This is a genomic window from Pseudoalteromonas piscicida, assembly GCF_002744175.1.
Classification (GTDB): domain Bacteria; phylum Pseudomonadota; class Gammaproteobacteria; order Enterobacterales; family Alteromonadaceae; genus Pseudoalteromonas; species Pseudoalteromonas piscicida_B.
Window position 1 is genome coordinate 1 of sequence record NZ_NKHF01000027.1, and the last position, 57,671, is coordinate 57,671.

The window sequence follows — 57,671 nt, forward strand, 5'->3', positions numbered from 1 at the left end:
AAAAATCGCTGGATAAACCAGCTCCTACCTACTTTGTAGGAGGTGCTTTACGCACCGAGCTGTTGTCACCGATACAGAAAATAATCGCTGGATAAACCAGCTCCTACCAACTTTGTAGAAGGTGCTTTACACACCGAGCCGTTGTTACAGATACCGCAAAAAATCGCTGGGTAAACCAGCTCCTACCCTACCTTGTAGGAGGCGCTTTATGCGCCGAGCTGATGTTGTAGATACCACGAAAGATCGCTGGGTAAACCAGCTCCTACTCTACTTTGTAGGAGGCGCTTTATGCACCGAGCTGTTCCAGTTTTACTACGGCAGGCCATCGAGTAGGAATTGCTCCGCTCGCTCTACGCGACGGGGTTTACCTCTGAGCAATAACACGTCATTGACGCGTAAAATGGTTTGCTCATCAGGCTGCTCTATTTCTTCGCCATCTCGCCTAAGGGCGGTGATGTCGACTCGCTTAACATTCAGCTCAAGCTCGGCTATGGACTTGTTCACTGCAAATGCGTTGTCGGGTAATGCCAGTGCATGTAAATACTCTAGACGTTCGCCTTTTCCCTCATTGAGATCAGCGCTGTCGCCAGCAAAAAAGCCATGTAAGTAGGGGTAACGGTTTTCTCGTTCCTTACTCACACGGCGAAAAATCCTTCGCATGGGAACGCCTGACATATAGAGCACATGAGAAACCAACATCAGACTCGCTTCCAGCGATTCCGGCACCACCTCTGCCACGCCTAATGATTTCAATTGCTCCATATGGCTATCATCTTTCATACGCACTAAAATCTTTACTTCCTCGGTGCGACGACGAATGGCATCAACCACAACCTGCGTTTGCTCAAAATCATCAAAGGTAATAATCACCAGTCGCGCTTTATCGATATGTGCTGACTTTAATAGTGTCTTTTGTGCAGCATGGCCGAATAAAACTGGCTCACCAGCGGTTTGGGCATCTTGCACTATTTGTGGGTTACGCTCTATGGCAATGTAAGGAATGGCCTCTGGGCGTAAAAATCGCGCAATCGTTTGACCAACTCGAGCATAACCAAATATCACTACATGGTCTTTTAAATCAGAAACATTGTAGCCAGATGGCGCTTCCGGTTTCCAATCTTTTTCAATACCGAGAAGGTTCAAAATTTTTGCCGTTTTACCAATAAGGTAAGGAGTGAGTGCCATCGACAATACCCCTAAGGCAATAAGAAATGAGACGGCATTTTGATCTAACAGTTGATGGCGGCTCGCTAAGGCGAGTAATACAAAACCAAATTCCCCCATCTGCCATATCAGTATACCCGCACTCCAGGCATCGCGTTTTCGTTCACCCATTAACTGCGCAATACTTGCGATGATCAACACTTTAATCACAAGCACTGCGGCGAGTGCTGCAACAATATAAATAAACTGATTGAGTACATAAGGGATGTCGAGTTGCATGCCAACGGTGACAAAAAACAGCCCCATAAGAATATCTCTAAACGGCCGGATCTCCGCCTCAAGCTGGTGACGGTACTGACTTTCTCCAAGCATCATCCCAGCAAGAAAAGCACCCAGTGCCATTGATAAGCCAAATGAGTAGGTCAGTGCGCCTGCACATAAAGCAACAACCAAAGTAGACAGTACAAACAACTCATCCGTTCTAACCAGCGCTATCTCATTAAAAACTCTTGGTAGTAACCACTTACCAACAGCCCATAATACAAAACAAACAACCGCGCCTTTAGCAAAAGCAAAGAGTAATGCGGAGGCCAGCTCTGAATTGCTCGCTGATGACATCAATGGAAAGGCGATTAATAATGGCACCACTGCAATGTCTTGGAATAACAGTATGCCAATCCCGAGCTGACCATGGCGAGTATTGAGCATGCCCAGCTCTTTTAGTAGCTTCACCACTACAGCGGTAGACGAAAGCGCAATTAAGCTTGCGATCACAAAAGCAGCGGTCCAGTTGTATTGCATAAAACGCAACACTAACATACCAATAATTGTGGTGATGATGACTTGCAAGCTACCTAAACCGAATACCACATTGCGCATCGCCATGAGTTTTGGCACCGAAAATTCCAGTCCTAAACTAAACAGCAAAAACACAATGCCCAGCTCAGCCATAAAATGAATTTCATGACTATCGCTCATCCACCCTATCCCGTGGCTACCTGCAATAACGCCCGTTAGTAAATACGCCAAAATAGGCGGCAGCCCTATCCTCTTGAAGGACCAGACCAAGATCACGGCACATAATAGCAAGGCAAAAACTTGCGCGAAGATACTTTGCAATCGACCTCCTGAGCAAAAAAATTGACGGGAAAGTTAGGTGGATTTCTTTTTCTTTCCTTTAAATATAGCAAGCGTTTGTTTTTAAGCCAGTTTAAATTTTTGGCATAAAGTTCGCATATTAGTCATGTATTGTTGTATTAAGGGGGAAGAAATATGGAAAATGTCCATATTTTGACACAAAGACTGCCGACCAGAGGCGATTATTTGCCGTTCAATTCTGAGCAGTATAGTAGTCAACATGGCGAACAGTATGCTCGACTTGTCGATAAGCTACAGACCACACTCGACATCGAAGAGCTTCTTACTATTTATGCCGAGCATGTGGCTAAGATCTCAAAGGTTGCAGGGATACAATTCCACTGTAACTTGGGTGTCTTCCAGATGAAGAATTGCGATAGCCAATATCCGGCCAGTAGTTTCGACTTAGAGCTTGAACGAGAGCACTTAGGTCAGCTAGTGTATTTTAGCGAGTTTCCGTTTAGCGAGGCGATTAAATCAAAACTGCTCAGGTTACACGCTTGTCTTATTTATCCTATGCGTAACGCATTGATGTACACACGGGTGCTACAACTTGCGACTAAAGACTCATTAACGGGTTTGTATAATCGTAGTCAGTTTACCGACAACCTTGAAGAAAAGCTTGAACGTAGCCGTCGACAACACCGAAACTTTAGTTTAATGCTGCTAGATTTAGACAACTTTAAGCAAGTTAACGATGTTTATGGCCATAAAGCTGGTGACGAAGTCTTGATTGAATTTTCACGGATCCTACAATCTTCGACCCGCGCCACGGACTCGGTATTCAGGTTTGGTGGTGATGAATTCGCGATCCTAATAGATGATCCTGCATTTACGACCAACAAGGTTATCGCGGAAAGAATTATGGATACCGTTAGAAGCTCAACCATGCTAACAAAGTATACCGTCACAACCAGCATAGGCTTCACCTTAGCTTCAAGCCACGATAACGCAGACAACATCTTTGCCCGCGCCGACAGTGGGTTGTATCGAGCTAAAGCTGCTGGAAGAAACTGCGCTCGCGCAGTATAACCAACCCGCATTAATATCTGGTCAATTAAGCGAATTGGTATAAAACAACACCCTTCCCCTTATGCTCAGTGCTATTTGTTAGCGCTGAGCAGCTTTTCCAATGTATAGATACGCCATTAAGGCCAAGGCTGCACCATTAAAGAAACCATTTATTACCCATGCGAGCGCAAGGAAATCGGGTAATTGAGAGAATACCACCGCAAACATCGGCGAAAGCAAACCCAAAATGAAATATAGTCCACCTTTTCCATGCCAATAGAGTAATAAGAAAACAACACTTATCACCCCTGCGCTAGACGCAAACACTTGGTTCAGCCATACCACTTCACTAAATACAAACAACGCAGCAAACACAATTACGGTGAACACTACTGCAAAGGGTGATTTAGCCGCTAAACGCTGACCTATCTGTTTATTTTCCGTCATCTTTTACTACCCAAATAACGCCATTATCATCAGCATGCTCAGCACTTACAAATAGGCCATCCACAGCTACCGGGTCTTCATTGTAATAAACAACCGCAATATAATCACGCTCCCAACTGGGTATGTGACGGTCTTTTAGCCAATGTTTTATGCTGTTCGACCCCGGCTTCCCGTGGGGCTTTATTTTGTCGTTAAGTCGTCCATAGCGAATGCTCACCACCTCATCGCAATCAGGTAAACGACAGCCTTTTCCTGAAAGCTTTGCCACAGGGACGCTGAGCTCTGTGAGTTTACTATGGTCTTCAATCACAATATCACGCTTTTTGGTTTTGGCTGTCACCCAGTAAAGCGCACCTCGGTAAGACCTGATGGCACCATGCTTGAAGTCAATTTTTAACTGATTGTCCTGTCGGGATGTCAATGCTTGTAGCACCAATTGGTCAAGTTGCTTTTGACTGGGCATCTCTAGGCCCTGCTTTGCTAACCACCTTCTTATCACATTATCGCGACGAGCTGGCGAGAAAGCTCCAAGAGCGGCAATATCTAGCGCATGTTGGCGACAACACACAGCCAAGTCTTGCTCACTTATTTCATCAATAATGGCCTGTTGGCTTTGTAATATCTCGACCGTACGTAGTACGTTCCCAACTAAACCTGTAAAGCGCGACTTTAATAATGGGATCACCTGATTACGTAAAAAGTTACGGTCAAAGGCGTCGTCCTGATTTGATTCATCGGTAATATGTGCAAGATCATATTGCTTTGCAAACGCTTCAATCTCATCACGGCTGACCGATAATAACGGGCGAATGCAAAGTCGAGCAGAAGCAAGTTGGGTTTGTGGTTTCATGGCGCCAAGTCCAAGTAAACCAGCACCGCGTTTTAACCGCAGCAAAAAGGTTTCAACTTGGTCATCCGCATGTTGCCCAAGTACGATCGCGTATCCCTGCAAGGCAGCCTCATCCAGCGCCTGATAACGGGCTTCTCGAGCTTGAGCTTCTAAGCTTGTGCGAGCTTGACGAGTAATTGAAACTTGTTTAGCAACAAACGGGAGCTCAAGCGTGTCACAGAGCGACTGACAAAACTGCTGCCATCGATGCGCATTTTCCGACAAACCATGATTGACATAAACCGCTTGCAGGCCAACCTGATGCACAGCGGCATAACGATGACAAAGGTGCAGCAAGACCACGGAGTCAACGCCACCAGACAGCGCCACACAAAGTCCCTTTGCAGACGTATTTAGCTTTTGTAAACTACGCTCGGCCTGTTGATAGACTCGGTTATTGATCATGAATTTATACCTACACAATAAAAAACCGCTAAATAAGCGGCTTTTTATTTTACATTGGTTTACTTGCCAACACGAGCGCTGCGCGTATTAACAATAACCGAATGACATCAAACGCTTGTAGCGCTGATCTAACATATCTTCTGTGCTTAAGGCTTCAAGATCTGCAAGATCACGTTTAAGCTGCGCCTTGAGGTTTTTCGCCATCGCATCATAGTTGCGATGTGCCCCGCCAAGCGGCTCTTCAATAATATTATTGATAAGGTCTAGCTCTTTGACTCGAGATGCCGACACCCCCATCGCTTCTGCGGCAAGTGATGCTTTATCTGCACTCTTCCAAAGAATCGACGCACAGCCCTCTGGTGAAATTACTGAGTAGGTGCTGTATTGCAGCATGTTTACTCTGTCACCCACACCGATAGCAAGTGCACCACCAGAGCCACCTTCACCAATTACCGTACAAATGGTTGGCACTTTTAGCGCAGCCATTACTTTAAGGTTACGTGCAATCGCCTCACTTTGACCGCGCTCTTCAGCGCCTACACCTGGATAGGCTCCCGGTGTATCAATAAAGGTGATGATTGGCATTTTAAAGCGCTCTGCCATTTCCATTAAACGTAGCGCTTTACGGTAGCCTTCCGGTTTTGGCATACCAAAGTTACGTTTAATTTTTTCCGCAGTATCACGACCCTTTTGCTGACCGATAATCATCACAGGTTTGCCATCTAATCGGGCTACACCACCTAAAATAGCAGGGTCGTTAGCAAATGTGCGATCACCTGCAAATTCGTCGAACTCGGTAAAAATGCGTTCAATATAATCGCGAGTGTAAGGACGAAGTGGATGACGAGCTAGCTGCGACACTTGCCATGCACCTAGGCCATCGAAGATTTTTTTAGTCTGCTCGACGTTTTTGTCTTTGAGACGGCTGATCTCTTCCTCAAGGCTAAGATCTAAATCGCCCGAGCGGCTAACATTTTGTAATTCTTTGATCTTTGCTTCCAGTTCTGCAATTGGAAGTTCAAATTCAAGATAATTGAGGCTCATGCTCTAAACTACCTGTTTAGTTAAATTCTAATTCTAATTCCTGCGCCGCCAACAGTGATAAACGAGTTAGAAGCTCATCGCTGGGCGTCACACACCATTGTGTTCCTAATGTTAACTCTGCTAATGCATCAGGACGCTGATATTTAATAATTACTGGACAAGTTCCAAATTTATATGGTTCTAGCACTCTTTTGAAATTATCAAAGAAGTTCGCGTCAATTTGAGCCATATTTAGCGTCATTTTTATTGCACTAATCCGCTTTTCTCGCGCCTGAGCAATGGTAGAGACTTCTCTTGCGGTCATTGTAATGCCACCGGAGAAGTTATCAAAGCTGACCTGTCCAGATATTACCAAGATTTGGTTAATTTGCAGCAATTCTTGGTACATTTCAAACTGTTCAGGAAATAAGCGTACATCAATTCGGGCACTTTTGTCATCTAAAGTGATCAGTCCCCAACGCGCCCCTTTCTTGTTTATTAGGGTTCGTGCATTGATAACTAGTCCCGCTGCGGTTGCTACCGTATCACGATTACCGGGTTGTAAGTCAACTAGCTTGCCAGAGGTATAATACTTTAACTCTTTACGATACTGATTAATTGGGTGACCGGTTAAATATAGCCCTAAGGTTTCTTTTTCACCATTTAGCCACTCTTTATCGCTCAGTGGTGTGGCCTTAATAAAGGCCTGCTCCACTTCGTCGGGTTCAACGGCAAGTAGGCCAAATAGGTCACTTTGTCCGAGTGATTCTGCCTTGTGATGTTGCTCTGCCGACTTCATCGCGTCTTTTAAGCTTGCAAGTAGCGTGGCGCGCCCTGGCTGATCTTTTTCAGGGCCTAACTTATCTAGTGCACCAGCATAGATGAGCTTTTCAATCACCCGCTTGTTCAAGCGTTTTAAATCAACCCGAGCACAGAAGTCGAATAAGTCTTTAAACTCCCCACCTTGGGCACGAGCCTCTAGAATCGCCTCAACAGGGCCTTCACCTACGCCTTTTATTGCGCCAATGCCATATACAATCTCGCCTTGGCGGTTTACCGCAAACTTATAAACACCGGCGTTGACATCAGGCGGCAGTAGCGTCAACTTCATGTTTTCGCATTCATCTACCAAAGTGACTATTTTGTCGGTGTTATCCATATCCGCAGACATAACCGCAGCCATAAATTCGGCAGGGAAATGGGTCTTCATCCATAGCGTCTGGTACGACACTAGTGCGTAGGCTGCGGAGTGTGATTTGTTAAAGCCGTAACCTGCGAACTTCTCTACCAAGTCGAAGATTTTCATCGCCAGTTCGCCGTCGATGCCATTGTTTTTAGCACCATCTTCGAACGTGGCTCGCTGCTTCGCCATTTCTTCAGGTTTTTTCTTACCCATTGCACGACGAAGCAGGTCAGCGCCACCTAGGCTATAACCCGCAAGTACCTGCGCTATCTGCATGACCTGTTCTTGATAAAGGATGATCCCGTAGGTCGGCTCTAGGATCGGCTGCAGACTATCGTGCTGATACTGTGCATCGGGATAAGATACTTCCTCACGGCCATGCTTACGGTCGATAAAGTTATCTACCATCCCTGACTGTAGTGGACCTGGACGGAATAACGCAACCAGTGCGATCATGTCCTCAAAGCAGTCAGGCTTCAAACGACGAATAAGGTCTTTCATACCACGAGATTCCAACTGGAATACCGCAGTAGTTTTTGCATCGAGTAACAATCTAAAACTTGCAGGATCATCTAACGGAATGGCTGCGATATCCACCGGATCTCGATTTTCTCTACCGAGTCGTTCGTTGGCCATGTCGAGCGCCCACTGCAAAATAGTCAGTGTTCTCAAACCGAGGAAGTCAAACTTCACCAAACCAGCCGTTTCTACGTCGTTTTTGTCAAACTGGGTGACTGGGAATTTACCCTCTTCGTCACAGTACAATGCGGCAAAATCGGTAATGGTGGTTGGTGAAATAACCACCCCCCCTGCGTGCTTACCGGCGTTACGGGTACACCCTTCTAGAATACGGCACTTGTCGATTAATTCACGTACTTCTTCATCACCATCGTAAGCTTCTGGCAATCGCGGCTCAACATCAAACGCTTTGGCCAAAGTCATACCTGGGTCGCCAGGGACTAGCTTGGAGATCCGATCAACAAAACCATATGGGTGGCCGAGTACTCGACCTACATCCCGAATAACGGCTTTTGCTGCCATGGTTCCAAAGGTAATGATCTGCGATACCGCATCACGGCCATACAATTTAGCAACGTGATCGATTACCTCATCTCGTCTATCCATACAGAAGTCGACGTCAAAGTCAGGCATCGAGACACGTTCGGGGTTTAAGAATCGCTCGAATAGCAGATCGAACTCAAGAGGGTCCAGATCGGTGATCTTAAGCGCATATGCCACCAAAGAACCGGCACCGGAACCACGCCCAGGGCCAACAGGAATACCATTATCCTTACTCCACTGGATGAACTCCATTACGATTAAGAAGTAACCCGGGAAACCCATTTGGTTGATCACGTCGAGTTCAATCTGTAGACGCTCGTCGTACTCTTGGCGCTTTTCTTTTCGCTCTTCTTCATTGGGAAACAAGAATTGGAGACGTTCCTCAAGGCCATCTCTCGACACTTTTACCAAAAAGTCTTCGATGGCGAGGTCACCGGTTGGATAGTCCGGCAAAAAGTAAGTACCGAGCTGTACCGTTACATTACAGCGCTTGGCAATTTCTACCGTATTTTCTAAGGCCTCAGGAATATCACTGAAGAGATCCTGCATTTGCTCTGAGGTCTTTAAATATTGCTCTTTAGAAAAGCGTTTTGGCCTGTTTTTATCTTCTAAAGTGTAGCCATCATGAATTGCCACACGAATTTCGTGGGCATCAAAATCTTGTTCGTGTAAAAACACCACTTCATTGGTGGCAACAACTGGCAAGTTGCGCACGGTTGCAAGCTCTACGGCAGCATGAAGGTACTCTTCTTCTTGCGGCCGTGAAGTACGCTGAAGTTCAATATAAAAATGGTCACTAAAGTGCGTTTCATAAAACGCCAGCGTCTCTTCAATAAGCTTAGGGTTGCCTTTAAGGATGGCCTTGCCCAGATCCCCATCTTTTGCGCCGGAGACAATGATCAATCCCTCTTTGTATTTGGCTAACCACTCTTTATCTATTACTGGGCGATGAAACACGTGTCCGCGTAGATACGCATCGGAAATAAGCAAGGTAAGGTTTTTGTAGCCTTGATTGTTTTTGGCTAAAACTAAGATCCGACTCGGCTCATCCGGAAATTGCTCTGACTTCAACCAAAAGTCAGCACCGATAATAGGCTTGATCCCTGCCCCATGTGCACCGTCGTAAAAGCGCACTAAACCACATAAGTTCATTTGGTCGGTAATGGCAAGGGCTGGCATTTCAAGCTCTTGAGCCCTTGCGACAATGGGCTTGGTCTTAGCGAGACCATCCACCATGGAGAAGTCGCTGTGAACACGCAAATGGACAAACTGCGGGGCTGGCATGGTTACTCCTTCTCGGCCAAAATTCGTTGTACCGGTTTAAAGCTGGTACGGTGGTGAGGGGTAGCTCCATGTTCTGCTAAAGCGGCAAAGTGGGCTTTGGTTGGATAACCTTTGTGACCAGCAAAACCGTATTCTGGGTACTCGGCGTCCAATGCCAGCATTTCATTGTCACGGGTGACTTTTGCCAAGATAGAAGCCGCGCTTATCTCGGCAACTAAGCTATCGCCCTTGACTACAGGCGTAGCTGCAACATTCAACTGTGGTAGGCGATTACCATCTACAAAAACGTGTTGGGGCTGAATTGCCAACCCCTCAACCGCACGGGTCATCGCTAACATGGTTGCATGCAAAATGTTAAGCTCGTCAATTTCTGCAACAGATGCTCTTGCGATAAAGTAACAAAGTGCTTTTTCTTTGATTTCTTCTGCCAGCGCAATGCGTTTTTTCTCTGAGAGTTTTTTAGAGTCTGCTAAGCCTGCAATGGGTTTTGTGGGGTCTAAAATAACGGCCGCGGTTACTACGTCGCCCACAAGCGGGCCTCGCCCGACTTCGTCTACGCCTGCGATATACTGCACATCAGGACGTTCAATTTGCATCTATTAACTCCGCTACAGCCTGAGCCGCTTGTTTACTGGCATCAAGGCGAATGTTTTCATGTATTTCGTAAAATTTGTTCACCAGCTTGCTGTTATCGCCTTTAAGCATTGGGAAAAGCGCATCAGCGAGGGCGTCTGGGTTACACTCTGCCTGCAAAAACTCAGGCACTAATGGCGCATCGGCTAATAAGTTTGGCAAAGCAAAATACTTAATATTAAAAGTAAAGAAGGTATTAAAAATCCAATAGCTCTTTGGATTGAGCTTATAGCCGACAACCATCGGCTTTTTATACAACATCGCTTCTAACGTCGCTGTACCTGACGCTAATAACACAGTATCTGCTGCCTGCATCGCAAGCGCCGACTGACCATCTAACATGATAGGGTTTAGCTCTGGCGCAACCTCTTGCAGCGCTTCTAAAAACTGTGCTTTACGCTTTTCATTGACAAGTGGCACCACGATTTTTAACTCTGGGATCTTATCAACCAGTTTTTTTGCGGTGGCAAGGTAAGTACGGCTGAGTAAGCCCACTTCTGAACCACGACTACCTGGAAGCAAAGCAAGCACTGTATCATCAGGGGTTAAATTGAGTTGTGAACGGGCACCTATGGTATCTGGCTCTAGCGGGATCTCGTCTGCTAGCGTATGTCCCACAAATGTACAAGGGACTTCATGCTTATCATAAAAAGCTTTTTCGAATGGCAATAGGGACAACACCAGATTGGTCGCTTCGGCGATTTTGTGAATGCGCTTTTGACGCCACGCCCATACACTTGGGCTAACATATTGTATGGTTTTTATCCCTGCAGCTTTTAATGGTTTTTCAACACGTAGGTTAAAATCTGGTGCATCAATACCAATAAATACGTCGGGAGGATTATCAATGAAGTAGTTTACTAACTGCTTTTTAATTTTAAGCAATCGTGGCAACCTACCAAGTACCTCAACGAGTCCCATTACCGCAAGCTCGTCCATATCAAACAAACTTTTGCAGCCCGCTTGTTGCATTTTTGGCCCGCCGATCCCGACGAAGTTAGCATTGGGATAATGCAGTTTTAGTGCATTTATCAGGCCTGCGCCGAGTATATCTCCAGATAACTCCCCTGCGACCACGCCAATGGTGATATTTTTTTCGTTAGCCATTGTTATTATTCAGTATAAAAAAACGCCATACAAAGTGTATGGCGTAAGTATAACCTGTATTGCGGTTCAAGTTTAGCGGATCAAACCACGATTAGAAGTCGCAATAAAATCTATCATCTGCTGAACTGCATCGAACTTCGAAGCATCTTCTTGTAATGCTTCAAGTGCATCTTCCAAACGCAGCCCTTTACGGAATAGCGTTTTATAAGCGCGTCTCGTTGCCATAATTTCATCAGACTCAAAGCCACGACGCTTTAAACCTTCTGTATTAATCGCAACGGGTCTTGCAGGCGTGCCTGTAGTAGTTACAAATGGCGGCACATCTTGGTTAACCCCAGAATACATACCGACAAATGCGTGAGCACCTACTTTACAAAATTGATGCACACCAGAGTTACCCGCAAGGATAACCCAGTCACCAATATGCACATGCCCTGCCACACTAGCATTGTTAGCAAAGATAACATTACTACCAATCACAGCATCATGCGCTACGTGCGTATAGGCCATAAATAAGTTATTACTACCAATTCGAGTGATACCCTCATCTTGAATTGTGCCACGATGGATAGTCGCACATTCACGAATCACGTTATTATCACCAATAATTAGCTTGGTTGGTTCATCCTTGTACTTTTTATCTTGGCAGGCTTCCCCTACTGACGCGAATTGGAAAATATGGTTACCAGAACCAATCTCTGAAGGGCCTTTGATCACAACATGTGATTCGATTTTACAGTTGTCGCCAATGACTACATCACTGCCAATATAACTATAAGGACCGACTGAAACATTTTCGCCTAAACGCGCACCTGACTCGATAATTGCGGTAGGATGAATAGCCATTAGAACTCTCTTCTAGCACACATGATTTCAGCTGAACACACAATATTACCTTCTACCTTGGCTTCAGCGCTAAACTTCCAGATATTACGGCGTTCTTTTTCAAACTTAACGTGTAAATGCATCGTATCACCTGGTAAAACAGGCTGCTTAAAACGTGCATTATCAATCGCTGCAAACAAGTATAGTTCATTTTCACTGCGATTTTCGACCGTTTTAAAACCAAGTAACCCTGTCGCCTGTGCCATTGCTTCTAGGATCAATACACCTGGGAAGATTGGCTGTTCAGGGAAGTGACCTGTAAATATTGGTTCATTTATCGTCACGTTTTTAATCGCGTGAAGATGCTCACCTGGCTTATAATCTACTACTTTGTCGACAAGCAACATTGGGTAGCGGTGTGGAAGAAGTTTTAAAATCTCTTGGATATCAAAGCTGTTTAATTCGTTAGCCAAAATAGCTTCCTTATTCTACATCAGTATCTTTAAGTGTTGCCGTAAGCACTTCTAAGGCTTTTAAGCGCGACTTAAAGTCAGATAAATTGCGTAAGTGTGCGATAGACTTACGCCACTCTTTATTCGTTTGGTGTGGCAAACCAGAAGAGTAGATCCCCGGTTCGGTAATACCTTTGGTAACCATGCTCATACCGGTGATAACAACACCATCACAGATTTCGTTGTGACCGTTAATCGCTGTCATTCCACCAATCTGACAATACTTGCCAATTTTAACACTGCCCGCTAACACAGTGCAGCCAGCAATTGCAGTACCGTACCCAACCTCAACATTGTGAGCAATTTGGATCTGGTTATCTAAAATAACATTGCTGTGAATAATGGTGTCTTCAAGGGCACCTCGGTCGATAGAAGTACTCGCGCCCACTTCAACACGGTCACCAATAATTACTGTGCCAACCTGTGGGATCTTCACCCACTCGCCTTTTTCGTTCGCGTAGCCAAAACCATCGCTCCCGATCACTGCGCCAGACTGAAATAAGCATTGCTCTCCAATCTGCACCTCATGATAGACGGTAACGTTTGCCCAGAGTTTAGTATTTGCGCCTATTTTGGCATGTTTCCCAACGAAACAGCCGGGCCCTATCTCAACGCCATCGCCAATTACGGCACCATCTTCTACAACTGCATTCGCGCCGACACTCACGTCTTTGCCAAGTACTGCTGTTTCAGAAATAACCGCAGTTTTATGAACTCCAGATGCTGCGCTAGGCGTAGAATCAAGCTTCTGTGCCAACTTTGCATAAGCAACGTAAGGATCTGCGATGATGAGTTTATTACCAGAAAAGAAGTCCGCGTCCTTTTCACTTAAGATCACGGCACCCGCGGTCGTGCTGTCAAGCTGACCACGGTATTTGCTGTTGGCTAAAAAGGCGATTTGGTCGTCTTTAGCCATTGCAAGGGTGGCAATATTCCGAATAGGTTTATCGCCATCACCTTGAAGCTGAGCACCTAAAAACTCAGCCAGTTGAGATAAGGTGTAAAGTTTTGTCATTACTTATTGCTAACCGCTTTTACCACTTCATCAGAAAGGTCGGCTACTTTATCAGGATTAAAGTAAATTGTCGTATCTTTTACTTTAACCTCGTCAAACTTACCTTTTTTAGCAACAGACTCAATCGCATCTACGATTAGTTTCTGTACTTTAGCAAGCTCTTGGTTTTGACGTACTTTGATTTCTTGTTCTAAAGGACGACCTTTTTCTGCAAGTGTCTTTTGCATACCTTGAATTTTTTCACGTAGCGCTTCTTTTTGTTCTTCGCTCATCGTGGTTGATTCACGCTTGAACTTTTCAGCTTCAAAACGAATGTCGCCTTGAATTTTTTCTAGCTCTTGACGGCGCTCAGCAAACTCAGCTTGAAGTGTTTGCTCAATTTTCGCCATTTGTGGGATTTGCTTATACACTTCTTGCATATCGACAATACCCACTTTATGTGCAAGTGCGCTACCTGAAGCACCCATCATTAGTGCAGCTGTCATGGCTAGTGTTGATGATTTAATAAATTTTTTCACAATAAAACTCCTTAGAATGTATTACTGATATTGAAGCTGATCGTCTTCGTATCGTCTTCTTCTTCTTTTTTGAGTGGGTAAGCGAAACTGATCAGCATTGGACCCATCGGTGAGATCCACTGAATCGATAAACCCGTCGATACTCTGAACCTAGTTGGATCAGAGAAATCAGATAGTAACTTGTACTGATCTTCTGTTAAGTTGTTGTAGCGATCTACATCAAACTCAGTATCCCAAACGTTCGCTGCGTCAACGAAGAAGCTGGTTCTTACAGAACTTGTATTTTCCTCATCTAGGAATGGAGTCGGTACGATTAGCTCAAGGCCAGCAAGCGCTTTAGCGTTACCACCAATACGACCACCTAGAGAGAGTGTGTCAAACTCAGGGTCAGCTACAATACAACTACCCGCTGTACCATCTGGTTCTGGTGTGCCTGGAAGACACTTAGGTGAACGCTGTACCGCTCTCGGTAGAATGGTATTACGATCAAAACCACGTAACTCTTGCTCTGAGATACGGAAGAACTCTTGGAATGGCAGTACCTGCTCAAAACCATTTGTTTCCCCATAACCATTACCATAACCTAAGCCTGCTCTTGCAGAGAATACCCAGCGATGGTCATTACTGATCGGCCAGTAGAAACGCGAATCATAATTAATTTTGAAAAAGTTCAAATCTGAGTTTGGCGTTGTCACGCTAAGGTTTAAAGTTTGACGAGAACCCGCTGTTGGGAACATACCACGGTTAACCGTAACTCGAGACCAACCTGCACTTAATTCATACTTAGTAAAGTCGTAATCAGAACTTGGGTCACTTTCATTAAAAAAGCTTTCACGTAGCACACGAGTCTGCTCAAAGTTTGAGATTTGTGACAGACTTTCTTCTATCCAACGAATACCAAAGTTAACACGGTTAATTGCATTAATTGGGAATCCAAAGTTAGTACCGATACCATAGCTCGTTGATTTATAGTCAACAATACCAAATTCGCTGGCATCAAATTTACTAAAGAAGACGCTACTGCCCTGAGAGACACCATCTGGAGTAAAGTAAGGATCTGTATACGAGACACTGTAGCGCTCTGAACCACGTGACGTATTAATATTAAATGCCACCTGATTACCAGAGCCGAGGAAGTTTGATTCACTCACGCCGATATTAAATTGCAGACCCGCATAAGAACCGTATGCAACCCCAGCTTGGAAGCTACCTGCTGGTTGCTCTTTCACTGTAAAGTCTACGTCTACTTGGTCTTCAACACCTGGGATTGGATTGACTTCAAATTCTACCGATTCCATATAAGGCAAACGTTGAATTTGTAACTTAGAGCGTTCAAGGTTTTGGTTTGAGAGCCATGCACCTTCTAACTGTGTCATTTCACGACGAAGTACTTCATCGGCTGTGTTTTGGTTTCCGTTCACCACGATACGGCGCACGTACACGCGTTTACCTGGTTCAACGGATAACGTCAGCTGAACTTCTTTGTTTTCATCGTCAATTTCCGGCACGGTGCGAACTTCAGCGTTTGCATAACCGAACCTTGCTAGATAGCTTTTAATAAAGTCTTCAGTCGCCGTTACTACAGAGCCGTTGTAAAGCTCACCAGCGCGTAGTGGTACAATTTCTTTAATCAGGTCTTCACGGCCTAGCAAGTCACCAATAAAGTCAAACCCTTTAACGGTGTACTTTTCACCTTCGGTAATGTTTGCCGTAACATAAACAGATTCGCGCTCAGGGCTAACTGAAACCTGAGTAGAATCGATATTAAAACGCAAATAACCACGGTCTAAGTAAAAACTGCGGATCTTCTCTAAATCGCCTTCGATGGTTTGTTTCTGATAACGGTCATTCGAAAGAAAACGCCACCAAGGTAAGTCTTGCTGAGATTCAACCAAACTTAACAATTCTTCATCTGAGAACAGCTCGTTTCCGACTAGGTTGATTTGGCGTACAGAAGCGGCGTCGCCTTCATCAAACTCTAGCATTAACTTAACGCGGTTACGAGGCAGCTCAACAATACTTACCTCTACTTTTGCGTTGTACTTACCAATACTGTGGAAGAACTCTGTTAAGCCTTTCTCGATGCTATCTAGTACCGTTTTATCGAGCGGCTCACCTTGACGAATATTTTGTTGCTCTAAGCTTTCGTTGAGTTGCTCATCTTTTATGTCTTTATTTCCGTCAAACTCAATCGAGCTGATTGTTGGACGTTCCTTGACCTTAAAGATAATCTGATTACCATCACGAAATACTGCGATGTTGTCAAAGTGACCTGACTTGTACAGCGCCTTGATAGTGCGTGAAATTGTAAACTGATCAATATTGTCACCAACGTTGATCGGAATATGTGTCAATGCAGCACCAAGTGCAACGCGCTGCAGCCCTTCTACTTTCAAATCTTCTACGATAAAGGAGTTTTGCCCTAAGGCAGCAAAACTAGCGCCCAGTAAACTGGTTACTGCAATGTGTTTTTTTATAGGCATTTTATTATCTTTATCCTTTACAACAATTTTGGCGCGATACGCTAAGGCCCATTACATCACAACATTCAAACGTTACAGCTTGTGCATTGTGTTATCGGTTGTATGTTTGAACAATACTGCAAACATTTAAACTGTATATAATTTGCGCTTTATAGCACCGCACGGCTTAAAGCCGAGAAACGTCATTAAATAGTGCAAAAAATGTTAAGGCAAGAAGAAGCGCTGCTCCAATCTTAAACCCAAACTCTTGTGTCTTTTCAGAGACTGGTTTTCTGCGAATTAGTTCAATTAAGTAATACATTAAATGCCCACCATCTAAGACAGGGAGCGGTAATAAGTTAAAAACTCCTAGATTCACGCTGATAAGCGCCAAGAAGCCTAAAAATGCAACTAATCCGTAACTAACACTATTTCCAGCACTTACTGCGATCCCAACTGGGCCACTTAGATTTTTTACCGAAACTTGACCCGTTAGTAAGTTGCCAATCATATCAAAACTGAGGGCAATCAAGTCATAGGTTTTACGAGTGCCAAGCACCATACTATCTAGGATGCCGTATTGTCTAGTTTCAATGTAGCCATTTGGCCACTTTTCCATCACAGGCACAACACCAAGGTAACCTTGCACGATCCCTTCTGCTGATTTTTTCGCCTGTGGTGTCACGATTAATGTTTGCTGACGGCCTGCTCGCTCAATATCTAATGTAATATCTTGATTGGCTGACTTTTGTACTCGGCTGACGAATGCTTCCCAAGACGTTAGTTTTTCGCCATTTAATGCCACTAAGATGTCCTGGACCTGTAGGCCTGCTTTGTCTGCAGCGGCTCCCTCTTCGATATAACCTAACTGCAATGTCAGACGGGGACGATATGGCGTAATGCCCACCGACGTTAATGGTGCTTCGTCTTGTTTTTCTAGTTTCCACTCACTTAGCCTTAACGTACGTACAGCAAGGCTGCCCTTTTCATCTTGTACCTTTGCCACTAAAGTAGGCTCACCTAAGTGCGCCATTAATTCGAAAGTAACGTCCTGCCACGAATGCACAACTTCATCGTTCAAGGCAATAATGTGATCGCCCGCTTTAAAGCCTGCACCGGCTGCTATACTAGCTGGTTTCACTTCACCTACAACAGGCTTAGCTGACTGTACACCAACCATATACATAGCGGCTAAGGCTACGATAGCAAATAAGAAATTAGCGATGGGACCTGCCGCTACAACGGCAATGCGAGATAATACGGGTTTGTTATTAAAAGCTAGATGACGCTCTTGCTCCGGCACGTCATCTACGCGCTCATCGAGCATTTTCACATAGCCACCAAGTGGAATGGCAGCGATTACATATTCGGTTTGGTGTTTATCGTACCATTTCACCAGCGGCTTTCCAAAGCCGATAGAAAATCGTAATACTTTAACACCGGCTTTTCTGGCAACCCAAAAATGGCCATATTCATGAACGGTAACTAAAATTCCCAGAGCAAAAATAAATGAACCTAAGTGCCAGAAAAATTCAAACATAGTTACCTCAATGTTTCGATGATTTGCTGTGCTCGACGCCGTGCCGCGCGGTCTGTTTCCATTATAGACTCAACGGATTCTAATACGCCAAGTGCACTTTGCTCAAGTGTTAAAGCATTAACTCGATAAATATCACAAAACCCGATCCGTCCGTCTAAGAACGCAGCAACGGCGATTTCGTTCGCGGCATTCACCGTCGTTGTCGCTGCTTGCCCGCTGCGACAGGCATCAATCGCCAATTTTAAATTGGGATAGCGGTTAAAGTCAGGCTTGGTAAAGGTAAAGTCAACGATTTGAGAAAAGTCTAATGGCGCGACCCCCGCATCAATACGATTTGGATATGCTAATCCGTATGCTATGGGCGTGCGCATGTCAGGTTGCCCCATTTGCGCGAGCACTGAGCCGTCACGATACTGTACCATCGAATGGATCATGCTTTGAGGGTGGATAACGACTTCAATATCGTCCGCATCACAGTGGAATAACCATTTTGCTTCGATAAACTCCAACCCCTTGTTCATCATCGTCGCTGAATCGACGGAGATTTTTCTTCCCATAGACCAGTTTGGATGTGCCACAGCTTCTTCTACAGTTACCGCTGCTAGGGTTTCCAGTGGACGATTTAAAAACGGACCGCCGGAGCCTGTGAGCAAAATTTTGCTCACACCACTGTCAATCAGTTGAGTTGATTCACCGCGCTGAATAGTACTCGGTAAGCATTGATAAATTGCGTTGTGCTCACTGTCGATAGGTAAGAGTGTTGCGCCATGCGTTTTTACTTTGTCCATGAATAGCTGACCACTCATGACCAGAGATTCTTTGTTGGCGAGCAATACTTTTTTGCCTGCTTCTACCGCAGCTAGCGTTGGGAGCAACCCAGCAGCTCCAACAATCGCCGACATTACGATATCTACATCAATATGACGAGCCATCTCAGCCATTGCATCAACGCCGCTAAGGACTTCAGTTGTGGTATTAGACAAATGTTGAGAAAGTTGCTTAGCTGCAGCCTCAGAGCTCATAACCGCATATTTAGGTTGATGGGCGACACAAAGCTCCGCCATCTTTTCTGCATTTTGCCCAGCAATAAGTGCAAAAACACGATATTGCTCTTCATTGCGACTGACAACATCTAAGGTTGATAGTCCGATAGAGCCTGTTGCTCCAAGTACTACCAAGTTTTGCTGGCTCATAGCACAACCGTCCAAGCGTAGCAAAATGCAAAAATAGGCGCTGCTGCGGTTAGGCTATCGATGCGATCTAAAATCCCACCATGCCCCGGCAAACAACGACCTGAATCTTTTAAACCAACTTCACGTTTAAACATGCTTTCTAGCAAATCACCTACTGCCGAAAACAATGCAATGACCACTGTCATTGCTGAATATACTGGCCACATATTTATGTCAATCGCGGCAAAGTGGCAAAATATCAGCACAAAAATAACGGCAGTGATAACACCACCAACAAGCCCTTCAATCGTCTTATTAGGGCTCACTTTGGGCATTAACTTGTGTTTACCTAAATTTTTACCAGCGAAATAAGCTCCAATGTCAGCACTCCACACAATTCCCAGTACAACCATGATTAACACCGAGCCAATATGCTCACCGTCTTCATAGCCGGCACTACGCATTACGTTTAACGCCAGCCAAAGCGGTATAAGCGTTAAAACGCCAGCAATTGACCGCATCATAATACCTTCATTCCAAGCTCTTGCTGCCCGCGGATACTTAACAACTAGGAAAGTTGCAACTAACCACCACGCAAAGGCAAGTGTGAAAACATAGTTTGCATCTGCTACCAAACGACCTTGTTGCCATAAATCTTGGATTGGCCAGTGGGTGTTCAATAATAATATCAATACCGCCATTACACCCACAAAGGTGAAGCGTTGCCTTTTTTGACATAGGCCAGCAAGTGCCGACCACTCCCATGCACCAAGTAAAACAATTAGTGCTGCAATGGTACTAAACATTGCAAGTGGTGTATAAAACACCAAAAGTAGTGCCAAAGGTGCAAGCACCGCTGACGTTAGAATACGTTGTTTTAACAAATTTGAACCCTTAACTTGTTGCGTCTTTCTCAGCTAGGAGCTGCTTAATTTGCTCTCCTGTGCATCCGAAGCGTCGCTCTCTAGACACGTAACAAGCGATGGCTTCAGAGAATGCTTGCTCGTCAAAATCAGGCCAAAGCGTGTCAGTAAAATAGAGTTCGGCGTATGCAGCTTGCCACAGCAAAAAGTTACTGATGCGGAAGTCTCCTCCCGTTCTGATCAATAAGTCTAGACTTGCTTGATCAGCCATCATCATCTGCTCTGTTAGTGCTTCTTCGGTAATATCACTTGGTTGCATATGACCCGCAGCGACTTGCTCGGCAAGATGCTGCGCTGCTTGTGTGATATCCCAACGGCCACCATAATTTGCTGCAATGTTTAAGTTAAGCCCTGTATTGTCCTGGGTCAATGTCTGAGCTTCATGAACACGCTGCTGGAGACTATTAGGAAAGCGAGAAAGGTCGCCAATAATGGTTAGCTTTACGTTGTTCTTATTTAATTTCTTAACTTCTTTAGACAGCACATAAATGAATAACTCCATTAATGTACTGACTTCATCTTCTGGTCTACGCCAGTTTTCACTACTGAAGGCAAATAGTGTCAAAGACTCTATGCCTAACTTGGAACAGAATTGCACGGCACGACGAACCGAGTCTACACCCTTTTTGTGTCCGAAGGCACGAGGACGTCTACGAGCTTGCGCCCAACGACCGTTGCCATCCATTATTATCGCAACATGTTTTGGCAATGATTGCTGCGAAATAACCTCTGCTTCTAAAATCATAATTCCAATTTAAGTGAAAAAAAACGCCGCCTAGTATACCCTAGGCGCGCTTCAAACCTAATAAATTTGTCGATGTACCTAGCCAAAAACTCGCTAACTGCTCAGAAACAAAACAGATTTTTCCGGTAATCAGTTTTATGCAATGGCTAGATTAAAGACATTTAGATTTCCATCAACTCAGCTTCTTTGGCGCTTAGTTGTGTATCCATTTCTTTGATGTACTTGTCAGTTAGCTTTTGGATTTCATCTTCAGCTTGACGCGCTTCATCTTCAGAGATTTCTTTGTCTTTTAGTAAAGATTTCACATCACCGTTCGCGTCGCGACGAATATTACGTACTGCAACACGCCCACCTTCCACTTCGCCACGTACGATCTTGATAAGATCTTTACGACGCTCTTCTGTTAGCGGAGGAAGTGGTACACGGATAACGGTCCCTGCAGACATAGGGTTTAGGCCTAAGTCTGAAGACATGATTGCTTTTTCTACCGCTTGAGCTAATGACTTATCGAACACACTGATCGCAAGTGTGCGAGAATCTTCAGTCGTTACGTTTGCTACTTGGTTTAGCGGAGTGTCTGCACCGTAGTAAGAAACAGAGATACCATCTAATAGCGCAGGGTGTGCACGACCGGTGCGGATTTTAGAAAGTTGACTTGCAAGTGCAGCCACACTTTTTTTCATGCGCTCTTGAGCGTCTTTTTTAATATCTTCGATCACAATACTTTCCTAGTCTGTTCTTGTTATGCCAGATTATACTCGCAATTTAGAGATTCGCTACCTAACCACGAGTTACTGATATCGTCGTCAGATTATTCTGCTGCTTGAGAAGAGATCAGTGTTCCCTCTTCTTCACCCATGATGACATTTTTCAATGCACCCGGCTTGTTCATGTTGAATACGCTAATTGGCATATTGTGGTCACGAGCCAATGTGAATGCAGCTAAGTCCATCACTTTCAATTCTTGGTCAATCACTTCATTGTACGTTAGGTGGCGATATAGCTTTGCGTCTGGGTTTTTAACCGGATCGTCGCTAAATACGCCTTCCACTTTAGTGGCTTTGATTACCGTGTCAGCCTCTATCTCGATACCACGTAAACAGGCAGCAGAGTCCGTAGTAAAAAACGGATTGCCAGTACCAGCAGAGAAAATAACAACACGGCCAGACTTTAATAGGCTGATTGCTTCTGCCCAGTTGTAAGCATCACACACACCATTTAGTGGAATTGCAGACATCAAACGTGCATTTACAAAAGCACGGTGCAACGCGTCACGCATTGCCAAACCATTCATAACAGTGGCTAACATGCCCATGTGGTCGCCCACAACTCGGTTCATGCCCGCTTCTGCCAGTGAACCACCACGTAAGAAGTTACCGCCACCGATAACTAAACCCACTTCTACGTCGAGCTCTACTAACTCTTTGATTTCTTGTGCCATACGATCCAATACTTTTGGATCGATACCAAAGCCTTCATCTCCCATTAAAGCTTCACCACTAAGCTTTAAAAGAACGCGTCTAAAAACAGGTTTTTTATTGATAGTCATAATATCCGGGCCAATTAAAAGTGAGGTAAAAAATAACCGCGCTTATGCTAGACATAAATGCGCGGTTATTTTAGAGAATTTTCAGCAATGACGCAAAGCTATTGTCAGCTTTTGCGTCATTAGGCATCACAGTTAGTGATTACTCGCCTTTAGCCGCAGCGATTTGTGCTGCAACTTCTGCTGCGAAATCTTCTTCTTTCTTCTCGATACCTTCACCTACTTCTAGGCGAACGAATGAAGAAACTGATGCATTCTTCTCTTTAAGGTAGTCACCCACTGATTTCTTAGGTTCCATGATGAAAGCTTGACCAGTAAGAGAGATCTCACCAGTGAACTTCTTCATACGACCAACAACCATCTTCTCAGCGATTTCAGCTGGCTTACCTTCGTTCATTGCGATGTCAACTTGAACCGCTTTTTCTTTTTCAACTACTTCAGCCGGTACATCTTCTGGGTTTAGGTAGTCTGGCTTAGAAGCAGCAACGTGCATTGCAACGTGCTTAAGTGTTTCTTCGTCAGCATCACCAGCTACAACAACACCGATACGCTCGCCGTGACGGTAAGCAACTAGTTTGTCACCTTGGATGTAAGAAACACGACGGATGTTCATGTTCTCACCGATTTTAGCAACTAGTGCAACGCGAGTCTCTTCGAACTTAGCTTGTAAGTCTTCGATAGTTACTTGCTCAGCTACAGCAGCTTCAGCAACTTCGTTAGCAAATGCTAGGAAGCTTGCATCTTTTGCTACGAAGTCAGTTTGACAGTTAACTTCTACTAGTGCAGCAAAACCTTCGCCTTGCTTGATGATGATAGTACCTTCAGCAGCGATGTTACCTGCTTTTTTAGCAGCTTTAGCAGCACCACTTTTACGCATGTTTTCGATAGCTAGATCGATGTCACCGTTAGTTTCAGTTAGTGCTTTTTTACAATCCATCATGCCAGCGCCAGTGCGCTCACGAAGTTCTTTTACTAGGGCAGCAGTTACAGCCATTAGAATATCCTCAAATCTGAATTCAGTTCTTGATAAAACCAACCTTAGGTTGGCTGAATATCAAATCAAGTACAGCTTGCCTCAATTTGATATAAATCCGTTATCTTTCAAGGTCTGCTTGGCAAACAACGGGATAAGCAGTCAGTCGCTTATAAAGAATATCAAGTCTTCACCAACAATTTGATGAAGACTTGATGACAGCTAATACCTAATCAGGTAATTACTCAGCTTCAACGAAGTCGTCGTTTTCTGCTTGAGCAACGATGTTGCTCTCACGACCTTCAGTGATAGCTGCTGCTACTGCACCAGTGTATAGCTGGATTGCACGGATAGCATCGTCGTTACCTGGGATGATGAAATCAACACCATCTGGGTTAGAGTTAGTATCAACAACAGATACAACTGGGATACCTAGGTTGTTAGCTTCACGGATAGCGATGTGCTCGTGGTCTGCGTCGATAACAAAGATAGCGTCTGGAAGACCGCCCATGTCTTTGATACCGCCAAGGCCTTTCTCAAGCTTTTGCATTTCACGAGTAAGCATTAGCGCTTCTTTCTTAGTAAGCTTCTCAAAAGTACCGTCTTGGCTTTGAGTCTCAAGGTCTTTAAGACGCTTGATTGATTGACGAACTGTTTTCCAGTTAGTCAACATACCACCTAACCAACGGTGATTTACGTAGAACTGCTCACTTTGGATAGCCGCTTCTTTAACTGCTTCGCTTGCAGCGCGCTTAGTACCTACGAAAAGGATTTTACCTTTGTTTGAAGCAACGTTCGAAAGGAACTTAAGAGCGTCGTTGAATAAAGGTACTGTTTTTTCTAGGTTGATGATATGAACGCGGTTACGTGCACCGAAGATGAAAGGCTTCATCTTAGGGTTCCAGTAACGTGCTTGGTGACCGAAGTGAACACCAGCTTGAAGCATATCGCGCATTGAAACGTTTGCCATTGTATATTTCCTCTAATAAGTTAGGGTTAGGCCTCCACATATCCCATAGCACCAACACGAAGTTTTTGAAACTGCATGCACCCAAGTGTATGTGTCGATATGTGTGTGTGTTAATATTAATAAATAAGTGTGTTGTCTTAACTACAAACATCCATCTTCACCGAGTGACGAAGAATTATTTGTAAAAAGACGGCGCGCTTTATACCATATATAAAGAATTAACTCAATCTTATGCGTAAAATTTGTGCATAATAAATGTTCATCTAAATTGACTTGGAGTCTAAATGAGTGCAGTGATCAAAACCCCTGAAGAAATCGAAAAAATGCGTGTTGCCGGGCGTTTAGCCGCGGATGTACTGGAAATGATCGAGCCGTATGTTAAGCCAGGGGTGACCACCGACGAATTAAACACCATTTGTCACAACTACATTGTTGATGAGCAAGGTGCGATCCCGGCACCACTAAATTACCACGGCTTTCCAAAGTCAATTTGTACCTCAGTTAACCACGTTATCTGCCATGGTATTCCAAACGACAAGCCGCTCAAAGAAGGCGATATTATCAACATCGATGTCACAGTGATCAAAGATGGTTATCATGGCGATACCTCTAAGATGTTTTATGTTGGTACACCGACTATCCAAGGCAAGCGTCTGAGTGAAATTACGCAAGAAAGCCTGTATTTAGCAATTAAGATGGTAAAACCCGGTGTGCGCCTTGGTGATATTGGTGCTGCAATTCAAAAGTATGCAGAGGGCTTTAACTATTCTATCGTTCGCGAATACTGTGGTCATGGTATTGGTAAAGAATTCCATGAAGAACCGCAAGTAATGCACTATGGTAAGCCGGGCACGGGCGAAGTGTTAAAGGCAGGTATGTGCTTAACTATCGAGCCTATGGTAAACGCGGGTAAGCGCCAGTGTAAGCTACTAAAAGATGAGTGGACTGTGGTAACTAAAGACCGCAGCCTTTCAGCTCAGTGGGAGCATACGCTGCTTGTGACAGAGAATGGCGTTGAAATTTTAACGCTACGTAGTGATGAGACTATCGACCGCGTTATCACGCATTCAGCTTAACCCTCACTCAGATTCAAAAAGCCAACGAGACAGTTGGCTTTTTTTACCTTTAGCCAATTACCTTAGCTCACTTTAACCTAGCCCCTTCTGCTGCCATCACGAGTTCATTTCGAGCTGAGCAAAGCTTGTCCCATCACACTTTCGTCACTCGCAATTCGACGCTAATTAGTGTAAAACGGGGATTTATTGATTTTGCGCGCATGACACAGGATCCGAAGTGGCATTACCAAACAAAGTGAAAACGCTGCTTGATGAAGCACAAGAGCTGGCTGACTATCGAGACTGTTTAGGCTATTTTTATAAGTGGCTAAGCAATCAATTTTCAAAGCAACCCGTTCGTAACCTAATCAATTCTCGTGCCGAATTTATCGACCGACTACTCATTAAACTATTCAATGACACCGGTTTGGCACAATACCCAGACCTTGCACTTATAGCTATCGGTGGTTATGGACGAGGAGAGCTACACCCCTTTTCAGATATTGATTTTTTGGTCCTCACCAAAGACGCACCGTGTGAGCAAGTCACAATAGGGCTTGAGCAGTTTGTCACTTATCTTTGGGATCTTGGGCTAGACATTGGTCACAGTGTTCGAACACATGAGCAAGTGCTTGATCAAAAGCAAAATGATGTTCACTTCACCACCAGTTTGCTGGAAAGCCGACTAATTTGCGGTAACCATATTGAATATGAGCGCCTAAAGCGACATATTATCGAAACGCCGATCTGGCAATCCAGTGACTTTTTTATCGCCAAGGTAAACGAGCAGAATATTCGCCATAAAAAATGTCACGGTACGGCCTACAACCTTGAGCCTAATATTAAAGAAAACCCAGGTGGACTGCGTGATTTACAAACCATATTTTGGGTCGCGAAAAAGCACTTCCACGCAGAGACACTAGAAGAGCTAATTAATCATGGTTACCTAACGCATGAAGAGTATCAAGAGCTGCTTGAGTGCATCGAAAACCTTTGGAATATTCGCTTTGCGCTGCATTTAGCTGCGGGACGTAGTGAAAACCGTTTGCTGTTCGACCATCAACCTCATGCTGCTGAATTGTTAGGCTTTGGTTCTGAGGGTAAAGCCTCAGTCGAGCGCATGATGAAGCGCTTGTTTAGGATCATGAGCCGAGTGCGTGAAATGAACCAAATGCTACTGTCTTATTTTGAACAGAGCATTCTACCTGAGCAGGTTGAACAAGAAGCCATTCCACTGGATAGAAACTTTGAGCGGATCGGTAATAAGATCCGAGTGAAAAACCCCTCGGTATTCTTCCGTCGTGAAAACCTCTTTGTACTTTTTGAGCACATTGCCGATAACCCAAGGATCACACAAATTGATCCCAGTACCATTCGTACCATGCGTCAAGTGCGACGTCGTTTACTGGGTGATCTACAAGATTATGCAGGTTGCCGCGATGCCTTTTTGCGACTGTTAAAACATCCAAACGGCATGGGCCGCGCATTTACTCTAATGCATAAGCACGGCATTATTGCAGCCTACCTCCCCCAATGGCGGAATATTTTTGGTCAAATGCAATTTGACCTGTTCCATGCTTACACTGTGGATGAACATACGCACAAGCTTATTAATAATATTTATCGCTACTTTGACAAAGAGCATATCAGCGAGTTTCCAATTTGCTCAGAAATTGTCGCGCGGATGGACAAGCCAGAACTACTCTATTTGGCCGGTATTTTCCATGATATCGCCAAAGGCCGTGGAGGTGACCACTCAGAGCTTGGCGCTGTGGATGCCACCGCCTTTACCAAAATGCATGGATTTACCGCTTCTGACGCTAAACTGGTAGCTTGGTTGGTGCAAAACCACTTATTGATGTCGGTAACGGCGCAGCGAAAAGATATTAACGACCCCGATGTTATCGCCGAGTTTGCGCAAAAAGTAAAAAATGAACGTCAGTTAGATTATTTGTACTGTTTAACTGTCGCCGACATTCGCGCTACTAATGATAATCTCTGGAACGACTGGAAAAACACCCTATTACGAGAGCTGTATCTACACACTCAACGAGCGCTGCGCTTAGGCCTTGAAAACCCGATGGATATGCGCGATCAGATCCGAGATAAAAAGCGTCAAGCCAAACAACGGCTGATTAATTTAGGGTATTTTGAGCAGTATATAGATCTTATTTGGTCTCGCTTTAAGGCCAACTATTTTACCGCCTTTAGTGAGCAACAAATTTCGTGGCATACCGAGCACTTACTCAAATCTGATGACCTCAGCCTGCCCAGTGTGATTGTATCGAATAAACCAATGCATGGTGGCACCCAGGTGTTTGTGTACAGCCCGTATGAATCCGCTCTATTTGCCAAATTGGTAAGTGTGATTGGTTCTAAAAAAGCGCAGATCCAGCATGCTCAGGTTATGACTACCAAAGATGGCTACGTGGTATTTAGCTTTGTGATCCTAGAGGTCAATGGTGATCCACTTAGCACCGGTCGAGCAGCAGGCATTAGAAGAGGACTAGAAACACTCCTCAAAGATCCTAAAAAGAAAATCAGAGTCAAAAAGAACCGCTCACAAAAGTTCAAAGATTTTAATATTAAGCCGAAGATTATTTTGCGCCCCCATGCCAGAGCAAACCGGAGCCTAATTGAGATTCAAGCCATTGATATTCCTGGGCTACTGACTAAAATTGCCGAGGTATTTCAAAGCTATTCACTGCATATTCATGCCGCGCGCATTACAACCGTCGGCGAACGTGCGGAAGACTTTTTCGTGGTCTCAAACAAAGATTACAAGGCGTTGGACGAAGTGCAAAAAGCTGAACTTCATCGAGCGCTACTCAAAAAATTAAATGCTGAAACAGAGTAAAGAGGAATTTATGTCTGATTTAAAAACAACGATTGAAACCGCGTGGGAAAACCGCGATACCATTACCCCAACAGCGGTATCAGACGAAGTAAAACAAGCGATTGTTCAAGCACTTGAGCTTTTGGATTCGGGCGCTGCACGGGTTGCTGAAAAAGTCAGTGGTGAATGGGTCGTACATCAATGGTTGAAAAAGGCGGTGCTACTGTCTTTTAGAATTAGAGATAACCAACCAATGAGTGATGGCGTTAACCAGTTTTACGACAAAGTACCGCTAAAGTTTTCTGATTACACACCTGAGCAATTCCAGCAAGGTGGCATGCGCGTAGTACCTAATGCGGTTGCTCGTCAAGGCAGCTTTGTCGGTAAAAACGTGGTACTGATGCCGTCTTACGTCAATATTGGTGCCTATGTTGATGAAGGCACTATGGTAGACACTTGGGCAACCGTAGGCTCATGTGCACAGATCGGTAAAAACGTTCACCTATCTGGCGGTGTTGGCATTGGTGGCGTTTTAGAGCCGCTACAAGCCAACCCAACGATTATTGAAGATAACTGTTTCATCGGCGCGCGTTCTGAAATCGTAGAAGGTGTAATTGTTGAAGAAGGTGCAGTTATCTCTATGGGTGTATATATTTCTCAAAGTACTCGTATCTATGACCGCGAAACCGGCGAGATCCACTATGGTCGCGTACCAGCAGGTGCCGTTGTGGTGCCAGGCTCACTACCAAGCAAAGATGGTTCTCATAGCCTATACGCTGCTATCATTGTGAAAAAAGTAGACCAACAAACTCGCGAGAAAGTTGGTATTAATGCACTACTTCGCTCACTAGACGATTAATTTATAATAGGGAGCTTTGTACTCCCTATTAGTTAATTTGAACTCGGGATAACAACATGTTCTCAAGCAGCTGTTATCCCATACTAGAGCGTTAAATTTGCCTGGTATCAAGACATAAACTTCTTGCGTGATTTTACAAGTATTTTATACCGCTTCTTATCCGAGTTCAGGTTATTTACCAGCGATAATCTAGCGAAACCAAAACGTTTCTTGGTCTTCCAGGGAAATACCTTTCTCCACTAAATGAAGTGTAATCAGCTCGTTCAGCATAGCGCTCATCGGTCAAATTTTTCACTCTTAAAGTCAACGCCAGTTGCGGATTTATCTGCCACTTTCCTCTTAATGTCAGCAAATCATGACCTGAGTAGCGATGTCGATTTTCTGGGTCGGTAAAATATGCTCCCACATGATGCCAAGCCAGCGACATACTTAAGTTATCAAGCGCTTGCCAGCGTAGCTGCATATTAACCAAATTTCGTGGTGCTGAATCTAGCTCATTACCGTTTATATTGATGCTATTGAGAATATTGTCTTGCTCGTAGGTATGTTTAGTACGAGTTGCGGCAAGGTCCACCTGCCAGCGTTCAAAGAGTTGATAACTTAGCTCTAACTCGACCCCTCGATACTTAGCGCGGCCATCATTGATATAGAAAAAATCACTATCTCGGAAGATCAGATTGTCTTTATCCATTTCATAGGCCGCAACTTGATAACTCAGCTTGTCTGTACTGCCTTTGATCCCCACCTCAACACTGTTCGCCTTTTCTTCTTGAAGTGATGCTTTTAGTTGCGCTCGCTGGAGCTGATAAAGCTCAGCCGCTTGAGGCGCACGGTAACCGCTAGACAAGTTAACATAAGCGATGTGTGAAGTTGCCAAAGCATAGCTTAAGCCAAACTGAGGAGAAAAATAACTAAAGTGATCGGTGTCACTCGCGGGACGACTATAGCGACAGCCCCCCATGCTGCATGTTGATCCATCTTCTTTAGTCCGCCCAGTGGGGAGCCAATTCTGATAATCGTAGCGCATAGACTCATATCGCCCGCCCAACTCAGCTAGCCAGTTCCCTTGTCGCCAAGTCAACTTTGCGAAAGAAGCGATTTGACTTGCGTCGACATCGTAGTCGTAATGTTTTCCTGGTGGGATCGTAGCTTGTAAGAATGCCGAACCCTGAGTCGGTGTTGGCTGATATTGCAGCATCTCCCCTTGGGTGTATTCCGCATCTACCCCCCAATCTAATTGGACTGAGTCGCTTAATTCTGTTTGTACCAGCGTTTGCAACCCCACGCCGGTTTGACCATTTTCTTCAAACGGCTTTCCAGGTAAGAAGTGCTTAACAAACTCCATTTCCTGCCAGCGCATGTAAGGTTTCAACAAAACCGTATTAGTGTCATTCCAAAACCAAGACACCTCACTCCAGGCTCTGAATGACTCGGCCTTTCTATACGCTTCGGGGTTTTCATTTTGCTTTGCTAAAGTCTTATCTTTGTAGCTATCGTCACCTGTAATATAGCCTGCCGTATGCTGGTTTAAGTGAGTGTACGTTACCCCTGAAACCACATTAGCCAGCGAACCTTGATACTGGTGCTTTACGCTTATCTTTTGCTGCTCTACGCTCTCGCCATCGCGATAACCCGTATCTTTTGTTAGCGTCAGCGCGGACCCTAAGCCAAGCGCCTCATTCCCAGCTCCTATTCGCGCTCTACTATAGCCATATGAGCCAACATCTACAGCAACACGTGACTCATCTTGAATATGATTTGCGGTGATCACATTGACCACTCCGTGTACGGCATTAGAGCCATAAAGTACGCTATTAGGCCCTTTTAGCACTTCGATACGTTCTGCCGCTTCAAAGTGAGATTCAAACAATTCATTGATATTGCAAAACCCAGCGGCTCTGAGGGCAATACCATCTTCTGCCATCAAGATACCACCACACGCCCCAGCACCTGATAACACTTGGGAGCGCAAAGCAGGTAAGTATTCTTGCCCGTTACCATGCTGTATATTGGCTCCTGCAACCAACCTCAAGGCCTTTTCAATGTGTGTAACACCGATATCCTCAAGTTGGGCTTCAGATAGCTGTGAGAGGCTAACAGGACGCTCTCCTGTCGTTGTGGCTAGTCTGGATGCTGTTGTTGTAATAATTTCGAATTCGTTGTTTTCTGTTGCTAGGCTTGGCTGCGAAGCAAAGGCACAACCCGCAAGAGCGAATGCCAGTTTCTTCATGTTGATACCAGTTTGATGTTAGCTTCTATCTATCTTTTTAATTCAGTGAGCTTTGCTGAGACAAGAAAACTTTGTCGATAACGCAAAGCCTTTGCATTCAATTAAGCCGGCAAAAATAAAGGGCTATGAAGCCCTTCGTGATTTGTCTTGGTGCGGCGTTATGCTTGCCTTGCCTCTAGCATCAAGCGCTTCATGTCTCGAACCGCTTTCTCTAGGCCATCTACCGCTGCTCTTGCAATAATGGCGTGGCCAATATTGAGCTCATAAATTTCTGGCATTTCGGCAATCGCTTTAACGTTGTGATAATGCAGACCGTGACCCGCATTAACAACAATCCCTAGGCTATGTGCATATTTCACGCCTTCGCGGATCCGTTCAAGCTCAGCTTGCATTTCAGCGTCGTTTTCTGCGTCGGCATAAGCGCCTGTGTGAATCTCAATATAAGGGGCGCCCGTTTGTTTCGCTGCATCCAATTGCGTCTTATCAGCGTCAATAAAGAGGCTAACCTTGATCCCTGCCTCGGTTAAGCGTTTAGTGGCAGCCGTCACTTTATCTAGATTGCCCGCTACGTCTAGCCCGCCTTCAGTTGTAAGCTCTTCACGTTTTTCTGGTACTAAGCAAACGTATTGTGGTTTCACTTCGCAGGCAATGTCTAGCATCTCGTCAGTCACCGCAATTTCTAAGTTCATGCGAGTCTGGATTGTCTTGGCCATCACATACACATCACGGTCTTGAATATGGCGACGGTCTTCACGCAAGTGAATAGTAATACCATCTGCACCGGCGTGCTCTGCAACCGCCGCGGCGTGCGCTGGATCAGGGTAGCTTGTGCCACGCGCCTGACGGAGCGTTGCAATATGGTCTACGTTTACGCCAAGTAAAATATCTTTCATCGTTTATCCCTTGATAATATGAGCGAGTGAACGACGCATCGCTCACTACTGCAATATCAGTTGCATCAGTATTGTGCGTACCAACTGATACTATTTTTTTGTAATAAAGAGTTCTCTGCTTTTAAGTCCCTGCCTGCCTACCAGCGGCGCCATTAACTTGCGTGTTAACCACTTTGCCGCCCTTCGTACTGCAAGGTCTTGATAATCTTGGTTGGCCATAGCCAATAATATACTGCCGGGTATCGTATCAGGTTCACGCCCAACCGCAATAAATCCGTATTCAGCAACATATTTATACGCTTTTTTTGGGTTGACTGGATTACCTTCGGCATCAAATTCTAGTTCTACTCCAAACCCAAGCTCCGCAAGCAATTGCAATTCAAAACTGCGTAAAATAGGCTCAACATCGTCATCTTCAGCTAAACGCGTGAGATGTAACTGATAAAGTGCAAAAATTTGCTCTAAAGGTTCGTTGGTAGGCACTACCCGCTGCGTCAATTCATTGAGATATAGACCACAATAAAGCTGACGACCAAGTAGGTGTACTTGATGATCGGTAGGTTCAAAACGGTTTACATACTTGAAGTCATACCTACCTGCATATTGCAGTAACAGTAAGGAAAATGGTCGTAGCTGAGCGTTATGCTTGAGGGATTGCTTGCCCTTTACTCGGGCAAGCATTTTGAGTTGTCCAACACCTTCGACTAGCACGTCAAGCAACACCTGAGAATCGCTATATGGTCTGCGATGCAACAGATAGGCCTGTCGAAAGTCGCTATCCAATCAGTCTTCTCCGTACCCTAAACTACGTAGTGCACGTTCGTCGTCTGCCCAGCCAGATTTTACTTTAACCCAGCACTCTAGATAGACTTTGTTTTCGAGCATGTCTTCAAGATCTTTACGCGCTTCACGACCAATCACTTTCAGCTTCTCGCCTTTGTTACCAATCACCATGCGTTTTTGTGACTCTCGCTCAACTAAGATCAAAGCATTGATCTGCCAAACGCCGTTGTCTTGCCATTTAAACTGCTCAATCTCTACAGTAACGGAATAAGGTAATTCATCGCCCATAAAGCGCATAAGCTTTTCACGCACTATTTCAGCCGCCAAGAAACGCATAGAACGGTCTGTTACATAATCTTCAGGGAAAAAGAATTCACACGCAGGTAAGCGCTTGTGAACCTCTTCTTTGATCATATCAACGTTCTTGCCTTGCTTAGCTGAGATAGGCACGATCCCGATAAAGTCGCCTTGCTCACTTAACCACTGGATGTGTGGCATCAACAAGTCTTTATCTTTAACCTGATCGGTCTTATTCATCACCACCAGAATTGGCCGGCCACTGTCTTTTACTTTGGCCAGAACCATTTCATCATCAGATGTCCAGTGAGTACCTTCAACAACAAAGATTACTAACTCGACATCACCGATAGAGCTTGAGGCAGCACGGTTCATTAGACGGTTAATGGCACGCTTTTCTTCAATATGAAGTCCGGGCGTATCAACGTACACCGCCTGATAGTTACCCTCTGTGTGGATCCCCATAATGCGGTGACGAGTAGTTTGTGGTTTGCGCGAGGTAATACTTACCTTTTGCTCTACCAATTTATTTAATAGTGTCGATTTACCTACGTTAGGTCGACCGACGATGGCAATCATGCCGCAATGCGTATCAAGCGTCATTCTTTAATATCTTAAGCGCTTTTTCGGCAGCTTTTTGCTCGGCTTTACGTCGCGAGCTGCCTACTGAAATTATACTTTCCATCCCTTCCACTATACATTCAACCGTGAATGTTTGGTTATGAGCTTGGCCTTTTGTGTCAATTACCGTATAGCCTGGTAATGGCAGTTTTCGAGCCTGCAAATATTCTTGCAACAGCGTTTTTGGGTCTTTTTGATTGTGCCCAGGAGAAATCGCCGTTAAACGGGAATCATACCAACTAAGCACTAAATCTCGGCACACATCGATGTCGGAGTCTAGGAAGACTGCGCCTATGATGGCTTCAACCGCATCGGCAAGCGTTGACTCACGGCGGAAACCACCGCTTTTTAACTCACCGGGACCGAGACGCAAATAATCACCCAGCGCAAATTCCACACCGAATTCCGCTAGGGTTTGCCCGCGTACAAGCGTTGAGCGCATGCGGCTTAAATCACCTTCACGCGCTTTTGGAAACTTGTGATACAAAGCATTTGCAATCACAAAGCTTAAAATAGAGTCACCTAAAAATTCGAGACGCTCGTTGTGCTGGCCTTTGTGACTACGATGAGTCAAAGCCTGCTCAAGCAGCGCCTTATCACTGAAGTGATACCCTATTTTATTATAAAGTTCTTCTACGTTTCTTTTCATTGTTACTGAATACTACCTAGGCGCTCAAAACGAACACCGGTTGGAACCCACCCTGGCAAAATGCTGTCTGGGCCATTATCAAAGTCAAAGCTTAACCAAATAAACACCGCTCGACCAACCAAGTTTTCATCCGGAACAAAGCCCCACATACGACTATCTTGGCTGTTGTTACGGTTATCACCCATCGCAAAATAACTACCTTCAGGTACTACCCACTCATCACGGCGAGTACCAGCTTGCTGATAATAGCGATCTGTTAATTCTAAAACTTCTGGATTAATTAAAATATCATGTTTAACGTTTGGCAAATGCTCGGTTAACCGAACTAACTGCATTGGGCCTTGCGTAAATTCATCACGATTTACAATATCAACATCAATCTTATTGTATTCACCACAGGCTAGGCCATTCGCCTCGCTTGCACCCTCTTCGCACTTTGGCTTGATGTAAAGCTGTCGATTGCGATAGACGATATGATCGCCAGGTAAGCCCACAATGCGTTTAATAAAATCAATACGCTCATCTAATGGAAACTTGAACACGGCAATGTCGCCACGTTCAGGCGTACCTGTTTCAATAATCTTGCTACGCCAAACTGGGTCTTTAATCCCATAGGCGTACTTTTCCACCAAGATAAAATCGCCATCCAACAAGGTTGCATCATCGAGCCTGATGGAATTTGAAACGGTTCAAAAATAAATGAGCGGAAAATCGTGATTGCCGCGATCATCGGAAAAATTGATTTCGCATTTTCAACAATGGCAGGTTCTGGCGCTATTTCAGCAATAATGTCGTCATCCAACTGAGTTTCTGACGCACCTTGCGCAATAGCAAGTCGAGCTTGTCTTTTTGGCGCATACACCAAGTGATCGATCAACCAAATAAGGCCCGAACCGACCGTGAGTAGCACCAATAAAATTGAAAAATAACCTGCCATTTGTATTTCCTGTTACTTACCGACTTTCAATATTGCTAAGAATGCGTCTTGAGGCACTTCAACGTTACCAAGTTGCTTCATCCGCTTCTTACCTTCTTTTTGCTTCTGTAGTAGCTTTTTCTTACGGCTCACGTCACCACCATAACATTTTGCAATTACGTTTTTACGCAACTGCTTCACCGTACTACGTGCGATAACGTGATTACCAATTGCAGCTTGAATAGCAATATCAAACATTTGGCGAGGGATCAATTCTCTCAATGCTTCTGCTAACTGGCGACCTCTGCTTTGAGAGCCATCTCGGTGAACAATTATTGCCAAGGCATCAACACGATCGCCGTTAATTAGAATATCTACACGCACCATGTCAGAAGGCTGGAAGCGCTTAAAGTTATAATCAAGAGAAGCAAAACCACGGCTGGTCGACTTCAGCTTGTCAAAGAAGTCCATCACCACCTCTGACATTGGTAGCTCATAGGTTACCGCCACTTGCTTGCCGTGATAGCTCATCTTGGTTTGTACACCACGCTTTTCAACACATAGCGTAATAACATTACCTAAATATTCTTGCGGTACTAGAATATTCGCTTCCACAATTGGTTCGCGAATTTCAATAATATCGTTTACCGGTGGTAAATCCGAAGGATTATCGATTTTCACAACTCCGTGCTTGGTCTCTACTTCGTAGATTACCGTTGGAGCTGTGGTGATCAGATCCATGTCGTATTCACGTTCTAGGCGCTCTTGAATAATCTCCATGTGGAGCATGCCCAAGAAGCCACAACGGAAACCAAAGCCAAGTGCTGTTGAGTTTTCTGGCTCGAAGAATAACGAAGCATCGTTGAGGCTTAGTTTATTAAGCGCATCGCGGAAGTTTTCGTAATCATCAGATGAAATTGGGAACATGCCCGCATATACCTGAGGCTTCACCTTTTGGAAACCAGGCAAACGGTCTGTTGCAGAATCACGAGCCATGGTAATGGTATCACCTACCGGTGCGCCGTGGATATCTTTGATACCGGCAATCACAAAACCAACTTCACCGGTCTTTAGTACACCTGTGTTAGTTTGCTTTGGTGTAAAGATACCGACTTTATCCACTTGATGAGCTTGCTCTGTCGACATAATTTTAATTTTCTCGCCAGCTCTTAGCTCACCATTTTTGATCCGTACCAAAGAAACTACGCCTTGGTATGGGTCAAACCATGAGTCGATGATTAGCGCTTGAAGTGGTGCATCGGTTTCACCTTCTGGCGGCGGAATGTCACGGACGATCACCTCAAGTACTTCGTCGATACCAATACCGGTTTTGGCACTACAGCGAACCGCTTCTAACGCTTCAATACCCACGATGTCTTCGATTTCCTCGGCAACACGTAACGGATCGGCTTGCGGTAAGTCAATTTTGTTCAGTACTGGAATAACTTCCAAGTCCATCTCAATTGCTGTGTAACAGTTGGCGAGCGTTTGTGCTTCAACACCTTGACCTGCATCAACAACGAGTAATGCACCTTCACACGCAGCAAGAGAGCGCGACACTTCATAGCTGAAGTCTACGTGTCCTGGTGTGTCGATGAAGTTAAGCTGGTATGTTTCACCATCTTTGGCCTTATAGTTAAGCGTTACGCTTTGTGCCTTAATGGTAATGCCGCGCTCACGTTCGATGTCCATCGAATCCAGTACCTGCTGCTGCATTTCGCGGTCTGTTAAACCTCCACAAACTTGGATTAAGCGGTCTGATAGCGTCGATTTTCCATGGTCAATGTGGGCAATAATAGAAAAGTTACGGATATGCTTCATATACTGGATTCAATACTTCTGTTAGTCACAAATAGAGATTAAGGCCTCGATTTTACATTTTATTTAGTACAATCACCAACTATTTGCGTTATTGGTAGGCTAATTGGGTAAATTTTTATCACTTTTACCTGATGCTTGAGTGAATTACCCTTCTTTTTGGCAAAGAACAAGCCCATCGCTGCACTTAAAAAAGCGATGGCTATCTGCCATGGTTCATCGAGTTCTAGTAAAAGCGCTGCGAAAAACATACCGATAAAGGCACATATCAGCGGCAACATGTAAACATAAAACGCATGCTTCACCACATTAGTGTCATCCAAAGCCAGCTTTATTTTTTGACCGACTTGAACAGATTCATTTAACTCGATGGGAAATTGTTTTTTGTGGGTGCCAAAAAGTTTGGCAAAAACTTGAGAGCCACACTTGCCGTTACAACCTTCACAAGCGGGTTTAGGTTCAGCTTCTAGATAGACAGTTGCCCCTTTGATGGTAGCAACTGTCAGGGTTTGTTCAATCATAAAGGTCTTTTCACAGACTCAGCAATTGCTTTGGCGGTCATCGCAGGAATATTCCCAACCACAGAGACATCAAATGCACCGGTATTATGGACATACACTGTTGTCGCCCCTGATGAAAGCGCACCACTTGGTCGTTGACCTGGAAGCGGACGTTGCACAAATACCGAAATATCGACTAGACCGTCAGAATACAAGTAGTAGTCTGCTAACTCATTATTTAAATCTAATTTATGTCTGTCAGATTTTAACAGTTCAAAGCCTTGAGGTAACCATCCAATTTGCCAATTATTTTTAGTGCCATTCTCAAGGGTTTTCAACAAACCTGAAACGGGCTCTGGAAATTGCTTTTGTGATAGTTCAAGCAGCTGCTCTGTTGGCGCTTCAGTTACGCTAATATGTGTCAGTTGCAGTTGTTCTAATAATTCACCTTCTTGATTGACATACGCAGACTTCAGCAGTAGCGATGATTCTGTATCTATCCACAGCCAATAATTGTATTTAGCGTCGTCTTTTGCTTCTAATCTGACAAGCTGTGCTGGCCTATCAACGATACGACCTTTACCACCGAGTACAAAGTCGTAGCTCTCTTTTAAGCTGTCGATATTTTTGAATAGCACCTCAGGAATAGGGCCTGCTATTGAATCTGTTTGGATGGTATAAGGGTCTGATTTTGGCTCAAAATAGGTGACTTTATCGCCAATTCGGACCATTTCAAGACCGGCACCGTTCAACAAGCTGAGTAGTTCAAGCTCAGTGCCTTCTATGTTGCCGTGCAACCAACGGTATGGCTCCATCGACTTTCCTTTAACCACAACGAAAGATGCATCAAAATTTCTTTGATGCACCGCTTCGGCCATATCTTTTAGCAGTTGCTTGGCTGATACGCTTTCATTTGCCCACAGCCAACTAGAGAAAAATACACTTACTACAACTAACAGTGCTCTCATTTATTGCTCTTTGTCCTCTTGCTTACCAGCCTTTTCATCAGCCGTTTGCTGTAGGGCATATGCCATACGTGACTGTCTCTGATGCTCTAATACTAACGCACCAATGCGCTGCTGTTGAAGCTCACGAATACCCTTCGCTGCAGATTCAAGCGCAGGCTCTGTTGACAAGCTAACAGGAGAAACACCACCAGCAAACGGAGTTGATTGAAGTTGTAGTGTGTCACTGCTTGGCAATGCAGGTTCTGTACTTAATGTATTAACACCAAGTACTGCGAACAAGGAAACACTTGCTGCGATTGCAATCTGTGCAAATGGCTTTCGCCACGCACTTAACTCTACCACATTACTCTTTGGTGCCTGTGTCTGCTTTTTCTCTACCACAGGCTCGCTGTACGTCTGCTCAAGCTCTAATGCAGCTGCAAAGCTATTGGTGATATCGATACAGGGCGTGTCTTGCTTCTCGCTACGCATTACATCACCAATCAAGGCATATCGTGCAAACTTTTGTTCGTCTACACGAACATCCGTTTCGGCGTTGAGTGGCAGATCACCGTCAAAAATTTGCGATGTCGTTAAATCTTCTGCCACTTGTTTATCAGCTTGTGCCATATTAAGACTCACCTATTAATGGGTTCAAATTGTTATCTATCGCTTCCCTTGCGCGAAAAATTCTCGAACGGACCGTACCAACTGGACAATCCATAATAACAGCGATTTCTTCATAACTCATGCCTTCAATTTCACGCAATGTAATTGCGGTTTTTAAGTCATCTGGCAAACGTTCTATGGTCTTGAATATCACTGCTTTGACTTCATCACTTAACAATAGATTTTCAGGAGACGCATTTGATCTTAGTTGGTCTGCACCATCGTAAAATTCTGCTTCTTCTGCATCCACGTCATTTGCAGGCGGCTTTCTACCTTGTGCCACCAAATAATTCTTTGAACAGTTAACCGCGATTCTATACAACCAAGTATAAAATGCGCTTTCGCCCCTAAAGTTAGGCAACGCTCGATAAGCTTTAATGAACGTTTCCTGCGCCACATCCGCCACATCGCCTTGATTTGCTACATATCGAGAAATCAGCGCTGCGACCTTATTTTGATACTTGGCAACTAACAGGTTGAATGCGTTTTTATCTCCCTGTTGAACGCGTTTAACTATATTTAGATCTAAATCCTGCTCGCTCATTCGAGCCGGTACTCCTCTTTTTGTTTTTCTAAATCGTATCTAGTTGCCATCATTCACAGCTACTCTGACTTAGTACTGAATAAAAAGTTCTGTTTTTTTGTATTTTTTTTTAAAATAAACGAATTCATCCATCTTTGCGTACTAATTCTTGGTTGCATGTGTAGCACGATTCCATTAGCAATCACAAAATATGTTCTCAATGATTCTCATTAAACGGAACAAACTCTCTGCCTTCTATGATAGCAGATGTGGTATAAATAACAGAATTAAACACAAAAACAGTTAAGATCTTCGAATATGAAAAATACAACTCACCACAGCACTGACGTTGTCATCATTGGTAGTGGCGCTGCCGGACTCTCTTTGGCACTGTCTTTGGCAAATCATTGTCAGGTGACAGTGATCAGCAAAGGGGCATTAAAAGAAGGCTCTACGCTATATGCTCAAGGGGGCATTGCTGCGGTATTCGATAAGAAGAACGATAGTATTGAATCTCATGTTGAAGATACACTCGCCGCTGGCGCCGGACTGTGCGATCGCGATGCCGTGCACTACACCGCTTCAAATGCTAAGCACTGCTTAAAATGGCTGATCGAACAGGGTGTACCTTTTGATATGGAAGTGGATAGCAAAGGTAAGGAGCGTTTTCACCTAACCCGCGAAGGTGGACACAGCCACCGCCGTATTTTACATGCTGCCGACGCAACGGGTAAGGCCGTGCAAACTACATTAATAAGCCAAGTGCAGCAGCACCCAAAAATTAATTTACTGGAGCAGTATAACGCTATAGACCTGATTAAAGATAAACATCACCAGTCGGAGAATATCAGAGGCGTATACGTCTATAACCGCAAGGCGGATAGAGTAGAGAGTATTGCAGCTAAGTTCGTAGCTTTGGCTACTGGCGGCGCCAGCAAAGTATACCTGTACACTTCAAACCCTGACGTATCATCCGGTGATGGTATCGCGATGGCATGGCGTGCAGGTTGTCGAGTAGCCAATATGGAGTTTAATCAATTCCACCCAACCAGTTTATATCATCCTGAACTGCAGAACTTCTTGATCACCGAAGCCATGCGCGGTGAAGGCGCATTGCTGAAGCGCCCTGATGGTACACGTTTTATGCCTGACTTTGACGAGCGTGAAGAGCTCGCACCACGCGATGTAGTAGCTCGTGCTATCGACTATGAAATGAAGCGCTTAGGTGCGAACTGCGTTTACTTAGATATTTCACACAAAGATAAAGAGTTTATTATCGAGCACTTCCCGACGATTTACGCCAAGTGCTTGAGTGTTGGCTTAGATATCACTAAAGAGCCGATCCCAGTCGTACCGGCGGCACACTATACCTGCGGTGGTGTGATGACCGACTTTAACGGCCGTACTGACATCAATAACCTGTATGCCATTGGTGAAGTAGCCTATACCGGCTTACATGGCGCCAACCGGATGGCAAGTAACTCACTGCTAGAGTGTATTGTTTTTGCACATGCTGCAGCAAAAGACATTTTAGCAAAAATAGAGCAAAGCCCCGCACCAACAAACCTACCAGATTGGGATGAGAGTCGCGTTAGTGACTCAGATGAAGAGGTCGTGATCACCCACAACTGGCATGAACTTAGACTATTTATGTGGGACTACGTCGGTATCGTTCGTTCCACTAAGCGCTTAGAGCGTGCGTTGCGTCGAGTTGAATTACTACAGCAAGAAATCCATGATTATTATGCAAACTTCAGAGTTAGTAATAACTTGCTCGAGCTGCGTAACTTAGTGCAAGTAGCCGAGCTCATTATACGCAGTGCGCTGGAGAGAAAAGAAAGTCGTGGTCTTCATTATACCATTGACTTCCCAGACATGGCTGAAAACGCAGCGCCCACCATTTTGTCTCCTACTACACCGAATTAACCTGAACTCGGGATAACAACTTGTTCTCTAGCAACTGTTATCCCTTACTACTGCGTTAAACTTGCTTGCAATAGGCCAGAGGTTAATTATTGTTTGATGAGTGCGCTACCTAGGCAGTGCACTCACTTTTTGCCAGCCAGCACTCATTTAGCCTAAGCTTGGGTTAATTAACCTGAGGTTTGGGCTTGCAATACGGTGCGACACAACAGCCGCCAATCAGATTCTTGCACAGCACGACGCGTAATAAAAACCTGTTGCTTCATCCCTCTTTCATTTCCAAGGGTTAACTCTACTTGCTTATCAAACCAGATGGTCGCAGCCATCAATTGGCCTTTAAAGTGCACCTGCTGCGCGTGGAGCTCTATATAGCGTTTTTCATGAATAAGGAGTAAAGTTCCAGTTGTTGGTGTTCGTGCTTGCAGCCGCAACCAATAAGCGTAACCGACGGTGACACAGCATATTGTGATAAGCCAATATAGACTTGGGAACAGCAAAAAAAGAATAAACGCAAGGCAAGAAAAGAGAACCACAAAGAGTGTGCGGTTCTGCTGGTTGTGTTGAAAATCGATTCTAGACGCGGATCCGATCAAGGATAAACGTAACCATGCGTTTTAGCTCAGGATCTGGGCACTCTTCATGACCCATAAACCACGCAAATAAATCTGGATCTTCACAGGTAACAAGACGTTGAAAAACGTACTTACCTTCGTCTGATAGCGCGTCATAAGCCTGATCTACAAATGGCTCCAAAATAACGTCCAACTCTAACATGCCACGACGGCAAGCCCATTTCACTCGAGCTTTAGGCAGCAACTCAACCATAAACTGATTAACCCCTGATAAACTATTGAGAAAATTATACCCACTCTACTGAACATATGCCATAAAACTTACAGAAATGGCGTATTGAAATTCTGAGTCCCTATCTCCACTTCTGATTTTACGGTAACATTACGAAAACACTTTAATAGGGATCAACATTATGTCAATTGCTCGTGCTTATGCGCTTCCTTTCAAGGTTATTCGCATTTCAGGACAAGATAAACTTAGCTATTTGCACGGTCAGGTTACGCAAGACATTAACCTTATCAAAGAAAACAACTTTATGTGGTCAGGACATTGCAGCCCAAAGGGGAAACTATGGTCTGTTTCTCGCCTTACTCGGCTGCAAGATGAGTACTTAATGATTGCAAGCAGCGCTGAAGCCGAAGCCTCATTGCGTGAACTTAAAAAATATGGCGTATTTGCGAAGGTCGATATCGACTTTGCTGATTGCGACGTCATCGGTCTAATAGCAGAAGACGCAAGCACCTTGGCTGCAGCCTTTAATATTGAGCTAAACTCTGGAGCAACTGCATTTGACGTAGCTCAGGGTAAGTTATTAAAGCTCAATGATAGCCGCTTTCTCCTACTTAACTTTGGCGGAGCAAACTTACCAAACGAAATCGTGCTAGAAGCTAACCCAGCCCCATTTATTGCAAGTAGTATTTTGGCGGGAGAACCAGCAATTGACGCGGATCACATTGATGAATTTGTGCCACAGATGGTAAATCTGCAAGCATTGGACGGGATCAGCTTTAAAAAAGGTTGCTATACTGGTCAAGAAACCGTTGCACGCATGCGTTATCTCGGTAAGAACAAACGGGCAATGTACATTGTCTCGGGAACCACTGCAGAGCGTATTGAAGAGACAGATATCGAACTACAAATTGAAGACAACTGGCGCCGCGGTGGCAAGGTGATTCAACAAACATTCGACACTGATACAAATCTATACTATGCCTTAGCGATAATGCCGAATGATACCCCTCATGACGCAGTGCTAAGAGCGAAAAATTCACCAGAGGTGAGTCTTACCATTCAACCTCTACCTTATTCTTTAGAAGACAACTAACGGGATCTTATATGATTATTGGCCCTAACTCAGTAGTAACCATTCACTACTCAGTTCAAGACAAAGACAACAACACCATCGATAGCACTTTTGATGATGAGCCTGTAGTAGCGATGCTAGGTTCAGGCTACCTGATCCCAGGCTTAGATGATGCACTGCAGGGCAAACAGGCTGGTGATACTTTTAGCGTCACAATTGAGCCTCAAGAAGGCTACGGTGAGCGTTTTGACGAACTCACTCAAGCCGTGCCTAAATCTATGTTTGAAGGCATGGAAATCGAAGTTGGCATGCAATTTAGAGCAACTACAGATGAAGGCGACCAAGTGGTTGTGATCATCGGTATTGAAGACGAAGAAGTCATTGTAGATGCCAACCATCCCCTTTCAGGGATCACACTAAACTTTGACGTAGAAGTGGTTGAAGTAAGAGAAGCCACGGCTGAAGAAGTAGCTCATGGCCACGTTCATGGCGAAGGTGGCTGTGGTCACGACCACTAAAACGTCCTGTGTTTTAGATACAAAAAAGCGCTGACTACTCAGCGCTTTTTTCTTTTTTAAGTTTACTTTCCATTGCCTTAACAAGGTTTGCTTGGTCATTGGTGCCTAAGCGATATTTAGTACCATCTTTCATCACCACCTCTAACGCGTCAAACCCCGCAACTGTGTATACCCAGCCGTCGGTGCTAATGCGCATGCCTATTCCATGGCGTAATGAATTAGTAACCGGCTGGACAAATTCGATATCATCAAATTGTAGTGTCATTTTGGCAACAGATGGACCAAACCACCAGCTCAAGGTTTGCTGTTGCTTATCAACTTGGATAGTCAAGCCATAGAATATAAACGCTACCAGCGACAGGATAACCAAAAACGCCACAAATGCGAGGTTACTGCCGGTAAGATAAATTGCCAAAACCGTAAAGCTGGCAATAAAAGCAAGAAAGAGCCATATGACCCAAGCAAACTGTATATTTTTATACATTGATACTCTTCTTTAATTAAAGCTGTATACCAAAGTAGCACCGAGTTCAGTATCTACCTTTTCTTTTTCATCTTCAGGTTGTGAGTTATAACGGTAGATAAACGCAAACTTCAGCGCGATCCCACCGAGTACTTGTGTCACCAATGCCGACTCAGCAAACAGACGAGAGTTTAATCCTGATAGCGACTGTTCGAAACTCACATCCTGATTAAAGCGCGTTCGCCTCGATATATTTCTTTCCCACTGTAATGCCATTCGTAACAGCTGACCTTTTTCAGTTCTGTCTTCCTCAGCCTCCAATTCGACTTCATTATCGATTCGAGAAATAGACATGCCGGGGCCAATATCGATATCAACTGTATTCTTTCTTCCCTCAAACACCCGATTACCGTAACCAAGTGCGATGGTGGTGGTATATTCTTTACCGTTAAACCTATCACGCTCATAATCGCCATACATAAAAAATGACGCATTATCATCGCCGAGTTTGTAGTTCCCCTGAGCTGAGCCAAAATAGCGTGAGGCTGATACGTCTTCAACATCTGTTTCGGTATTTTTCTCTCGGCGATAGAGCCCATCAAATTTGAACTGGTTACGCCATTTGGGAAAGTCCTGATAGAGGTTACTTTTCAGTTTAAACGAGGTATTTTGAGTATTGCCTTTGTTGACAATAAAACCAAACTCAACATCGCCATATAGCATTTCACCCTTATGCTGTTGATGGATCTCATCATCAGGCATACTGCCGTATTCGTGGAAGTCCTCAAACGGATCAGCAGCTTGGCTTGGTAACGATACCAAGCCAAACACTATTAAAACTATAAATTTAAAAAATGGCACAAACGACTACTTTACGGTTATTGTTTCCAAATAATGTGACAAAATGGTGCGTCTAAGTCTCGACTGATTAAGATTTTCGCATATACCTGATCTGAATCGTCAAACTCAATGCCCACTAGTACTTGAACAAAGTGCTCTGGTTCCGCTTCTTGCTCGTAGGCAGTAACGCTCGACCAACTTTCATCCGGTTCACTTTCTTCAATAAAACCACGCTCTTCACGATGTTCATTAAACATTTCAATATCGTGTTCTTCGAGGTTATCGGGAGCCAATTCAAGGAAAATATCATAAGCCTGATGAGCGGCTTCTTCGATGCTACAAAGTCTTGCTGTCATGGACGCTAGCCTTTTGTTTTAAAGTTGGCGCAATAATAGCAAAATGCGCTAAAACATAAATACACTGTCGCGATATTCAAACAGAAAATAACGCTAAACGGCGAAGAAATTATCAGTTAAAGTTGAATCTTATAACGCTTTTAAGTTATTACTCTAAAAATAACGTGCAATACCAATAATTAAAGACAGGGACCCCTCACTATGATTTCATATACCGAAACCAATAATATTGCTTATGTCACCCTATCTCGTCCCGAAAAACAAAATGCGCTTTCTGTGGAAATGTTTGTTGGCTTAGACAAAGCCATCAACACCATCGCTAAAAACAAAACTATTCGAGCCGTTGTACTGCAAGGTGAAGGAGCACACTTTTGCGCAGGCCTAGACGTAAAAAGCGTACTTAAAAAACCAACGGGTATTGTAAAGTTACTACGAAAATGGCTACCTGGAAATGCCAACTTAGTTCAACGTGTAGTGCTTGGCTGGCAGTCTCTGCCCGTCCCTGTTATCGCCAAAATATCAGGAAACTGTTTAGGTGGCGGCTGTCATATCGCTTTGGGTGCGGATATTCGTATTGCCGACAATTCAGCTCAATTTGCCATAATGGAAGCAAAATGGGGATTGTGCCCAGACATGGGGGGCAGCTTGCTGTTGCCTGCGACTATGAATAAAGATAAAGCATTACTGATGACCATACATGCCGAAAGGATCACAGCACAGCAAGCGCTAGAAGATGGCCTTATCACTGAGCTTTGCGATGATACAGATGCGAGAATAAACCAGTTGTTAGCGCAATTTAGTTCGCGCTCTCCAGATGCAATCGCGGCGATAAAAAAAGTATATAATCGCGCCTATAACCAACCGTCACGCAAGCTGCTGTGGCTAGAAACTTGGTCACAAATTAAATTACTCAAAGCCAAAAATACTAAAATCGCGATGAAAAACGCAGGCACCACAGAACATGACAAAAAACCTTTTTTACCTAGGATGAAATGGTAGCATTCAAAGTGCTACGTTAACTTGCCCAAAAGTATGATGTGCAATTCGATTCCACAGCGTACAATTGGCTATCATAGTTAACCTGAGGTTTGGATAAGAAATGAGCTAACTCATTGTTTTTAAAATCACATTAAATAATTTCCTTGTCTAGCCAGAGAGTTTTGGCGATAACAGCGCTCTCGCGTTCTGCTACCGCCCTGGTAACTACACCCTTGTAGGCAAGGCGAATTTACGCACCAATAGCTGGCTATTGGAAGTGAATTCAACGCAGTTAGCGCTAAAACTGGTTGCTAGAAAGGCATTAATTATCCGAAGCTCAGATTAGTTATAAAGGATCTCGTCTTAATGATACACATCGTGAAGTTGATACTACAATTTGCTGTTGGCTTTGCAGTTATTTTAGGGTGTCTATTTAGTGCCAAGTGGGTAGTTCAGATCACCGGGTTACAACTCCCTGCGGCGCTACTTGGTATGATATTTTTACTCATACTGTTGATGACAAAAATTATCAAAACTGAATGGCTCGCGCCTGCCGCAGAACCCATTTTAAAATATATGGCACTGTTTTTTATTCCCGCAGGCGTTGGCTTAGTCGAACATTTGGGGCTATTTCAATCTCATTGGCCGATGCTATTATTATTACTGTTTGGCGTACCTACGGTTAGCTTGGTGCTATTAAGCCCTATTGTGAAGAAAATAAAGTTCCGTGATTAATGTAATAGTTGCAACAACGCTCACTGTGGCGTTATTTTTTATGATGCGAGCCGTGTACCAACGCGTCACCGTACCGCTGCTCAATCCTGTGCTCTTATGTATTTTATCTATCTCTGCATTACTATTGCTAACTCAATTTGACTATCATACTTATCAACAAGCGACCTTACCCATCCATTACTTGCTAGAGCCCGCAGTTGTTGCATTAGCCTATCCACTATACAAACAATTTCATCAGATAAAACCGGTCTTTTTCGCACTTTGCTTTACCAGCTGGCTAGGTGTCTCTCTTTCTACCTTCAGCGCCTTTATGATCTGTCACCTTTTTGCTGCCGATGCACAGCTTTCTGCGTCTATGGCGGCTTTGTCTGTCACCACGCCTATCACCTTGCTTATAAGTGACTATTTGGGGGGGATCCCTGCGGTTGCCGCCATCATGGTCATATTAATTGGTGTTTTTGGTGGCGTGTTGGGGCTACATCTGCTGCACTGGTGTAACGTCGAAAGCGCCCAAGCGAAAGGTACAGCGCTAGGTGTTGTTTGCCATGCAATAGGCACAGCGGCAGCTATTGAACATCACCCAATGGCCGGCGCATTCGCCTCTGCTGCAATGACCATTACTGCAATGATAACTGCACTTTGGGTGCCGTTGTTTTATCATTGGTTAACTACTCTCATTTACTGACTCAGGACACTACAGTGATCAACCAAGAAATAGAGCAAATTGAACATTACTATAATCTTATCCGTGAGTACCTTGTCACTTATAGCTTTCAGCTACTCGCTGCAATTATCATTTTTCTGCTTGGTCTTTGGCTCTCGAAAAAGCTCTCTAAAGCCACTGAGAATTTAATGCTGAAACACAGTATTGACCCCGCTTTAACCAACTTTGTTGGCAATGTGATCAAGGTATTAATCATCGCCATGTTCGTGATCATTGCACTTGGTAAAGTTGGGATCAGCATCACTCCATTTGTCGCAGCAATTGGCGCGGCTTCTTTGGGAGCCGGCCTTGCCTTACAGGGGATGTTGGCCAACTATGGCGCAGGACTTGCTATTATTGCCACTCGCCCCTTCGTAATAGGTGACACCATCAGTATTAAAGGCGTGAATGGACAAGTTAAAATGATAGAGCTTGGACATACCACACTGATAAATGAAGACAAGGTAGAGATCACTATCCCAAACAAACATATTGTAGGCGAAATACTCCATAACTCATTTGCAAATTCATTAGTCAAAGGAGAAATAGGTATTGCCTACGATGCAGATTATGAGCGCGCACTCACGCTGATCACAACGGTACTCACCGAAAACCAAAAAGTAAGCCAATCACCAAAACCACAGGTTGGTATCGAAGCCTTCGCCGACAGTGCCGTAGTACTAAGCTACCGCTATTGGGTGCCCACAACCGCACTGATTGAAACTAAGTTAGAGGTCAATAAGGCTGTGTTTGCTGCCATTCAAAGTGCGGAAATAGAAATCCCATTCCCGCAGCGAGTAGTCAAGATCCTTCAGTAGGTTTTTCCACGGAAAAACCACTGCGTAAATGGAGATCTCGTTGTGGAAACGGGATCTCAATTTGATACTTACGAAAGGCATCATCAATGGCCCATAAGTAGTCAGAGATCAGTGCCGTGGGACGTTTAACCTGTTCAGGCTGCACCCAAACGCCTAGTGTAAAGTTCAAACTACTATCACCAAATCCCGTCATCCACACCGTAGCCTCTCGCCCTGGCGTGCTTAAGGTATATTGTACATAGTGAGCAGCTTCTAGTGCCGCGCGTTTTACCTTCTCTTTATCACTGCCATAAGCGACCGAGAAAGGAATACGAAAGCGACGATATTTATCCGACATCGTCCAGTTAGTGATAGTATTTGACACCATTTCAGAGTTTGGGATCAACAAATCTACGTTGTCGTTGGTACGGATCCAAGTCGAGCGCATGTGGATTGCGATAACTTCGCCAACCACACCATTGGTTAATTCAACAAAGTCTCCCACCTTGACTGTTTTTTCTAACAATAAAACGAGGCCAGAAACAAAGTTATTTACCAGACCTTGTAAGCCAAGACCAATACCGACACCCAAGGCACTTGCAACCAATGCTAGCTCTGTAATTTCTATGCCCAATGCTGTGAGTGCAATAATAAAGCCGATAAAGAGCACGATGTAATGGATGATCCGCCCAATCACGTATGCTGAGGTGTGCTGAATAACTCCTTGCCTTGAAGCAATACGATTAAAGGCAAGCCGCAACAGCTTAGAAATAATTAAGGTTGCAATAATGACGGCAATAAAGGAAAGCGCCTCGCCCACTTCCAGTGAAAATTTGCCAAATGAAAACAGCTTTTGGTCAAGCCATGGAATGTCTACGTCGATATCTATTGGTGCTTTAATCATGATGTTATTTATTTTTCTCTCACTAGCATTAAGTGTGTCTGTCGTTTTCGTACATTACAAGTTTTCTTATACCTATTTGCTTAACTAAGCAGGCTATTTTGAGGCGAGAAAAGCCCATTTACTTAATCCAGTTGGTATTAGGTCTGAATTAAGGACAATAAAAAAGCCCTCACAGTGTCGTGAAGGCTTTTTTATTTCGCATATACGCTATCTTTATTAAGCTTTGCGCCACGTCGTTTTACCAGCGCTATCTTCTAACACAACGCCTAACGCGGTTAACGCGTCTCTTGCTTCATCCGCAGCAGCCCAATCTTTATTTTCGCGGGCGGTGCGGCGCTTTTCGATCAACGCTTCGATTTGTGCTACTTCATCGTCGTCTTGCTCACCTTGTAAGAAAGATTCAGGGTCTTGCTGTGCAATACCTAGTACCTCAGCCAATTTCACAAGAATAAAGGCATGCTCACCAGCGGCTTGCGCATCACTGTCTTTTAAACGGTTTACTTCTTTTGACAATTCAAAGATCACAGGTAGTGCTTCTGGCGTGTTGAAGTCGTCATTCATTGCTGCCTCAAAACGTTCAACGTAAGCGTTACCTTTCAGCTCCACTGCCACCAACTCAACACCACGTAGCGCAGTATATATACGCTCAAGAGACGAGCGCGCTTGCTCTAAGTTCTCTTGAGAGTAGTTTAGCTGGCTACGATAATGACCATTGATTAAGAAATAGCGCACCGTTTCTCTGTCAAACGCTTTTAACACTTCACGTACAGTAAAGAAGTTGCCAAGCGACTTAGACATCTTCTCTTTATTTACTTGTACCATGCCAGTGTGGATCCACGTATTTACGTAGCGGCCATTGTTTGCGCAGCACGACTGTGCGATCTCATTCTCATGGTGTGGGAACTGTAGATCTGAGCCACCACCATGAATATCAAAGAATTCACCCAAGTGTTTTGAGCTCATTGCACTACATTCGATGTGCCACCCCGGACGCCCTTCGCCCCACGGAGATTGCCATGCAGGCTCACCGGCTTTGGCTTTTTTCCACAGTACAAAGTCAAGTGGGTCGTCTTTACCTTCAGCAACTTCAACGCGAGCCCCAGCTTGTAGCATCTCCAAGTCTTGCTGGGATAGCTGACCGTATTGTTCAAAAGTTGAGACGTCAAACAGCACATCTCCATTTTGCGCAACGTAAGCATGGCCTTTTTCAATAAGACGAGCGATCATCTCGATGATTTCATCCATATGACCTGTTACCGTCGGCTCAATATCCGCAGGCAGCATGTTTAAGGCCGTAAAGTCTTCGTGCATCGCTTTGGTCATACGTAACGTTAGGTCATTAATTGACTCGTTGTTTTCAGCTGCGCGCTTAATAATTTTGTCATCAACGTCGGTAATGTTACGTACATAGGTCACGTCGTAACCTAAATAACGTAAGTAACGATTCATTACGTCAAATGAAACATAAGTACGTGCGTGCCCTACATGACAGAAATCATAGATGGTGATACCACACACGTACATATCAACCTTGCCTTCTTTGAGCGGTTTAAAAGGGGCTTTTTGGCGAGTGAGTGTGTTGAAAATCTGCAACATGTAGTTTTCTTCCTAAGTACGTTCATTTTTTAACAAAAGAGTTTTTAATCATACCACCTGCATAGCAACGCCTCTAGATTTTAATGGCGTTTTCAGGCAGTTTTTTGATTTTTACGCTGATTTTTACGGAATGCTTTTTCACAAAAGCCCAGTTGATATAAAATAGGGTTTTATCATTCAACACGATGGACACTAACATGGTTGTTTTAGAAACAAATCACGGCGAAATCCGCATTAACCTTTTCGCTGACAAAGCACCAGAAACGGTAGCGAACTTCCTAAACTACGTAAACAGCGAATTTTATAACGGTACTATTTTCCACCGTGTAATCGACGGTTTTATGGTTCAAGGTGGTGGATTTGCACCTGGTATGGAGCAAAAGCCAGTGGAAGCACCAATTAAAAATGAAGCTAACAACGGTGTTGCAAATAAAGTAGGCACGCTTGCGATGGCACGTACGCCAGATCCACATTCTGCCACGGCACAGTTTTTTATTAATGTGAATGACAATGACTTTCTTAACTTCTCAAGCGAAACGTCGCAGGGTTGGGGTTACTGTGTATTTGGTGAAGTTGTTGAAGGCATGGACGTAGTAAACAAAATTAAAGGTGTTGCTACTGGCTCAGCTGGTTTCCACCAAGACGTACCACTTGAAGATGTGATCATCGAAAAAGCATACGTTGCTGAGTAATATCATCACTTTTTGTTCAAGGCCAGTATATGTGCTGGCCTTATATCATTTGACTTAATACCTACTCAATTTGAGAAGCTAAATCTGACGTTATCTGCATTAACAATTTTGCCTTGCCGACATAGGCTGCGGTATCTTGCTGTGAGCAGGATACGGAGGGTGGTTATCGTTAAGATTTTCCAGTCTCTGAATAGACAACTTAATTAAGCACATTGGTATTATCAGTTTTGAGGTCCCATGGGTAAAACCTATTTTATCGCCGATTTACATTTAACCGAACACCGCGCAGATATCACCGAGGCGTTTTATGCGTTTCTCGACCACCATATGACAGCTGACGTAGACGCACTATACATTTTAGGTGATTTTTTTGAAGTGTGGATTGGAGACGATGAAAAAGACCCGTACGCCCTGCAAATAGCACAGAAGCTAAGCAGCTTGAGCTCGCTTGGTATTGACCTATTTTTTATTCACGGTAATCGTGACTTTTTGATCAAGCAAGATTTTGCCAATGCCTGTAATATGACCCTATTGCCAGAGCAAGCGGTCATTGACCTATATGGCACACCTACGGTTATTTTGCACGGGGATGAAATGTGCACGCAGGATGAGGTGTATCAAAAATTTCGCAAGAAAAGTCGTGGCTGGTGGTGGCCGAGGTTAATGCTTGCAATGCCACTTTGGTATCGTCGTCGTGTCGCCGCAAACGCTAGGCGAAAAAGCATTGAGAATCAAAAAGGCAAGCCGCCAGAAATACTCGATGTTACCGAAGAGGCCGTAGCGCAAATGTTTGCCAAACATGGCGTAGATAATATGATCCATGGTCACACCCACAGACCAAAGGTCCACACCTATGCTGATGGCAAAGTGCGCACCGTACTTGGCGACTGGTATTCTCAAAGCTCTTATATTGTTGTAGATGAAAGTGGCAAGCAGCAGCTCCTTTGCCACCCATTTGAATAACTATAGTGCTTAATTAAATAGGCGCACCTGAGTGAAACTTAAAATCAGGGTCCGCTGACGTAATTAGTTCATTTTCTACTTGCTGGAACAATTGAATACGCCCAGCTACATCACAGCGCTTTGGATCGGTCGCATTTGCTACTTGATGGGCCAAATCAATATAATCTTGATAATGCCTGGCCTCTGAGCGCAATAGCGACACATAAAACTTAGCTATTTCTTGGTCTAGGTGTGGCGCAAGTTTGGCGAAACGCTCACATGAACGAGCTTCAATATAGGCGCCGATAATTAATTTGTCGACCAATGCCGCAGGCTCATAAGTGCGAATATGCTTGATCATTCCAGAAGCATAGCGCGATGCTTGTACATATTCGACCGGGATCCCCCGTGCTCTAATGATCTCTAATACTTGCTCAAAGTGGTGTAGCTCTTCTTTGATAAGCCTCACCATTTTGCTGAGAATATCCTGATTATAGGCATATTCCCGCCTTGCTGTTAGTTCACCGATCAGTTCATTTTTGCTACCTGAAAACTCCCCGTCGCCAATACTGCGATAAATAAAGTCTTCATAAGGCTGTAACCAACTTAACAGGGTTTTTGCAGACCCATCATCTATTGCATATTTACGAATTAAAAAAGCCGCGCTTTGTGCTGCTTTTAATTCACAATGCATATGGTCGATAAGCAGCAAGGGTAAATGCTCGCTTTGCTTTGCTTTCTCAATCCAGCTTTGCGGGGTTTCACAGCCCAAAAACTGATTAATAGGCGTAAGTAAATCTGTGTACTTTTCTAACATAACAACAAAAGACTAATGTGTTTGCGCCATTTTACCACAACTTATCGCTGCAAGGTCTACCATGGGGCCATTCGGCTATAAGTTTTAGATCATTCTGAAAATAGTAATATTGCTATTCAACTACATTTTCTTGACAAAAATTAACTCATCTCTCATAACTTAATTGAATTGTACAAAAATAGTACAAACCTATATTTGAGGGGCTAACTATGATCTTTAATCATCTCTGGGGCTTATACGCCCACCCACAAGAAGAGTGGCAAACTATTGATAACCGTCACGAGAGTATGTTTTACAGTTTGTCACATATCGCACTAATTGCGCTTATTCCCAGTATTATGGGCTACTATTCTTCCGTTTACTTAGGCTGGAGTGTAGGCACCGGAGACGCTGTCTATCTAACTCATGAGTCGGCACTCTTGATTGGCGTTGCTATGTATTGTGCGCTCATCGCTGGTGTGTTTATTTTGGCATATCTGGCGCATTGGATGGCAATAACCTTTGGCTCTACGCCAACTTACACTCAAACGCTTGAACTTTCTGCCTATACCGCAACGCCGATGTTTATGTCTGCTTTTGCAGCGTTTTATCCTGAACTTTGGTTTGTGGTTTCAGTTGGCATGGTAGCACTTGCTTATTCGGTTTACCTGCTGTACACCGGTGTGCCCATTTTGATGCATATACCAGAAGAGCGTGGTTTTATTTATGCAAGCTCAGTGGTTACTTGTGGTCTTGTGTTGCTGGTTATTATCCTTGCCGCTACCGCGATTTTGTGGACAAATGGCATCATTAGCCCAACTTTCACTTAATAACCAGCTTCTGGTTAATGATATTACGCGCTTGAGCTTAGGTATTTTAGTGAATTAAATAATGTTAATTTTCCATCTCACGCAAAACGGTGCTCAGATAGCACCGTTTTTTACAAGACCATTCGCTATATCGCTCCTGCTGAACAAAAAAGGCGCAGTACCTAAGCGGAACTACGCCTTTTCTACCAACTGGCTACGATTATAGCGCTTCGAATACTTCATCTGTTTAGCTGCGCAGATAAAATCGTTCTTGTGCAGACCTTTAATTGAATGGCTCCACCAAGTCACGGTCACTTTACCCCACTCGGTAAGTAGGCCTGGATGATGGCCTTCTTCTTCAGCCATATCGCCCACTTTGTTAGTGAAGGCTAATGCTTGTTTAAAGTTTTTGAACTTATAAACACGCTCAAGCTGCATAATACCATCACGTACTTCAGGTACCCAATCAGGGATCTGTTTGATTAGAACCGCTAGTTCTTCATCTGATACTTTAGGCGCATCCGCACGACACGCTTCACATTTTTGTGCACTTAAATCAGACATTGATAATTCCTTAACTTGCTAGTTTTTGTTTTGGCGGAAACTTAGGTTCAAATAACCCTAGCTCTTTTGCTTCTTCAACCAATGACATGATATCCATTTTTGAGATCTCAAATAAGTCATTGATTGAGTTAATTGTATAGTAAATCGGTTGCATAATATCGATGCGATAAGGTGTACGTAGCACGTCCAATACATTTAATGGATTAATTTCTGGCTTATCAGAATAAACGTACTGTGTCTCACCTGGACTAGATAAAACACCGCCACCGTAAATACGCAGGCCTTGGTCAGTTTGCATTAAACCAAACTCAACCGTAAACCAGTATAAACGGGCAAGGTAAACACGATCTTTTTTCTCAGCCGCATAACCTAGCTGACCATATTTGTGCGTAAACTCTGCAAATGCAGGGTTAGTCAGCATAGCGCAATGCCCGAAAATCTCATGGAAAATATCTGGCTCTTGCAAATAGTCAAACTCTTCTCTTGAACGTATAAACGTTGCCACTGGGAATTGCTTGTTCGCTAACAACCGAAAGAATTCATCAAAATCTATCAGTGCAGGAACAGGCGCAACTTGCCAACCAGTCTCTTTCTCTAAAACTTCATTCAACTCGCTAAGTTGAGGAATGCGATCTTTGGGTAGATTAATTTTTTTAAGGCCAGCCAAATATTCGTCGCAGGCTTTACCTTCAATACACGCTAACTGTCGTTCAACCAACTCTGACCAAATTTGGTTCTCTTCATCTGTCCAAGCAATAAAGCCATTCTCGTCTGGCTGCTTAGATACATATTTACTTGCTTTAGCCATTTTACATTCTCACCTCATTCACTCCGATTTTTCGATCTGACAATTGTTATTGCTGTCCTGTTGATGGTTCGGAGTGCTTCAACTTGTGACTTTGATACTAAGTAAAAGTGAAGGAAAGTTTAATAGTGAGCACGTTTATCGCATTTCTCACAACACACCATTTTGTAAAGATAAAAATACAACACTGTAAACTTAGGAAAACACACAAATAAAAAAGGGCCCATCTGGGCCCTTGCCGTACATTAAAAATTACACCTATATTTTATCAAATGCTTGCTTGAGATCATCGATGATATCTTGGACGTCCTCCAACCCTACTGAGATCCGAATAAGGCCATCAGAAATACCAGCAGCTAGTCGCTCTTCTTGGGTATAAGGTGAGTGAGTCATTGATGCGGGGTGCTGAATAAGCGTTTCTGGGTCACCAAGGCTTACAGCTAAGGTACATAGTTCAGTGGCATTAATAAACTGCTCTCCTTGCTGCAAAGAACCTTTAATTTCAAAAGCAATGACGCCGCCTGCGCCTTTCATCTGTTCACCAAGAAATTGATAACCTGGATGCGAAGGCAGGCCCGGATAATAAACAGTATTTACTTTTGGGTGCGACTCGAGAAACTCAGCCACGGTCTGAGCACTTTGGCAATGGCGCTGGACACGTAGCGCCAATGTTTTTAACCCGCGATTGATTAGCCACGCATCATGTGGGCTGATCGTTGCGCCAATGTCTTTTAATACGGTTAGCTTGATAAGCTCAATATGTTCCTTTGAGCCGCACACTAGTCCAGCTACAACATCGCCATGCCCATTGAGGTACTTAGTGGCACTGTGGACAATAAGGTCAGCACCAAAATTGACTGGTTTTTGCAACAGCGGCGTCATAAAAGTATTGTCAACAACGAACAGAAGCTCATGCTGCTTTGAAACCTCACCCAACATTTTAAGATCTAATACTGTCATATTGGGGTTGATCGGGGTTTCAGCAAACAACAGTTTTGTGTTTTCTTTTATGGCATCACGTAACGCCTGCTCATCGCTTAAATCAACGAAGGATACTTCGATCCCAAACTTTGGCAGCATATGCGCAAAAAGTGCGAAGCTGCAGCCGTACAGTGCACTTGATGCAATCATATGATCGCCGTGCTGTAAAAAGCTCAGTACCGAGGCCGAGACGGCCCCCATACCGGTAGCTGTCGCGGCTGCGTCTTCCATGCCCTCTAATCGCGCCACTT

Annotated in this window: 54 protein-coding genes and 2 pseudogenes (1 of these 56 running past the window's edge); 14 read left to right on the forward strand and 42 right to left on the reverse strand. The window is 44.2% G+C overall.

The features are described from left to right. Window positions 1-312 precede the first annotated feature (312 nt). Window positions 313-2,283, reverse strand: coding sequence for a monovalent cation:proton antiporter-2 (CPA2) family protein (locus tag CEX98_RS06030; RefSeq protein WP_099641209.1), 1,971 nt, complete (start codon window positions 2,281-2,283; stop codon window positions 313-315). 153 nt (window positions 2,284-2,436) lie between these two features. Here CEX98_RS06030 and CEX98_RS06035 point away from each other — a divergent pair, with 153 nt between their 5' ends. After that, window positions 2,437-3,333 (forward strand): GGDEF domain-containing protein, encoded by an 897-nt coding sequence (locus CEX98_RS06035; protein WP_099641210.1) that lies wholly within the window; start codon window positions 2,437-2,439, stop codon window positions 3,331-3,333. A 78-nt stretch (window positions 3,334-3,411) separates the two neighbouring features. Here CEX98_RS06035 and CEX98_RS06040 read toward each other — a convergent pair whose 3' ends face one another. The 19 genes from CEX98_RS06040 to rpsB all read right to left on the reverse strand — a co-directional run bounded on the left by CEX98_RS06040 (window position 3,412) and on the right by rpsB (window position 24,546). Beyond that, window positions 3,412-3,759 carry a hypothetical protein gene (locus tag CEX98_RS06040; RefSeq protein ID WP_099641211.1) on the reverse strand — a complete coding sequence of 116 codons (348 nt, stop codon included), beginning with the start codon at window positions 3,757-3,759 and terminating at the stop codon, window positions 3,412-3,414. Then, a complete protein-coding gene (tilS, locus tag CEX98_RS06045) occupies window positions 3,746-5,053 on the reverse strand; it encodes a tRNA lysidine(34) synthetase TilS (protein WP_099641212.1) in 1,308 nt (435 codons plus the stop codon). The genes CEX98_RS06040 and tilS overlap by 14 nt, the downstream gene beginning before the upstream one ends. An 87-nt stretch (window positions 5,054-5,140) precedes the next feature. Beyond that, window positions 5,141-6,097 (reverse strand): acetyl-CoA carboxylase carboxyl transferase subunit alpha, encoded by a 957-nt coding sequence (gene accA, locus CEX98_RS06050; RefSeq protein ID WP_099641213.1) that lies wholly within the window; start codon window positions 6,095-6,097, stop codon window positions 5,141-5,143. A 16-nt stretch (window positions 6,098-6,113) separates the two neighbouring features. Next, window positions 6,114-9,605 (reverse strand): DNA polymerase III subunit alpha, encoded by a 3,492-nt coding sequence (gene dnaE, locus CEX98_RS06055; protein ID WP_099641214.1) that lies wholly within the window; start codon window positions 9,603-9,605, stop codon window positions 6,114-6,116. Between the two features lie 2 nt (window positions 9,606-9,607). Further along, entirely contained in the window at window positions 9,608-10,201 is a 594-nt protein-coding gene (gene rnhB, locus CEX98_RS06060) for a ribonuclease HII (protein ID WP_099641215.1), read from the reverse strand. Next, window positions 10,191-11,345 (reverse strand): lipid-A-disaccharide synthase, encoded by a 1,155-nt coding sequence (lpxB, locus tag CEX98_RS06065; RefSeq protein WP_099641216.1) that lies wholly within the window; start codon window positions 11,343-11,345, stop codon window positions 10,191-10,193. The genes rnhB and lpxB overlap by 11 nt, the downstream gene beginning before the upstream one ends. Before the next feature lie 72 nt (window positions 11,346-11,417). Then, entirely contained in the window at window positions 11,418-12,191 is a 774-nt protein-coding gene (gene lpxA, locus CEX98_RS06070; RefSeq protein WP_099641217.1) for an acyl-ACP--UDP-N-acetylglucosamine O-acyltransferase, read from the reverse strand. Next, complete coding sequence (gene fabZ, locus CEX98_RS06075; RefSeq protein ID WP_099641218.1) at window positions 12,191-12,643, reverse strand: 3-hydroxyacyl-ACP dehydratase FabZ; 453 nt, start codon at window positions 12,641-12,643, stop codon at window positions 12,191-12,193. The genes lpxA and fabZ overlap by 1 nt, the downstream gene beginning before the upstream one ends. A gap of 10 nt (window positions 12,644-12,653) precedes the next feature. Further along, window positions 12,654-13,697: a UDP-3-O-(3-hydroxymyristoyl)glucosamine N-acyltransferase gene (lpxD, locus tag CEX98_RS06080; RefSeq protein ID WP_099641219.1), complete on the reverse strand. Its 1,044-nt coding sequence runs from the start codon at window positions 13,695-13,697 to the stop codon at window positions 12,654-12,656. Then, a complete protein-coding gene (locus CEX98_RS06085) occupies window positions 13,697-14,215 on the reverse strand; it encodes an OmpH family outer membrane protein (RefSeq protein ID WP_099641220.1) in 519 nt (172 codons plus the stop codon). Before CEX98_RS06085 ends, lpxD begins: the two co-directional genes overlap by 1 nt. A gap of 11 nt (window positions 14,216-14,226) precedes the next feature. Next, the gene (gene bamA / locus CEX98_RS06090; protein ID WP_099641221.1) at window positions 14,227-16,698 is read right to left on the reverse strand and encodes an outer membrane protein assembly factor BamA; all 2,472 of its coding nucleotides are present in this window, start codon (window positions 16,696-16,698) and stop codon (window positions 14,227-14,229) included. Between the two features lie 166 nt (window positions 16,699-16,864). Continuing rightward, a complete protein-coding gene (rseP, locus tag CEX98_RS06095) occupies window positions 16,865-18,217 on the reverse strand; it encodes a sigma E protease regulator RseP (protein WP_099641222.1) in 1,353 nt (450 codons plus the stop codon). Window positions 18,218-18,219: 2 nt separating this feature from the next. Further along, complete coding sequence (ispC, locus tag CEX98_RS06100; RefSeq protein WP_099641223.1) at window positions 18,220-19,410, reverse strand: 1-deoxy-D-xylulose-5-phosphate reductoisomerase; 1,191 nt, start codon at window positions 19,408-19,410, stop codon at window positions 18,220-18,222. After that, on the reverse strand, window positions 19,407-20,273 hold the full coding sequence (locus CEX98_RS06105; RefSeq protein WP_099641224.1) for a phosphatidate cytidylyltransferase: 867 nt from the start codon (window positions 20,271-20,273) through the stop codon (window positions 19,407-19,409). The genes ispC and CEX98_RS06105 overlap by 4 nt, the downstream gene beginning before the upstream one ends. 10 nt (window positions 20,274-20,283) lie before the next feature. Next, entirely contained in the window at window positions 20,284-21,057 is a 774-nt protein-coding gene (locus CEX98_RS06110; RefSeq protein WP_099641225.1) for an isoprenyl transferase, read from the reverse strand. Between the two features lie 161 nt (window positions 21,058-21,218). Continuing rightward, the gene (gene frr / locus CEX98_RS06115; protein WP_099641226.1) at window positions 21,219-21,776 is read right to left on the reverse strand and encodes a ribosome recycling factor; all 558 of its coding nucleotides are present in this window, start codon (window positions 21,774-21,776) and stop codon (window positions 21,219-21,221) included. A gap of 92 nt (window positions 21,777-21,868) precedes the next feature. After that, window positions 21,869-22,606, reverse strand: coding sequence for a UMP kinase (gene pyrH / locus CEX98_RS06120; RefSeq protein ID WP_099641227.1), 738 nt, complete (start codon window positions 22,604-22,606; stop codon window positions 21,869-21,871). Window positions 22,607-22,745: 139 nt separating this feature from the next. Continuing rightward, window positions 22,746-23,597 carry a translation elongation factor Ts gene (gene tsf / locus CEX98_RS06125; protein WP_099641228.1) on the reverse strand — a complete coding sequence of 284 codons (852 nt, stop codon included), beginning with the start codon at window positions 23,595-23,597 and terminating at the stop codon, window positions 22,746-22,748. Between the two features lie 220 nt (window positions 23,598-23,817). Then, a complete protein-coding gene (rpsB, locus tag CEX98_RS06130) occupies window positions 23,818-24,546 on the reverse strand; it encodes a 30S ribosomal protein S2 (protein WP_099641229.1) in 729 nt (242 codons plus the stop codon). A 284-nt stretch (window positions 24,547-24,830) separates the two neighbouring features. Here rpsB and map point away from each other — a divergent pair, with 284 nt between their 5' ends. The 3 genes from map (at window position 24,831) to dapD (ending at window position 29,296) form a co-directional block, all read left to right on the forward strand. Beyond that, window positions 24,831-25,622, forward strand: a complete 792-nt coding sequence (map, locus tag CEX98_RS06135) for a type I methionyl aminopeptidase (protein ID WP_099641230.1) — start codon at window positions 24,831-24,833, stop codon at window positions 25,620-25,622. A gap of 217 nt (window positions 25,623-25,839) precedes the next feature. Then, window positions 25,840-28,458 (forward strand): [protein-PII] uridylyltransferase, encoded by a 2,619-nt coding sequence (glnD, locus tag CEX98_RS06140; RefSeq protein WP_099641231.1) that lies wholly within the window; start codon window positions 25,840-25,842, stop codon window positions 28,456-28,458. A 10-nt stretch (window positions 28,459-28,468) separates the two neighbouring features. Beyond that, complete coding sequence (dapD, locus tag CEX98_RS06145) at window positions 28,469-29,296, forward strand: 2,3,4,5-tetrahydropyridine-2,6-dicarboxylate N-succinyltransferase (protein ID WP_099641232.1); 828 nt, start codon at window positions 28,469-28,471, stop codon at window positions 29,294-29,296. Between the two features lie 175 nt (window positions 29,297-29,471). Here the strand turns inward: dapD and CEX98_RS06150 are convergent, their stop codons facing one another. The 11 genes and pseudogenes from CEX98_RS06150 to rpoE all read right to left on the reverse strand — a co-directional run bounded on the left by CEX98_RS06150 (window position 29,472) and on the right by rpoE (window position 40,163). Beyond that, complete coding sequence (locus tag CEX98_RS06150) at window positions 29,472-31,526, reverse strand: TonB-dependent receptor (protein WP_099641233.1); 2,055 nt, start codon at window positions 31,524-31,526, stop codon at window positions 29,472-29,474. A 158-nt stretch (window positions 31,527-31,684) separates the two neighbouring features. Further along, entirely contained in the window at window positions 31,685-32,419 is a 735-nt protein-coding gene (gene pdxJ / locus CEX98_RS06155) for a pyridoxine 5'-phosphate synthase (protein WP_099641234.1), read from the reverse strand. Window positions 32,420-32,509: 90 nt separating this feature from the next. Further along, the gene (gene recO, locus CEX98_RS06160; protein WP_099641235.1) at window positions 32,510-33,202 is read right to left on the reverse strand and encodes a DNA repair protein RecO; all 693 of its coding nucleotides are present in this window, start codon (window positions 33,200-33,202) and stop codon (window positions 32,510-32,512) included. After that, window positions 33,203-34,102: a GTPase Era gene (gene era / locus CEX98_RS06165; RefSeq protein WP_099641236.1), complete on the reverse strand. Its 900-nt coding sequence runs from the start codon at window positions 34,100-34,102 to the stop codon at window positions 33,203-33,205. Then, window positions 34,092-34,769 carry a ribonuclease III gene (gene rnc / locus CEX98_RS06170; RefSeq protein WP_099641237.1) on the reverse strand — a complete coding sequence of 226 codons (678 nt, stop codon included), beginning with the start codon at window positions 34,767-34,769 and terminating at the stop codon, window positions 34,092-34,094. The genes era and rnc overlap by 11 nt, the downstream gene beginning before the upstream one ends. 2 nt (window positions 34,770-34,771) lie before the next feature. Beyond that, window positions 34,772-35,706: pseudogene (gene lepB, locus CEX98_RS06175) on the reverse strand (signal peptidase I). Between the two features lie 12 nt (window positions 35,707-35,718). After that, window positions 35,719-37,506, reverse strand: a complete 1,788-nt coding sequence (gene lepA, locus CEX98_RS06180; RefSeq protein WP_099641238.1) for a translation elongation factor 4 — start codon at window positions 37,504-37,506, stop codon at window positions 35,719-35,721. Window positions 37,507-37,565: 59 nt separating this feature from the next. Then, entirely contained in the window at window positions 37,566-38,024 is a 459-nt protein-coding gene (locus CEX98_RS06185; RefSeq protein ID WP_099641239.1) for a SoxR reducing system RseC family protein, read from the reverse strand. Next, window positions 38,021-38,971, reverse strand: a complete 951-nt coding sequence (locus CEX98_RS06190) for a MucB/RseB C-terminal domain-containing protein (RefSeq protein WP_099641240.1) — start codon at window positions 38,969-38,971, stop codon at window positions 38,021-38,023. The genes CEX98_RS06185 and CEX98_RS06190 overlap by 4 nt, the downstream gene beginning before the upstream one ends. Continuing rightward, complete coding sequence (locus CEX98_RS06195; protein WP_099641241.1) at window positions 38,972-39,580, reverse strand: sigma-E factor negative regulatory protein; 609 nt, start codon at window positions 39,578-39,580, stop codon at window positions 38,972-38,974. 1 nt (window position 39,581) lies between these two features. Next, entirely contained in the window at window positions 39,582-40,163 is a 582-nt protein-coding gene (gene rpoE / locus CEX98_RS06200) for an RNA polymerase sigma factor RpoE (protein ID WP_099641242.1), read from the reverse strand. 297 nt (window positions 40,164-40,460) lie between these two features. Here rpoE and nadB point away from each other — a divergent pair, with 297 nt between their 5' ends. Continuing rightward, a complete protein-coding gene (nadB, locus tag CEX98_RS06205; RefSeq protein WP_099641243.1) occupies window positions 40,461-42,068 on the forward strand; it encodes an L-aspartate oxidase in 1,608 nt (535 codons plus the stop codon). A 167-nt stretch (window positions 42,069-42,235) separates the two neighbouring features. Here nadB and CEX98_RS22765 read toward each other — a convergent pair whose 3' ends face one another. Both CEX98_RS22765 and CEX98_RS06215 read right to left on the reverse strand, forming a co-directional pair. Next, on the reverse strand, window positions 42,236-42,658 hold the full coding sequence (locus CEX98_RS22765; RefSeq protein ID WP_143484327.1) for a protein YgfX: 423 nt from the start codon (window positions 42,656-42,658) through the stop codon (window positions 42,236-42,238). Further along, window positions 42,639-42,890: a succinate dehydrogenase assembly factor 2 gene (locus CEX98_RS06215; protein ID WP_099641245.1), complete on the reverse strand. Its 252-nt coding sequence runs from the start codon at window positions 42,888-42,890 to the stop codon at window positions 42,639-42,641. The genes CEX98_RS22765 and CEX98_RS06215 overlap by 20 nt, the downstream gene beginning before the upstream one ends. 160 nt (window positions 42,891-43,050) lie before the next feature. Between CEX98_RS06215 and CEX98_RS06220 the strand changes: the two genes are divergently transcribed. Together CEX98_RS06220 and CEX98_RS06225 are read left to right on the forward strand one after the other, a co-directional pair. Further along, window positions 43,051-43,962: a YgfZ/GcvT domain-containing protein gene (locus tag CEX98_RS06220; RefSeq protein WP_099641246.1), complete on the forward strand. Its 912-nt coding sequence runs from the start codon at window positions 43,051-43,053 to the stop codon at window positions 43,960-43,962. A gap of 11 nt (window positions 43,963-43,973) precedes the next feature. Then, the gene (locus CEX98_RS06225) at window positions 43,974-44,459 is read left to right on the forward strand and encodes an FKBP-type peptidyl-prolyl cis-trans isomerase (protein WP_099641247.1); all 486 of its coding nucleotides are present in this window, start codon (window positions 43,974-43,976) and stop codon (window positions 44,457-44,459) included. A gap of 34 nt (window positions 44,460-44,493) precedes the next feature. Here CEX98_RS06225 and CEX98_RS06230 read toward each other — a convergent pair whose 3' ends face one another. From CEX98_RS06230 to CEX98_RS06240, 3 genes are read right to left on the reverse strand one after another with little or no spacing between them, the layout of a single operon-like run. Beyond that, window positions 44,494-44,943 carry a hypothetical protein gene (locus tag CEX98_RS06230; protein ID WP_099641248.1) on the reverse strand — a complete coding sequence of 150 codons (450 nt, stop codon included), beginning with the start codon at window positions 44,941-44,943 and terminating at the stop codon, window positions 44,494-44,496. A 12-nt stretch (window positions 44,944-44,955) separates the two neighbouring features. Next, window positions 44,956-45,783 carry a DUF481 domain-containing protein gene (locus tag CEX98_RS06235; RefSeq protein WP_099641249.1) on the reverse strand — a complete coding sequence of 276 codons (828 nt, stop codon included), beginning with the start codon at window positions 45,781-45,783 and terminating at the stop codon, window positions 44,956-44,958. Window positions 45,784-45,800: 17 nt separating this feature from the next. Further along, window positions 45,801-46,118: a DUF440 family protein gene (locus CEX98_RS06240; RefSeq protein WP_099641250.1), complete on the reverse strand. Its 318-nt coding sequence runs from the start codon at window positions 46,116-46,118 to the stop codon at window positions 45,801-45,803. 201 nt (window positions 46,119-46,319) lie between these two features. On the opposite strand from CEX98_RS06240, the gene CEX98_RS06245 reads away from it, so the two are divergent. From CEX98_RS06245 to CEX98_RS06260, 4 genes are all read left to right on the forward strand, one after another. After that, on the forward strand, window positions 46,320-47,117 hold the full coding sequence (locus CEX98_RS06245; RefSeq protein ID WP_099641251.1) for a crotonase/enoyl-CoA hydratase family protein: 798 nt from the start codon (window positions 46,320-46,322) through the stop codon (window positions 47,115-47,117). A 357-nt stretch (window positions 47,118-47,474) separates the two neighbouring features. Further along, window positions 47,475-47,831 carry a CidA/LrgA family protein gene (locus CEX98_RS06250; RefSeq protein WP_242441644.1) on the forward strand — a complete coding sequence of 119 codons (357 nt, stop codon included), beginning with the start codon at window positions 47,475-47,477 and terminating at the stop codon, window positions 47,829-47,831. Next, entirely contained in the window at window positions 47,824-48,516 is a 693-nt protein-coding gene (locus CEX98_RS06255) for an LrgB family protein (protein WP_099641253.1), read from the forward strand. Before CEX98_RS06250 ends, CEX98_RS06255 begins: the two co-directional genes overlap by 8 nt. A 14-nt stretch (window positions 48,517-48,530) precedes the next feature. Continuing rightward, a complete protein-coding gene (locus tag CEX98_RS06260; protein WP_099641254.1) occupies window positions 48,531-49,352 on the forward strand; it encodes a mechanosensitive ion channel family protein in 822 nt (273 codons plus the stop codon). On the opposite strand, the gene CEX98_RS06265 is transcribed toward CEX98_RS06260, so the two are convergent. Then, complete coding sequence (locus CEX98_RS06265) at window positions 49,336-50,235, reverse strand: mechanosensitive ion channel family protein (protein WP_099641255.1); 900 nt, start codon at window positions 50,233-50,235, stop codon at window positions 49,336-49,338. The genes CEX98_RS06260 and CEX98_RS06265 overlap by 17 nt on opposite strands. A gap of 216 nt (window positions 50,236-50,451) precedes the next feature. Continuing rightward, a complete protein-coding gene (gene cysS, locus CEX98_RS06270; RefSeq protein ID WP_099641256.1) occupies window positions 50,452-51,831 on the reverse strand; it encodes a cysteine--tRNA ligase in 1,380 nt (459 codons plus the stop codon). A gap of 197 nt (window positions 51,832-52,028) precedes the next feature. Here cysS and CEX98_RS06275 point away from each other — a divergent pair, with 197 nt between their 5' ends. Both CEX98_RS06275 and CEX98_RS06280 read left to right on the forward strand, forming a co-directional pair. After that, entirely contained in the window at window positions 52,029-52,523 is a 495-nt protein-coding gene (locus tag CEX98_RS06275) for a peptidylprolyl isomerase (RefSeq protein ID WP_099641257.1), read from the forward strand. A gap of 237 nt (window positions 52,524-52,760) precedes the next feature. Beyond that, window positions 52,761-53,486, forward strand: a complete 726-nt coding sequence (locus tag CEX98_RS06280) for a UDP-2,3-diacylglucosamine diphosphatase (protein ID WP_099641258.1) — start codon at window positions 52,761-52,763, stop codon at window positions 53,484-53,486. Between the two features lie 13 nt (window positions 53,487-53,499). Here the strand turns inward: CEX98_RS06280 and miaE are convergent, their stop codons facing one another. After that, window positions 53,500-54,282, reverse strand: a complete 783-nt coding sequence (miaE, locus tag CEX98_RS06285; RefSeq protein WP_099641259.1) for a tRNA isopentenyl-2-thiomethyl-A-37 hydroxylase MiaE — start codon at window positions 54,280-54,282, stop codon at window positions 53,500-53,502. A gap of 209 nt (window positions 54,283-54,491) precedes the next feature. Here miaE and CEX98_RS06290 point away from each other — a divergent pair, with 209 nt between their 5' ends. Continuing rightward, on the forward strand, window positions 54,492-55,091 hold the full coding sequence (locus tag CEX98_RS06290; protein WP_099641260.1) for a Yip1 family protein: 600 nt from the start codon (window positions 54,492-54,494) through the stop codon (window positions 55,089-55,091). Between the two features lie 199 nt (window positions 55,092-55,290). Here the strand turns inward: CEX98_RS06290 and CEX98_RS06295 are convergent. The 3 genes and pseudogenes from CEX98_RS06295 to CEX98_RS06305 all read right to left on the reverse strand — a co-directional run. Beyond that, window positions 55,291-55,634: pseudogene (locus CEX98_RS06295) on the reverse strand (4a-hydroxytetrahydrobiopterin dehydratase). Window positions 55,635-55,644: 10 nt separating this feature from the next. Further along, window positions 55,645-56,442 (reverse strand): phenylalanine 4-monooxygenase, encoded by a 798-nt coding sequence (gene phhA, locus CEX98_RS06300; protein WP_099641262.1) that lies wholly within the window; start codon window positions 56,440-56,442, stop codon window positions 55,645-55,647. Between the two features lie 255 nt (window positions 56,443-56,697). Further along, window positions 56,698-57,671: the 3' portion of a trans-sulfuration enzyme family protein gene (locus tag CEX98_RS06305; protein WP_099641263.1), read on the reverse strand. 205 nt of this gene lie beyond the right edge of the window; 974 of the gene's 1,179 nt are visible here — the last part of the coding sequence; its start codon lies off the right edge, out of view; it ends in the stop codon at window positions 56,698-56,700.

Bases quoted from the DNA above. Each gene is read 5' to 3' on its own strand.
- CEX98_RS06035 (WP_099641210.1), top strand. From the start codon at position 2,437: ATGGAAAATGTCCATATTTTGACACAAAGACTGCCGACCAGAGGCGAT.
- CEX98_RS06040 (WP_099641211.1), bottom strand. From the start codon at position 3,759: ATGACGGAAAATAAACAGATAGGTCAGCGTTTAGCGGCTAAATCACCC.
- tilS (WP_099641212.1), bottom strand. From the start codon at position 5,053: ATGATCAATAACCGAGTCTATCAACAGGCCGAGCGTAGTTTACAAAAG.
- accA (WP_099641213.1), bottom strand. From the start codon at position 6,097: ATGAGCCTCAATTATCTTGAATTTGAACTTCCAATTGCAGAACTGGAA.
- dnaE (WP_099641214.1), bottom strand. From the start codon at position 9,605: ATGCCAGCCCCGCAGTTTGTCCATTTGCGTGTTCACAGCGACTTCTCC.
- rnhB (WP_099641215.1), bottom strand. From the start codon at position 10,201: ATGCAAATTGAACGTCCTGATGTGCAGTATATCGCAGGCGTAGACGAA.
- lpxB (WP_099641216.1), bottom strand. From the start codon at position 11,345: ATGGCTAACGAAAAAAATATCACCATTGGCGTGGTCGCAGGGGAGTTA.
- lpxA (WP_099641217.1), bottom strand. From the start codon at position 12,191: ATGGCTATTCATCCTACCGCAATTATCGAGTCAGGTGCGCGTTTAGGC.
- lpxD (WP_099641219.1), bottom strand. From the start codon at position 13,697: ATGACAAAACTTTACACCTTATCTCAACTGGCTGAGTTTTTAGGTGCT.
- bamA (WP_099641221.1), bottom strand. From the start codon at position 16,698: ATGCCTATAAAAAAACACATTGCAGTAACCAGTTTACTGGGCGCTAGT.
- rseP (WP_099641222.1), bottom strand. From the start codon at position 18,217: ATGTTTGAATTTTTCTGGCACTTAGGTTCATTTATTTTTGCTCTGGGA.
- ispC (WP_099641223.1), bottom strand. From the start codon at position 19,410: ATGAGCCAGCAAAACTTGGTAGTACTTGGAGCAACAGGCTCTATCGGA.
- CEX98_RS06110 (WP_099641225.1), bottom strand. From the start codon at position 21,057: ATGATTTTAGAAGCAGAGGTTATTTCGCAGCAATCATTGCCAAAACAT.
- pyrH (WP_099641227.1), bottom strand. From the start codon at position 22,606: ATGACTATCAATAAAAAACCTGTTTTTAGACGCGTTCTTTTAAAGCTT.
- tsf (WP_099641228.1), bottom strand. From the start codon at position 23,597: ATGGCTGTAACTGCTGCCCTAGTAAAAGAACTTCGTGAGCGCACTGGC.
- rpsB (WP_099641229.1), bottom strand. From the start codon at position 24,546: ATGGCAAACGTTTCAATGCGCGATATGCTTCAAGCTGGTGTTCACTTC.
- map (WP_099641230.1), top strand. From the start codon at position 24,831: ATGAGTGCAGTGATCAAAACCCCTGAAGAAATCGAAAAAATGCGTGTT.
- dapD (WP_099641232.1), top strand. From the start codon at position 28,469: ATGTCTGATTTAAAAACAACGATTGAAACCGCGTGGGAAAACCGCGAT.
- CEX98_RS06150 (WP_099641233.1), bottom strand. From the start codon at position 31,526: ATGAAGAAACTGGCATTCGCTCTTGCGGGTTGTGCCTTTGCTTCGCAG.
- pdxJ (WP_099641234.1), bottom strand. From the start codon at position 32,419: ATGAAAGATATTTTACTTGGCGTAAACGTAGACCATATTGCAACGCTC.
- era (WP_099641236.1), bottom strand. From the start codon at position 34,102: ATGACGCTTGATACGCATTGCGGCATGATTGCCATCGTCGGTCGACCT.
- rnc (WP_099641237.1), bottom strand. From the start codon at position 34,769: ATGAAAAGAAACGTAGAAGAACTTTATAATAAAATAGGGTATCACTTC.
- lepA (WP_099641238.1), bottom strand. From the start codon at position 37,506: ATGAAGCATATCCGTAACTTTTCTATTATTGCCCACATTGACCATGGA.
- CEX98_RS06185 (WP_099641239.1), bottom strand. From the start codon at position 38,024: ATGATTGAACAAACCCTGACAGTTGCTACCATCAAAGGGGCAACTGTC.
- CEX98_RS06190 (WP_099641240.1), bottom strand. From the start codon at position 38,971: ATGAGAGCACTGTTAGTTGTAGTAAGTGTATTTTTCTCTAGTTGGCTG.
- CEX98_RS06195 (WP_099641241.1), bottom strand. From the start codon at position 39,580: ATGGCACAAGCTGATAAACAAGTGGCAGAAGATTTAACGACATCGCAA.
- rpoE (WP_099641242.1), bottom strand. From the start codon at position 40,163: ATGAGCGAGCAGGATTTAGATCTAAATATAGTTAAACGCGTTCAACAG.
- nadB (WP_099641243.1), top strand. From the start codon at position 40,461: ATGAAAAATACAACTCACCACAGCACTGACGTTGTCATCATTGGTAGT.
- CEX98_RS06215 (WP_099641245.1), bottom strand. From the start codon at position 42,890: ATGGTTGAGTTGCTGCCTAAAGCTCGAGTGAAATGGGCTTGCCGTCGT.
- CEX98_RS06220 (WP_099641246.1), top strand. From the start codon at position 43,051: ATGTCAATTGCTCGTGCTTATGCGCTTCCTTTCAAGGTTATTCGCATT.
- CEX98_RS06225 (WP_099641247.1), top strand. From the start codon at position 43,974: ATGATTATTGGCCCTAACTCAGTAGTAACCATTCACTACTCAGTTCAA.
- CEX98_RS06230 (WP_099641248.1), bottom strand. From the start codon at position 44,943: ATGTATAAAAATATACAGTTTGCTTGGGTCATATGGCTCTTTCTTGCT.
- CEX98_RS06240 (WP_099641250.1), bottom strand. From the start codon at position 46,118: ATGACAGCAAGACTTTGTAGCATCGAAGAAGCCGCTCATCAGGCTTAT.
- CEX98_RS06245 (WP_099641251.1), top strand. From the start codon at position 46,320: ATGATTTCATATACCGAAACCAATAATATTGCTTATGTCACCCTATCT.
- CEX98_RS06265 (WP_099641255.1), bottom strand. From the start codon at position 50,235: ATGATTAAAGCACCAATAGATATCGACGTAGACATTCCATGGCTTGAC.
- cysS (WP_099641256.1), bottom strand. From the start codon at position 51,831: ATGTTGCAGATTTTCAACACACTCACTCGCCAAAAAGCCCCTTTTAAA.
- CEX98_RS06275 (WP_099641257.1), top strand. From the start codon at position 52,029: ATGGTTGTTTTAGAAACAAATCACGGCGAAATCCGCATTAACCTTTTC.
- CEX98_RS06280 (WP_099641258.1), top strand. From the start codon at position 52,761: ATGGGTAAAACCTATTTTATCGCCGATTTACATTTAACCGAACACCGC.
- miaE (WP_099641259.1), bottom strand. From the start codon at position 54,282: ATGTTAGAAAAGTACACAGATTTACTTACGCCTATTAATCAGTTTTTG.
- CEX98_RS06290 (WP_099641260.1), top strand. From the start codon at position 54,492: ATGATCTTTAATCATCTCTGGGGCTTATACGCCCACCCACAAGAAGAG.
- phhA (WP_099641262.1), bottom strand. From the start codon at position 56,442: ATGGCTAAAGCAAGTAAATATGTATCTAAGCAGCCAGACGAGAATGGC.